At 60.7% G+C, this 55,232-nt stretch carries 56 protein-coding genes and 1 riboswitch (2 of these 57 cut by a window edge); of the genes, 19 read left to right on the top strand and 37 right to left on the bottom strand.

Annotation, left to right across the window (positions count from 1 at the left end):
• Positions 1–33 carry the 3' end of a cold-shock protein gene (locus tag FHT77_RS18235; RefSeq protein WP_007533154.1) on the top strand. 180 nt of this gene lie to the left of the window's left edge, so 33 of the gene's 213 nt are visible here — the last part of the coding sequence; its start codon lies off the left edge, out of view; it ends in the stop codon at positions 31–33.
• Positions 34–175: 142 nt separating this feature from the next.
• Here the strand turns inward: FHT77_RS18235 and dusA are convergent, their stop codons facing one another.
• Positions 176–1,204 carry a tRNA dihydrouridine(20/20a) synthase DusA gene (gene dusA / locus FHT77_RS18230; RefSeq protein WP_409527463.1) on the bottom strand — a complete coding sequence of 343 codons (1,029 nt, stop codon included), beginning with the start codon at positions 1,202–1,204 and terminating at the stop codon, positions 176–178.
• A gap of 157 nt (positions 1,205–1,361) precedes the next feature.
• On the opposite strand from dusA, the gene FHT77_RS18225 reads away from it, so the two are divergent.
• Both FHT77_RS18225 and FHT77_RS18220 read left to right on the top strand, forming a co-directional pair.
• The gene (locus FHT77_RS18225; protein ID WP_183756337.1) at positions 1,362–2,057 is read left to right on the top strand and encodes a fumarylacetoacetate hydrolase family protein; all 696 of its coding nucleotides are present in this window, start codon (positions 1,362–1,364) and stop codon (positions 2,055–2,057) included.
• Between the two features lie 12 nt (positions 2,058–2,069).
• The gene (locus FHT77_RS18220; protein ID WP_183756336.1) at positions 2,070–2,597 is read left to right on the top strand and encodes a gamma carbonic anhydrase family protein; all 528 of its coding nucleotides are present in this window, start codon (positions 2,070–2,072) and stop codon (positions 2,595–2,597) included.
• 3 nt (positions 2,598–2,600) lie between these two features.
• On the opposite strand, the gene FHT77_RS18215 is transcribed toward FHT77_RS18220, so the two are convergent.
• The 4 genes from FHT77_RS18215 to FHT77_RS18200 all read right to left on the bottom strand — a co-directional run bounded on the left by FHT77_RS18215 (position 2,601) and on the right by FHT77_RS18200 (position 5,095).
• On the bottom strand, positions 2,601–2,891 hold the full coding sequence (locus tag FHT77_RS18215; RefSeq protein ID WP_183756335.1) for a hypothetical protein: 291 nt from the start codon (positions 2,889–2,891) through the stop codon (positions 2,601–2,603).
• Positions 2,892–2,953: 62 nt separating this feature from the next.
• Complete coding sequence (locus FHT77_RS18210) at positions 2,954–3,352, bottom strand: Fur family transcriptional regulator (protein ID WP_016554263.1); 399 nt, start codon at positions 3,350–3,352, stop codon at positions 2,954–2,956.
• On the bottom strand, positions 3,352–4,164 hold the full coding sequence (znuB, locus tag FHT77_RS18205) for a zinc ABC transporter permease subunit ZnuB (RefSeq protein WP_183756334.1): 813 nt from the start codon (positions 4,162–4,164) through the stop codon (positions 3,352–3,354). The genes FHT77_RS18210 and znuB overlap by 1 nt, the downstream gene beginning before the upstream one ends.
• Positions 4,157–5,095 (bottom strand): metal ABC transporter ATP-binding protein, encoded by a 939-nt coding sequence (locus tag FHT77_RS18200; protein ID WP_183756333.1) that lies wholly within the window; start codon positions 5,093–5,095, stop codon positions 4,157–4,159. Before FHT77_RS18200 ends, znuB begins: the two co-directional genes overlap by 8 nt.
• A 101-nt stretch (positions 5,096–5,196) precedes the next feature.
• Here FHT77_RS18200 and znuA point away from each other — a divergent pair, with 101 nt between their 5' ends.
• A complete protein-coding gene (gene znuA, locus FHT77_RS18195; protein WP_183756332.1) occupies positions 5,197–6,177 on the top strand; it encodes a zinc ABC transporter substrate-binding protein ZnuA in 981 nt (326 codons plus the stop codon).
• Positions 6,178–6,314: 137 nt separating this feature from the next.
• Here znuA and FHT77_RS18190 read toward each other — a convergent pair whose 3' ends face one another.
• The 10 genes from FHT77_RS18190 to FHT77_RS18145 form a co-directional block, all read right to left on the bottom strand.
• A complete protein-coding gene (locus FHT77_RS18190) occupies positions 6,315–6,626 on the bottom strand; it encodes an RcnB family protein (protein ID WP_183756331.1) in 312 nt (103 codons plus the stop codon).
• 165 nt (positions 6,627–6,791) lie between these two features.
• The gene (locus tag FHT77_RS18185; protein WP_183756330.1) at positions 6,792–8,405 is read right to left on the bottom strand and encodes a glycoside hydrolase family 43 protein; all 1,614 of its coding nucleotides are present in this window, start codon (positions 8,403–8,405) and stop codon (positions 6,792–6,794) included.
• A gap of 96 nt (positions 8,406–8,501) precedes the next feature.
• Positions 8,502–9,533, bottom strand: a complete 1,032-nt coding sequence (gene mgrA / locus FHT77_RS18180) for an L-glyceraldehyde 3-phosphate reductase (protein ID WP_183756329.1) — start codon at positions 9,531–9,533, stop codon at positions 8,502–8,504.
• A 67-nt stretch (positions 9,534–9,600) separates the two neighbouring features.
• Positions 9,601–10,734 (bottom strand): Gfo/Idh/MocA family protein, encoded by a 1,134-nt coding sequence (locus FHT77_RS18175; protein ID WP_183756328.1) that lies wholly within the window; start codon positions 10,732–10,734, stop codon positions 9,601–9,603.
• Positions 10,735–10,742: 8 nt separating this feature from the next.
• Positions 10,743–11,504 (bottom strand): sugar phosphate isomerase/epimerase family protein, encoded by a 762-nt coding sequence (locus FHT77_RS18170; protein ID WP_183756327.1) that lies wholly within the window; start codon positions 11,502–11,504, stop codon positions 10,743–10,745.
• Positions 11,505–11,546: 42 nt separating this feature from the next.
• Positions 11,547–14,012 (bottom strand): glycoside hydrolase family 2 protein, encoded by a 2,466-nt coding sequence (locus FHT77_RS18165; protein WP_183756326.1) that lies wholly within the window; start codon positions 14,010–14,012, stop codon positions 11,547–11,549.
• Positions 14,013–14,134: 122 nt separating this feature from the next.
• Entirely contained in the window at positions 14,135–15,220 is a 1,086-nt protein-coding gene (locus tag FHT77_RS18160; protein WP_183756325.1) for an ABC transporter ATP-binding protein, read from the bottom strand.
• A gap of 3 nt (positions 15,221–15,223) precedes the next feature.
• Entirely contained in the window at positions 15,224–16,150 is a 927-nt protein-coding gene (locus FHT77_RS18155) for a carbohydrate ABC transporter permease (RefSeq protein WP_183756324.1), read from the bottom strand.
• The gene (locus FHT77_RS18150) at positions 16,143–17,045 is read right to left on the bottom strand and encodes a carbohydrate ABC transporter permease (protein ID WP_183756323.1); all 903 of its coding nucleotides are present in this window, start codon (positions 17,043–17,045) and stop codon (positions 16,143–16,145) included. The genes FHT77_RS18155 and FHT77_RS18150 overlap by 8 nt, the downstream gene beginning before the upstream one ends.
• A 209-nt stretch (positions 17,046–17,254) precedes the next feature.
• Positions 17,255–18,490: an ABC transporter substrate-binding protein gene (locus tag FHT77_RS18145; protein WP_183756322.1), complete on the bottom strand. Its 1,236-nt coding sequence runs from the start codon at positions 18,488–18,490 to the stop codon at positions 17,255–17,257.
• A gap of 455 nt (positions 18,491–18,945) precedes the next feature.
• On the opposite strand from FHT77_RS18145, the gene FHT77_RS18140 reads away from it, so the two are divergent.
• Positions 18,946–19,986: a LacI family transcriptional regulator gene (locus FHT77_RS18140; protein WP_183756321.1), complete on the top strand. Its 1,041-nt coding sequence runs from the start codon at positions 18,946–18,948 to the stop codon at positions 19,984–19,986.
• A gap of 68 nt (positions 19,987–20,054) precedes the next feature.
• Positions 20,055–20,612, top strand: coding sequence for a cysteine hydrolase family protein (locus tag FHT77_RS18135; protein WP_183756320.1), 558 nt, complete (start codon positions 20,055–20,057; stop codon positions 20,610–20,612).
• A 46-nt stretch (positions 20,613–20,658) separates the two neighbouring features.
• Here FHT77_RS18135 and gndA read toward each other — a convergent pair whose 3' ends face one another.
• Complete coding sequence (gndA, locus tag FHT77_RS18130) at positions 20,659–22,089, bottom strand: NADP-dependent phosphogluconate dehydrogenase (RefSeq protein WP_183756319.1); 1,431 nt, start codon at positions 22,087–22,089, stop codon at positions 20,659–20,661.
• Positions 22,090–22,236: 147 nt separating this feature from the next.
• Here gndA and FHT77_RS18125 point away from each other — a divergent pair, with 147 nt between their 5' ends.
• From FHT77_RS18125 to FHT77_RS18115, 3 genes are all read left to right on the top strand, one after another.
• Positions 22,237–23,025, top strand: a complete 789-nt coding sequence (locus FHT77_RS18125) for a DUF6597 domain-containing transcriptional factor (RefSeq protein WP_183756318.1) — start codon at positions 22,237–22,239, stop codon at positions 23,023–23,025.
• A gap of 69 nt (positions 23,026–23,094) precedes the next feature.
• Positions 23,095–23,493: an SRPBCC family protein gene (locus tag FHT77_RS18120; protein WP_183756317.1), complete on the top strand. Its 399-nt coding sequence runs from the start codon at positions 23,095–23,097 to the stop codon at positions 23,491–23,493.
• A gap of 9 nt (positions 23,494–23,502) precedes the next feature.
• Entirely contained in the window at positions 23,503–23,856 is a 354-nt protein-coding gene (locus FHT77_RS18115; RefSeq protein WP_183756316.1) for a VOC family protein, read from the top strand.
• Here FHT77_RS18115 and FHT77_RS18110 read toward each other — a convergent pair whose 3' ends face one another.
• The 13 genes from FHT77_RS18110 to FHT77_RS18050 all read right to left on the bottom strand — a co-directional run bounded on the left by FHT77_RS18110 (position 23,857) and on the right by FHT77_RS18050 (position 36,078).
• Positions 23,857–24,576, bottom strand: a complete 720-nt coding sequence (locus FHT77_RS18110; protein WP_183756315.1) for a PAS domain-containing protein — start codon at positions 24,574–24,576, stop codon at positions 23,857–23,859. It lies immediately after the preceding gene.
• Positions 24,577–24,761: 185 nt separating this feature from the next.
• Positions 24,762–25,697 carry a lipid A biosynthesis lauroyl acyltransferase gene (locus FHT77_RS18105; protein ID WP_183756314.1) on the bottom strand — a complete coding sequence of 312 codons (936 nt, stop codon included), beginning with the start codon at positions 25,695–25,697 and terminating at the stop codon, positions 24,762–24,764.
• Between the two features lie 4 nt (positions 25,698–25,701).
• Entirely contained in the window at positions 25,702–26,730 is a 1,029-nt protein-coding gene (locus tag FHT77_RS18100) for a zinc-binding dehydrogenase (protein ID WP_183756313.1), read from the bottom strand.
• Positions 26,731–26,784: 54 nt separating this feature from the next.
• Positions 26,785–28,071: a beta-ketoacyl-ACP synthase gene (locus FHT77_RS18095; RefSeq protein ID WP_114712928.1), complete on the bottom strand. Its 1,287-nt coding sequence runs from the start codon at positions 28,069–28,071 to the stop codon at positions 26,785–26,787.
• A gap of 11 nt (positions 28,072–28,082) precedes the next feature.
• Positions 28,083–29,279: a beta-ketoacyl-ACP synthase gene (locus FHT77_RS18090; RefSeq protein ID WP_183756312.1), complete on the bottom strand. Its 1,197-nt coding sequence runs from the start codon at positions 29,277–29,279 to the stop codon at positions 28,083–28,085.
• A complete protein-coding gene (locus tag FHT77_RS18085; RefSeq protein WP_183756311.1) occupies positions 29,276–29,758 on the bottom strand; it encodes a 3-hydroxyacyl-ACP dehydratase FabZ family protein in 483 nt (160 codons plus the stop codon). Before FHT77_RS18085 ends, FHT77_RS18090 begins: the two co-directional genes overlap by 4 nt.
• A 115-nt stretch (positions 29,759–29,873) precedes the next feature.
• Positions 29,874–30,152, bottom strand: a complete 279-nt coding sequence (locus FHT77_RS18080) for an acyl carrier protein (protein ID WP_007533215.1) — start codon at positions 30,150–30,152, stop codon at positions 29,874–29,876.
• Positions 30,153–30,323: 171 nt separating this feature from the next.
• Positions 30,324–31,304, bottom strand: a complete 981-nt coding sequence (gene cbiB, locus FHT77_RS18075; RefSeq protein ID WP_183756310.1) for an adenosylcobinamide-phosphate synthase CbiB — start codon at positions 31,302–31,304, stop codon at positions 30,324–30,326.
• Positions 31,301–32,302: a threonine-phosphate decarboxylase CobD gene (gene cobD, locus FHT77_RS18070; protein ID WP_183756309.1), complete on the bottom strand. Its 1,002-nt coding sequence runs from the start codon at positions 32,300–32,302 to the stop codon at positions 31,301–31,303. The genes cbiB and cobD overlap by 4 nt, the downstream gene beginning before the upstream one ends.
• Positions 32,299–33,606: a cobyrinate a,c-diamide synthase gene (locus FHT77_RS18065; protein WP_183756308.1), complete on the bottom strand. Its 1,308-nt coding sequence runs from the start codon at positions 33,604–33,606 to the stop codon at positions 32,299–32,301. The genes cobD and FHT77_RS18065 overlap by 4 nt, the downstream gene beginning before the upstream one ends.
• Positions 33,603–34,445 (bottom strand): uroporphyrinogen-III C-methyltransferase, encoded by an 843-nt coding sequence (cobA, locus tag FHT77_RS18060; protein WP_183756398.1) that lies wholly within the window; start codon positions 34,443–34,445, stop codon positions 33,603–33,605. The genes FHT77_RS18065 and cobA overlap by 4 nt, the downstream gene beginning before the upstream one ends.
• A gap of 149 nt (positions 34,446–34,594) precedes the next feature.
• Positions 34,595–35,545, bottom strand: a complete 951-nt coding sequence (locus FHT77_RS18055) for a nucleoside hydrolase (protein ID WP_183756307.1) — start codon at positions 35,543–35,545, stop codon at positions 34,595–34,597.
• A 74-nt stretch (positions 35,546–35,619) separates the two neighbouring features.
• Complete coding sequence (locus FHT77_RS18050; RefSeq protein ID WP_210280959.1) at positions 35,620–36,078, bottom strand: cobalamin biosynthesis protein; 459 nt, start codon at positions 36,076–36,078, stop codon at positions 35,620–35,622.
• 58 nt (positions 36,079–36,136) lie between these two features.
• On the opposite strand from FHT77_RS18050, the gene FHT77_RS18045 reads away from it, so the two are divergent.
• The 3 genes from FHT77_RS18045 (at position 36,137) to FHT77_RS18035 (ending at position 38,204) form a co-directional block, all read left to right on the top strand.
• Positions 36,137–36,922 (top strand): TSUP family transporter, encoded by a 786-nt coding sequence (locus FHT77_RS18045; RefSeq protein WP_183756306.1) that lies wholly within the window; start codon positions 36,137–36,139, stop codon positions 36,920–36,922.
• 98 nt (positions 36,923–37,020) lie between these two features.
• A complete protein-coding gene (locus FHT77_RS18040) occupies positions 37,021–37,386 on the top strand; it encodes a nuclear transport factor 2 family protein (RefSeq protein ID WP_183756305.1) in 366 nt (121 codons plus the stop codon).
• Positions 37,387–37,388: 2 nt separating this feature from the next.
• Positions 37,389–38,204 (top strand): helix-turn-helix domain-containing protein, encoded by an 816-nt coding sequence (locus FHT77_RS18035; protein ID WP_183756396.1) that lies wholly within the window; start codon positions 37,389–37,391, stop codon positions 38,202–38,204.
• Here the strand turns inward: FHT77_RS18035 and cobO are convergent, their stop codons facing one another.
• Genes cobO through cobU form a run of 4 tightly spaced genes read right to left on the bottom strand, consistent with a single transcriptional unit; the run spans position 38,205 to position 44,264 of the window.
• Complete coding sequence (gene cobO / locus FHT77_RS18030) at positions 38,205–38,837, bottom strand: cob(I)yrinic acid a,c-diamide adenosyltransferase (RefSeq protein WP_183756304.1); 633 nt, start codon at positions 38,835–38,837, stop codon at positions 38,205–38,207.
• A gap of 1 nt (position 38,838) precedes the next feature.
• Positions 38,839–42,675 carry a cobaltochelatase subunit CobN gene (cobN, locus tag FHT77_RS18025; RefSeq protein WP_183756303.1) on the bottom strand — a complete coding sequence of 1,279 codons (3,837 nt, stop codon included), beginning with the start codon at positions 42,673–42,675 and terminating at the stop codon, positions 38,839–38,841.
• Positions 42,676–42,684: 9 nt separating this feature from the next.
• Positions 42,685–43,734 (bottom strand): cobalamin biosynthesis protein CobW, encoded by a 1,050-nt coding sequence (gene cobW, locus FHT77_RS18020; RefSeq protein WP_183756302.1) that lies wholly within the window; start codon positions 43,732–43,734, stop codon positions 42,685–42,687.
• Positions 43,735–43,739: 5 nt separating this feature from the next.
• Entirely contained in the window at positions 43,740–44,264 is a 525-nt protein-coding gene (gene cobU, locus FHT77_RS18015) for a bifunctional adenosylcobinamide kinase/adenosylcobinamide-phosphate guanylyltransferase (protein ID WP_183756301.1), read from the bottom strand.
• 129 nt (positions 44,265–44,393) lie between these two features.
• Positions 44,394–44,792: riboswitch (cobalamin riboswitch) on the bottom strand.
• 247 nt (positions 44,793–45,039) lie between these two features.
• Here cobU and FHT77_RS18010 point away from each other — a divergent pair.
• Positions 45,040–46,830, top strand: a complete 1,791-nt coding sequence (locus FHT77_RS18010; RefSeq protein WP_183756300.1) for a chloride channel protein — start codon at positions 45,040–45,042, stop codon at positions 46,828–46,830.
• Here FHT77_RS18010 and FHT77_RS18005 read toward each other — a convergent pair.
• Complete coding sequence (locus FHT77_RS18005) at positions 46,827–48,281, bottom strand: cobyric acid synthase (RefSeq protein WP_183756299.1); 1,455 nt, start codon at positions 48,279–48,281, stop codon at positions 46,827–46,829. The two genes, FHT77_RS18010 and FHT77_RS18005, sit on opposite strands and share 4 nt — an antisense overlap.
• A 565-nt stretch (positions 48,282–48,846) precedes the next feature.
• Here FHT77_RS18005 and FHT77_RS18000 point away from each other — a divergent pair.
• Positions 48,847–49,845, top strand: coding sequence for a glycine betaine ABC transporter substrate-binding protein (locus FHT77_RS18000; protein WP_183756298.1), 999 nt, complete (start codon positions 48,847–48,849; stop codon positions 49,843–49,845).
• Between the two features lie 101 nt (positions 49,846–49,946).
• Positions 49,947–50,294 carry a hypothetical protein gene (locus tag FHT77_RS17995; RefSeq protein WP_183756297.1) on the top strand — a complete coding sequence of 116 codons (348 nt, stop codon included), beginning with the start codon at positions 49,947–49,949 and terminating at the stop codon, positions 50,292–50,294.
• Between the two features lie 7 nt (positions 50,295–50,301).
• Here FHT77_RS17995 and FHT77_RS17990 read toward each other — a convergent pair whose 3' ends face one another.
• Positions 50,302–50,457 (bottom strand): entericidin A/B family lipoprotein, encoded by a 156-nt coding sequence (locus FHT77_RS17990; protein ID WP_007788385.1) that lies wholly within the window; start codon positions 50,455–50,457, stop codon positions 50,302–50,304.
• Positions 50,458–50,550: 93 nt separating this feature from the next.
• A complete protein-coding gene (locus FHT77_RS17985; RefSeq protein ID WP_183756296.1) occupies positions 50,551–51,492 on the bottom strand; it encodes a LysR family transcriptional regulator in 942 nt (313 codons plus the stop codon).
• Positions 51,493–51,564: 72 nt separating this feature from the next.
• Here FHT77_RS17985 and FHT77_RS17980 point away from each other — a divergent pair, with 72 nt between their 5' ends.
• The 4 genes from FHT77_RS17980 (at position 51,565) to FHT77_RS17965 (ending at position 54,465) form a co-directional block, all read left to right on the top strand.
• Positions 51,565–51,726, top strand: a complete 162-nt coding sequence (locus FHT77_RS17980) for a hypothetical protein (RefSeq protein ID WP_183756295.1) — start codon at positions 51,565–51,567, stop codon at positions 51,724–51,726.
• An 83-nt stretch (positions 51,727–51,809) separates the two neighbouring features.
• The gene (locus tag FHT77_RS17975) at positions 51,810–52,622 is read left to right on the top strand and encodes a class I SAM-dependent methyltransferase (RefSeq protein WP_183756294.1); all 813 of its coding nucleotides are present in this window, start codon (positions 51,810–51,812) and stop codon (positions 52,620–52,622) included.
• A gap of 381 nt (positions 52,623–53,003) precedes the next feature.
• Positions 53,004–53,135 carry a hypothetical protein gene (locus FHT77_RS31930; RefSeq protein WP_259128203.1) on the top strand — a complete coding sequence of 44 codons (132 nt, stop codon included), beginning with the start codon at positions 53,004–53,006 and terminating at the stop codon, positions 53,133–53,135.
• A 175-nt stretch (positions 53,136–53,310) separates the two neighbouring features.
• Positions 53,311–54,465, top strand: coding sequence for a ceramide glucosyltransferase (locus FHT77_RS17965; protein ID WP_183756293.1), 1,155 nt, complete (start codon positions 53,311–53,313; stop codon positions 54,463–54,465).
• Between the two features lie 70 nt (positions 54,466–54,535).
• Here FHT77_RS17965 and FHT77_RS17960 read toward each other — a convergent pair whose 3' ends face one another.
• Positions 54,536–55,232 carry the 3' end of a putative bifunctional diguanylate cyclase/phosphodiesterase gene (locus FHT77_RS17960; RefSeq protein ID WP_183756292.1) on the bottom strand. It continues 1,496 nt past the right edge of the window, so the window shows 697 of its 2,193 coding nt (coding positions 1,497–2,193); its start codon lies off the right edge, out of view; the stop codon is at positions 54,536–54,538.

The following is a 55,232-nucleotide window of genomic DNA, read 5'->3' as shown; positions in this document are numbered from 1 at the left end:
GGCCCGAAGGCCGTCAACATCTCGGCTAACTAATTCATTTTCTGCTTCGGCAGAAAAGAGGACGGCGCTCCGCAAGGGGCGCCGTTTTTCGTTTGCGGGATCGATCGGCTGCCCGCGAAACGCTCGAGCGGCAATGCGGCCCGCCAGCCGGGCTCCGTTTCGTCGCGCGGCAGCGCTATGCGCCGACCGCTTCCCGCGCACCTTCGAAATCGACCGCAGCAAAGGCTGCGGCAATCACCTCCGGCCCAGCTCCTGCCTTGACGGCATCGGTCGACAGGATCTGCCGATAGCGCCGGGCGCCAGGCAGCCCCGTGAACAGCCCGACCATATGCCGCGCCACCTGCTGCAGCCGCCCGCCATTGGCGATATGACGCTCGACATAGGCCATCATCCGGTCGCGGATATCGCCCCAGTCTGCCGTCTCCGCTGCCGCGCCGTAGAAACGATGGTCGACATCGGCGAGAATGGCGGCGTTCTGATAGGCCGCGCGTCCGAGCATGATGCCGTCGATATGGTTGAGATGCCGAGCCGCCTCGTCGAGCGTCTGGATGCCGCCATTGATGCCGATGAAAACATCCGGCCGCGCCTGCTTCATGCGGTAGACGATCTCGTAGTCCAGCGGCGGGATCTCACGGTTCTCCTTCGGCGACAGGCCTTTCAGCCAGGCCTTGCGCGCATGGATCCAGATTGCGTCGGCGCCGGCATCGAGCACCCGATCGAGAAGGCCGGGCAGCGCCGCCTCCGGATCCTGCTCGTCGACGCCGATCCGGCATTTCACCGTGACGGGCACGTCGGCCACCGCCTTCATCGCCGCCACGCAGGCCGCCACGGTCTCGGGCGTCAGCATCAGGCAGGCGCCGAAGGTGCCCGATTGCACCCGGTCCGAGGGACAGCCGACATTGAGGTTGATCTCGTCATAGCCATAGGGTGCCGCGATCCTGACCGCCTCTGCAAGCTTCGCCGGATCCGATCCGCCGAGCTGCAGCGCCACCTTGTGCTCCGCCGCATCGAAGGACAGCAGCCTTTCGCGCGGCCCATGGATGATCGCATCGGCCACGACCATTTCCGTATAGAGCAGCGCATTGCGACTGATCTGCCGGTGGAAATAGCGGCAATGGCGATCGGTCCAGTCGATCATCGGCGCAACGGCGAAGATCGGCTGGCCTGACTTCAGGGCCTCGGCGTAGAAATTGGATGTAGTCATGCCGCGCTCATAGCGCAAAGACGGGTGAAATGCCAGTTTGCGGCGCGCAGGGCAGCAATGCGGCGATGCACGGCAGCCACTAATCGGCAAACCGCACTTTCCCCCCCGCTTCCTTTCCGTCTAAGATGCCGGGACTCACAAATAGCACGAGCCTGCAATGTCCCTTCCCGCAACTGTCATCCCCCTTCCCCAACCCGTCCTGCTTCCCGTCGAAGGCACAGCTGACGCATTTCCCGTGCGTCGCGTCTACTGTGTCGGGCGCAACTATGCCGACCACGCGATCGAAATGGGCCATGACCCGAGCCGCGAGCCGCCCTTCTTCTTCCAGAAGAACGCCGAAAACCTGGTGGCTGAGGGCAAGGATTTCCCTTACCCGCCGCTTTCAAGCGATGTGCATTTCGAAGTCGAGTGCGTTCTGGCGCTGAAGGCCGGCGGCCAGGATATTCCCGCTGAAAAGGCGCTTGATTGCATCTACGGCTATGCCGTCGGCATCGACTTCACGCGCCGCGATCTGCAGGCGGAGGCGAAGAAGCTCGGCCGCCCCTGGGAGGTCGCCAAGGCCTTCGAATATTCCGCACCCGTATCGCCGATCGTCCCGGCGGCCCAGCTCGGGCATCTCTCGGCCGGCCGTATCTGGCTGGAACTGAACGGCAAGCGCGTCCAGGATGGCGACCTCAACCAGATGATCTGGAAGGTGCCAGAGATCATCGCCGAACTCTCGAAACTCTTCATCCTGGCGCCGGGCGACGTCATCATGACCGGCACGCCAGCCGGTGTCGGCGCCGTGACGAGGGGCGACCACGTCAAGTGCGGCATCGACGGTATCGCCACACTGTCGGTGAAGGTGGCCTGAGAGGAGACGTCCATGCCTGTCTACGCGCTCGGCGGACTGACGCCGGATCTACCGGCACCCGGCACCTACTGGATCGCGCCTGATGCCCATGTCATCGGCCAGGTTTCGCTTGGTGTCGATGTCGGCATCTGGTTTGGGGCAGTGCTGCGCGGCGACAATGAGCCAATTCTGGTCGGGGCGGCGACGAATATCCAGGAAGGCGCGATGCTGCATACCGATCCAGGCTTTCCCGTAACGATCGGTGAAGGCTGCACCATCGGCCATCACGCCATCGTCCACGGCTGCACGATCGGCAACAATTCGCTGATCGGCATGGGCGCCACGGTCCTGAACGGCGCCAGGATCGGCAACAATTGCCTGGTCGGCGCCAATGCGCTGATCACCGAGGGCAAGGAGTTTCCCGACAACTCCCTGATCGTCGGCTCACCGGCGCGGGTTATCCGCACGCTCGACGAGGCGGCGATCGAGGGGCTGCGCCGCTCCGCCGAGAAATATGTCGGCAACTGGCAGCGTTTTGCGCGGGATCTTCGTCCTCTCTGACCATCAGAACAGCAGACCTACCCCGGTCACGTTCCTGACTGCCGTCTTCACGAGATCGAAGACGGCGTTCAGGATCTTCTGCGCGGCTCCGTAAACGAGGAATTCGAACTCGGCCAGCGCGCTGTTGAGATTGAGTTCGAGCAGATGCAGCGTCAGGTCCGCGGCCTTGACGGTGATCGTCTTGGCCGCCAGCTGCGCCATGACCTTGGCAGTCTTCTGCGCGATGAAACCCAGCTGATATGTCTTCTCGTCGCGAATGGCGGTCCATTGGCCTTTTGCCGTCGCCGCAGCCACGGATATACAATCAATAAAACATACAATCAATGCGAGATACTGGTTGCAAGCCTGGTCTTTTGCTAAGCGGCGCACGCCTCACACAGACCGCGGATCTCGATCGTCGTCTTCTCCGCCTTGAACTTCTTCCCGCGCGTCCAGTCCATGAGGCGGTGATCGACCTCGTGGTCGTGGAATTCCATCACGTGGCCGCAGCTCTCGCAGATGGCGAAGGCGACGATGCCGTGACTGTGGCAGTTCTGGTCCGGGTGCGCGCAGGCGACAAAGGCGTTGATGCTTTCGAGCCGGTGCACGACGCCATACTCAAGCAGCTTCTCAAGCGCGCGGTAGACCTGCAGCGGCGCGCGAAAACCGTGATCGCGCAGCTTGTCGAGGATCGTATAGGCACTGAGCGGTCCGTCCGCCTTTTCGAGAACCTCAAAAACGAGAGCCTGGTTCTTGGTCAAAGCAGGTGCATTCATCAACGTTGTCCTTCCGGGACCTGCCCGCGCCCGCGCTTCGGCAGCAGGCTCAGAATGAAGAGGATCAGGGCTGCGACGACGATCGACGGGCCGGAGGGCGTGTCGTAGGTGAGCGAGCCGAACAACCCGCCGACCACGGCGACAGCGCCGATCAGCGAGGCGAAGATGGCCATCACCTCGGGCGTCGAGGCAAAACGGCGCGCTGCGGCCGCCGGAATGATCAGCAGCGAGGTGATCAGCATGATTCCGACGATCTTCATGGCGATGGCAATGACGACGGCCATCAGCAGCATGAAGAAGAGCCGCGCCCGCTCAGGCTGCAGCCCTTCGGCCTCTGCAAGCTCTGGATTGACGGTGGAGGCCAGAAGCGGCCGCCAGAGCCAGGCGATCGCCGCCAGCACGAGAATGCCGCCGCCCCAGATCATGACGATATCCGTCTTCGAGACCGCGAGGATGTCGCCGAACAGGAAGGCAATGAGATCGATGCGCACCCAGCTCATGAAGGCGACCATGACGAGGCCGATCGCTAGCGTTGCATGCGAGAGGATACCGAGCAGCGCATCCGCGGACAGCGCCTGGCGTTTCTGCAGGAACAGCAGGAGGATCGAAACCGTCGCCGCCACGAGGAACACCGCAAGCGTCAGGTTGAACTGCAGCAACAGCGACAGCGCGACACCAAGCAGCGCGGAATGGGCGATCGTATCGCCGAAATAGGCCATGCGCCGCCAGATGATGAAGCAGCCGAGCGGGCCGGTTGTCAGCGCCAGGCCAACGCCGGCGAGGATGGCGCGGACGAAGAAATCGTCAAACATGGCGCTCTCCTGCGGGCTGCTTGTGATCGTGGCCGTCATCGTGATTATGACCGACGCTGGCACGGCTGTGGTCGTGGCTATGGCCGGCGTGGTCGTGATGGGCGTGGTCGTGCCCGTCATCGCCATGATGGTGGCCATCGTCGGGGTGGCAGTGATCGGTGACGGAACCGTCGGAATGCAGCACCCGGCCATCCGGCAGATGCGTGTGGTCGTGGTGATGGCTATAGACCGCGAGCGCCTGCGCCGCACGGCTGCCGAACAGGCGGACATATTCCGCGCTCTGGGTCACCGCCTGCGGCGTACCGCGGCAGCAGACATGGCCGTTGAGGCAGATCACGGTGTCCGTCGCCGCCATGACCACATGCAGGTCGTGCGAGATCAGCAGGATACCGCAGCCGGTCGTGTTGCGGATCGACTGGATCAGGTCGTAAATCGCGATCTCTCCGGAAAAATCGACACCCTGCACAGGTTCGTCGAGCACGAGCAGATCGGGCTTGCGGGCGATGGCGCGCGCCATCAAGGCCCGCTGAAATTCGCCGCCGGACAAATGCTGCACTTCGGCACCGAGCATGTGCGACAGTCCAACCGCGTCGAGAGCAGCCGCCATATCGGCGTCGGAGAGAGGCCCGGTCAGCGTCATCAGCCGGCGCACGGTAAGCGGCAACGTCCAGTCGATCGCCAGCTTCTGCGGCACATAGCCGACCTTCAGGCCGCCGGCTCGCTCTACCCTGCCCTCGTCGGGCTTCAAGACGCCGATCGCCGTCTTCACTGTCGTCGACTTGCCCGAGCCGTTCGGGCCGATCAGCGTGACGATCTCGCCGCGCGAGACGGAGAAGTCCACGCCACGGACAAGCCAGCGGCCGTTTCTGCGAACGCCGACATTGGAAAGCGAGACCAAGGGCTTCGCTTCGGAATTTGCGGGAGGGAACATCATTTTTCCGAATGTGCTGTTGCGACTTGCTATCGCACACGTTATAGCATAACGCAATTGATGTAATAACATTACAATTGTAATTCAAGCGGAGTACGCCGATGAAATTCGCGATGGCCCTTACCCTCGCAGTCCCCGCCATCTTCTTTGCCGAGGCGGGCAGAACGGCGGATGCGCCTGTCGTGGTCACCTCGATCAAGCCTGTTCATTCGCTGGTATCGGCGATCATGCAGGGCGTCGGCACACCGGAACTGATCGTTGATGGCGCGGCCTCGCCGCATACCTACAACATGAAGCCGTCGAACGCGCGGGCGCTGCAAAACGCCAAAGTAGTGTTCTGGGTCGGCCCCGGGCTCGAAGCGTTTCTGGAGAAGCCTCTGGAGGCGATCGGGTCAGACGCCATCGTCGCCGAGCTCGACAAGGCGCCGGGTCTCACGAAGCTCAAGTTCCGCGAAGGCGGCGCTTTCGAGCCGCACGATGACGGCGACCATGACGGCGACCATCATCATGATGGCGATGGACACGATCATGCCGACGCAGATCATGACCACGATCATGGAGCGTTCGACACGCATCTCTGGCTCGATCCGCAGAATGCAAAGGCGATGGCTGCCGAGATCACCACTACTCTCGTCGCAGCCGACCCCGCCAATGCCCTCACCTACCAGGCCAACGCCAAGACACTGGACGACAGGCTAGACGCGCTGGACACGGAAATTTCAGGCATCGTGTCACCGGTCAAGGACAAACCGTTCATCGTCTTCCACGATGCCTATCAGTATTTCGAGAACCGCTATCATGTGCGTGTCGCCGGCTCGATCACCGTCAGCCCGGAAACGATCCCCGGCGCCGAACGCATTGCCGAGATCCACAAGAAGGTCGGCGAACTCGGCGCCACCTGCGTGTTCGCGGAACCGCAGTTCCAGCCGCGATTGGTCGATGTGGTGATCGAGGGAACGAAAGCGAAAGCCGGCGTCCTCGATCCCGAGGCCGCCACGCTCGACGCCGGGCCGGACCTCTATTTCAACCTCATGCACGGCATCGCCAACAGCATGAAGGAGTGCCTTTCGCGGGAAAGCTGAGATGGCAAGGGCGGTTGCAGGACCCGCCCTGCACCAGTCTGCCCACGAGCACAGCGTCCTACGGAAGCCTGCAATTGGCGTCCGATTGAATCAGAAGGGCGGCATTTAAGCCGCCCTTCACATGGTGACGTCAGCGCTTAGCGAATGACGATATTCGCGACCACGCCGTTGACCGAGCCGATGAGCAGGAAGTCGTTATCAACCTGTACCCAACGATAGCCGCGCGGCGGAGCCGACAGGCGGTAGCGATGATAGTCGCGTACGTCGCGCATATGGCGGCGCTCCGCCTGCGTCATGCGATGGCCGCGCGACCACTTGTACTTCGTGACGTGAACATCGCGCTCCACAACAACCGGCCGACGATGATCCTGGGCGCTTGCTTCGGTCGTTGCCAGCAGCGGAGCGGCAATCACAGTCGCGGCGAGAAGGAGGGTGGTGATCTTTTTCATTGGGAGGTTCCTCGTGTTGAACACGCCCCGAACCTAGGCCCAAAAAGATGAACCGAAACTGAAACTTAGATTAAACTTCTGTAATCATAACACATACTTAAAAGCATATACTAAATTAAAAGATTCGATATCGCCCGGTTTTCCGGGCGATATCGGACCGCTCGATCAAAGTTCGTCGTAGTTGAACCAGTCGAAATCTGCCGTCTTTGCGCGCCCCGACGTGTCGAAGGCGAAGACCCCGGCGAAGGCGCCGGTAAACGAGCCGTGCTCGCCGCGCCCGCCTTCATCGGAGACGACGCCGGCATCGAGCACCGGACCGATCGGCTGCCACGCCCCCGTGCCTTCCGTCTGCCAGAAGAACTGCAGGTCGTTGTCCCGGATTTCCATGGAAAGCTGAACGCGCCCCTCAGCCGGAAGCGCAACGCCACTGCCAGCCGGGAAGTCGAGCCGGCTGTGCGGATAATCGCCATTGCAGGAAAGGATCGTGACGCACCGACCCAGCTTTTCATGCAGGGTCACGGCAACCGCGTGGAATTTGTGCCGGTTATAGTAGTGAGTTAAGCCTGCCACCTGCTGATAGGTGTCGGGATCGAACTCCACTACCGTTTCTGCCCTGAAACTGTGATGCTCCTGGCGCCGGGCGACCAGCGACTGCTCGAACCACGAACCGACGCTTTCGCGGGCAATGAGCCTCAGATGACCGGGACGATCGGTCAGGTTGAAGATGCGCTCCGGCTTCGGCGTACGCAGCCACTGGAAATCAGACGGCAGCTTGCCGCCATCGAAACTGTATTCGCTGCGCACGGGCTTCTCGACAAGAACCGCGCCGTTCAGTCCCGGAACGGTGACATCGGGAACGGTGGTACCGTTTTCCAGATAGAGCCAGCCATCCTCTTTCCAGACGCACTTCTGCAGGCTGGTTTCGCGACCGAGCGTGCAGCGGCGCTTCGGCGGCAGCGGTCGGCCGCAGAGATGCGTGTGATAGAAACGGCCATCCGGCGTTTCGACATACTGGCCGTGCCCTGCCCGCTGGAGAACGGCCTCCGGATGATCCTTCGCGGTGATGAGGTGCTTGTTCGGATGCATCTCGTAGGGACCGTCGATGGTGCGCGAACGGGCCATCGTCACGGCATGATCGTAGCCGGTACCGCCTTCGGCAGTCGTCAGGTAATAGTAGCCGTTGCGCTTGAAGAGATGCGGCCCTTCGACCAGACCGAGTGGGCTGCCGGCGAAGATGTTCTTGATCGGCCCCTTCAACGATTTCGTGGCCGCGTCCCACTCCTGCATGAGGATGCCATCGAAGGCCGGCGACTTCGGTGCGCCGCCGAAGCTCTCGGTGCGGTGGTTCCACTGCATGTTGAGGAACCACTTGCGACCGTCATCGTCATGGAACAGCGACGGGTCGAAACCGGAGGAATTCACGTAGACCGGCTCGGACCAGTCGCCCTCGATCGTTGGCGAGGTCACGATGTAGTTGTGCGCGTCCTTGAAATTGCCGTCGAAGCGCTTGACGTCGGTATAGACAAGCCAGAACAGCCCATCGGCGTAGGACAGACAGGGCGCCCATACGCCGCAGCTGTCGGGATTACCGCGCATATCGAGCTGCGACTGACGCTCGAGCGGACGGCGCACCATCGTCCAGTTCACGAGATCGCGCGAATGATGGATCTGGACGCCGGGATACCATTCGAATGTCGAGGTGGCGATGTAGTAGTCATCCCCGACACGGCAGATCGATGGGTCGGGGTTGAAGCCCGGCAGAATAGGGTTGCGGATCATGGTGAAGTCTCCTCCCTGAAATACGCGCGCAACTTGCGGCACGTACATCAAAATTCAATAGAAAGACGCCCGGAAGGTCGTTCCGGGCGCTTCGGTTTATTCGCGTTCTGCTGACTTTGCCCAGAGATTGATGTCGGCCTCGCGGGCGTAGCCATCGATCTCCGTAAGCTCCTCCGCGGTGAAGTCGAGATTGTCGAGCGCCTTCACGCAGTCGACGATCTGCGACGAGCGGCTGGCGCCGATCAGCGCCGAGGTCACACGGTCGCCGCGCAGCACCCAGGCGATCGCCATCTGCGCCAGCGTCTGGCCGCGGCGCTCTGCGATCTCGTTGAGCTTACGGATGTTGTCGATGATCTGAGGACGGATGAAGTCCTTCTTGAGGAAGTGGTTCTGGGCCGCACGGCTATCGCCAGGAATGCCGCCGAGATACTTCGTCGTCAGCATGCCCTGCGCCAGCGGCGAGAACACGATCGAGCCCATGCCGACGTCGTCGAGCGTATCGAGCAGCTTGTCGTCCTCGACCCAGCGGTTGAGCATGGAATAGCTCGGCTGGTGGATCAGGCACGGCGTGCCGAGATCCTTGAGGATGGCAGCGGCCTCGCGGGTGCGCTGCGAATTATAGGACGAGATGCCGACGTAGAGCGCACGGCCGGAGCGCACGATATGATCGAGCGCACCGCAGGTTTCCTCCAGCGGCGTATCCGGATCGAAACGGTGCGAATAGAAGATGTCGACATAGTCGAGGCCCATGCGCTTCAGGCTCTGGTCGCACGAAGCGATCAGATACTTGCGGCTGCCCCACTCGCCGTATGGGCCCGGCCACATGTCGTAGCCGGCCTTGGACGAAATGATCAGCTCGTCGCGCAGGCCTGCAAATTCGGTGCGCATGATCTCGCCAAAGGCGGTTTCGGCGCTGCCGGGAGGAGGACCGTAGTTGTTGGCGAGGTCGAAATGGGTGATGCCGAGATCGAAGGCCGTGCGGCACATGTCGATCTTGCGGTCATGCGGCGTGTCGCCGCCGAAATTATGCCAGAGGCCGAGGGAGACGGCCGGCAGCTTCAGGCCGGAACGGCCCGTGCGGTTATACTTCATCTTTGAATAGCGGTCGGAAGCCGGTTGCCAGCTCATAATTCTGATCCTTTAAGCAAAAAGGCGCGGGCTCATCGCCCGCGCCGGACCATAGTCTTTTGGTCGCTTACTTCAAGAGCGCCTGTGCCTCTTCGATGCCGAGAGCGGCCGGCTGCGTGCAGGTCGTCGTCAGCTCGATGAAGCGGCCCTCTTCGCCCGATTTCAGGATCGACGTCATGACGTCGACGCCGTGCAGCGTGCGATCGAGCGAGCAACGAGCATCGCGGCCCTCGATGATCGCCATCGCCATGTCGGCAAGACCGGCCGTGCGGTAGTTGGCGCGCGGTCCCTGCGGGCTCTCCTGGTTGAAGATGCCGAAGGGATGCTCCCAGCCGTCGAGCGGCTTGATGTCCTTGTCCGTGCCGCTTGCCTCAACGACGCCGCCGAAAAAGTTCGGATCCGGCACGTAGAGCGAACCCTCGGTACCGTAGAGCTCCATGTTGGCATGGCGGTGAGACCAGACGTCCCAGCTCGCCGTCAGCGTGACAGTCGCGCCGCTGACGAATTCCAGGATCGCCTGGATCGTCGTCGGCGTTTTCACCGGGATGATTTCGCCATGACGCGGCTGGCTGGTGATTGTGCGGGTTTCGGACGCCATGGACGTCATGGCGCCGACACGCTTCACCGGACCGATCAGGTTGATCAGGTTGGCGATGTAGTAAGGGCCGAGATCGAGGATCGGGCCGCCGCCGGGCAGGAAGAAGAAGTCCGGGTTCGGATGCCACATTTCCATGCCCGGGCTCATGACATAGCACGCGCCAGAGGTGACGCGGCCGATGCCGCCTTCGTCGATATACTTGCGGGCGAGCTGATGCGCACCACCGAGGAAGGTGTCAGGCGCGCAACCGACGGAGAGGTTCTTCTCCTTGGCGATGCGGCGCAACTCCTCACCCTGCTCGAGGGTGAGAACCAGCGGCTTTTCCGAATAGACATGCTTGCCGGCTTCGAGGATCGCCTTCGAAACCGGGAAATGCGCGTCCGGGATGGTCAGGTTGACGACGACGTCAACCTCGTCATTGGCGAGAAGCTCGTCGATCGTCTGCGCCTTGACGCCGTATTCCTCGGCGCGTGCCTGGGCAGCCTGCACGTTGATATCAGCGCAAGCCACAACCTTGAGCCCCTTGAAAAGCGGGGCCAGCGAAAAGTAGGTGGTGGAGATGTTGCCGCATCCGATGATGCCGACGCCAAGTTCCTTGGTCATGATGTGCCTCAGTAGGTCTTGAAGGATGCGATCGAGCGGGTGATCAGGCGATCGACATCGGCCGGATTGTCATGCTCGACGACGTAATGTTTGGTCTTGGTGCCCTTGAGAGCCGCAATGAGCTTTGCCCAAGGCAGAGTGCCGTGGCCGACGTCTGCCCAGCCATCCTCGTTCTTGTTCTCGCCTGCAGGCGCGATGTCCTTGACGTGCGCCGAGGTGATGCGCGATCCGAGCTTCTCGATCCATGCAAAGGGATCGGCACCGCCACGAACGACCCACGCGATGTCCGCTTCCCAGGAAATGTCAGGCGCGCCTTCGAAGATGCGCTCGATCGGCAGCGAACCGTCGGCGAGCTTCACGAATTCGAAGTCGTGGTTGTGCCAGCCGAACTCGTAGCCCGCATCCTTGTACGGCTTGCTCATTTCCTGCAGGCGCTTGCCGAATGCCAGCCAGCCGGCACCATCGGTCGGGCGCTGCTCGGCGGCGAGATGCGGCGCATAGATCGAATCCATGCCAAGGGTCTTGGCAATATTCAGCGACTTCTTGACTTCGCCGTCCAGGAAATCGGGGCTGAAATGGCCGCTCGCCATGACAAGACCGTTCTTGTCGAGTTCCGCCCGCAGGCTGTTCAGGCCGGCATCGTCGAGATCGGCGTAGATGCCACCGAAGCCTTCGACTTCCTGATAGCCGGCCTTGCCGAGCTTTTCAAAGATCGCCGAATAGGGCTGGAAGTTGCGGGCGCTGTAAAGCTGGAAACTCAGTTTCGTCATCATTCCTCCTCGGGCCTCGTGCCCATTACATTTCAGTCAGGATCAATCCACGGACTGACAGGATTGCAGGTCGTAGAAACGGAAATCCGGTAGTGCGCCGCCCTCGAGCGGCTTTGCCGGGGTGAAGGTGATGCGGCGCGTCTCGCCCGCCGCCAGATCGAAGGCATTGTCGGAATACTTGCCGTCGGTATCGGTCTCGATCATCACGAAGAGAGCAAGACCCTTCGCGGTGACGTTGAGGCAGACAGAGCCGTCTTCCTCGACATATTCGTGCGTTACCATCAGGCCCGCAGGTTCGAGCTCCAGCGCCTTGTAGGTGCCGTGCACGTAGTGCCCCTCGCCGCCCATGCCATTCGATGCCGTGAAGCGCCAGGCAAGCAGCGTGCCTGCGGGGATCTCCGAGACGTCGATACTGGTGGCCGTCACGGCTGCGTCAGGGGTGCAGACCGCCTGCACATCCTTCAGGTGCTTGCGTTCGCCCTTCATGTCGATAACGGAGATCGACAAGTCGACGCTGACTTCTGCGAGCGTGTCGTTGACCAGCGAGAAACGGATCTGCTTGCCGTCTTCCGATGGGATGGCGGCAACCGCCACCGGCTGGAAGAAGCGCTTGACGAGATAGTGCATCGCCTTCCAGCGCCCGCCGTAATCAAGGCTCGACCACGAGGCCACCGGCCAGGTGTCGTTGAGCTGCCAGTAGATCGTGCCCATGCAATGCGGCTTCAGCGACCGCCAGTATTCCACCGCCGTCTTGATCGCTAGACCCTGCTGGATCTGGCTGAGATACACGAAGTTCGGGAAATCCTTCGGGAAGCGGAAGTAGCGGAACATGGTGCCAGCAATGCGCTCGTTGCCGCCCGCATTCTTCTGGTGCAGTTCCATGACGGGCGACGCGACGTTCATGTCCTTGGCATCGGCATAGGTCTTGATGACGGGCAGCGAGGTATAGGACTGGAAGCCGAATTCCGAGCAGAAGCGCGGCCGCACCGAGCGATAATTGTCGAACGACTTGTTCTCGTGCCAGACCGACCAGTAGTGCATGTCGCCGGAACCGTCGGCATGCCAGGCATCGCCGAAATCGAGATAGCCGGATGCCGGGCTCGACGGCCACCAGATCGCATCCGGGGCTGCCTTCTTCATCGCCTGCTCGATCACCCGGTTCAGGCGATCGTAGGAGACGAGATAGCGGTCGCGGTCCTTGCGCGATTCCTCGAACCAGGTCAGCGCGCCCACAAGCTCGTTGTCACCGCACCAGAGCGCGAGCGACGGATGCGAGTTCAGGCGGCGGACCTGATAATCGACCTCGAGCGAAACGTTATCGAGGAAATCTTCGGTCGAGGGATAGAGATTGCAGGCGAACATGAAGTCCTGCCAGACCATGAGGCCGAGCCGGTCGCAGAGATCATAGAAATGATCGTGCTCGTAGAAGCCGCCACCCCAGACACGGATCATGTTCATGTTGGCCGATTTGGCCGACTGCAAGAGATCCTCGGTCTTTTCGGGCGACGAGAGCGAAAACAGCGCATCGGCAGGGATCCAGTTGGCCCCACGGCAGAAGATTTCGCGGCCGTTCACCTTCAGCGCGAAACGGGCGCCAGCAGCATCCGGCGTCGTGATCAATTCGACGGTGCGAAGACCGATCTGCTTGGTGACGGCATCCGATGGCAAATCGACCGTCAGCGCATAAAGCGCCTGGTCACCGCTGCCGGCCGGCCACCAGAGCCGCGGCTTCTCGATTTCGAAGACATGATTGACGACCGTTTCGCCGGCTCCGACACCAACGTCGAGACGAACGCGCTCGCCATCGAGCAAGAAATGTACCGGCACGATGCCCGGGTTCTTGGCAAATAGTGTTGCGGTAACCTGCAGGTTCACGGAACCGTTGAGATTGTGTACCTGCCGCGTCGTAACGTGCTCGATGCGAGCCGTTTCGAGCTTGCGCAGCGCGATCGTCCCGTAGAGGCCGAGCGGAGCGATGGCGATGTTCCAGTCCCAGCCGAAATGGCACTGCGGCTTGCGCAGCATGTTGCCGTTGGGGATCGGCGAGTTGCCCGTCGAATAGGGAATGTAGAAAGGCTGCCTGGCCTGCCGGTCGGCGCCCGCCGCGATGCTTGAATGCAGGACAATGCGAATAACGTTGTCGCCGGCCTTCAGCTGGCCGCCGACATCAGGTCGATAGCGCCGGAAGCTGTTATCCGCGAGCAAGACCGGCGAGCCGTTGATGAAGACAGCGGCCACCGTATCGAGGTAGTCGATGTCGAGATACCAGTCGCCATCCGGCTCCGACAGCGTGAAACTGCGCTCAAGAACCCAGTCGCGATGCGCCACCCACTGGATGACTTCCTCGTTACGGCCAAAATAGGGATCCGGAATAAGCTCGGCGGCATGCAGCGCAGTGTGAACATCACCCGGCAGTGTAATCGCCGTCGTAACTTCGCCATCGGTTGAGCTGAGAGTCCACGATCCGGAAAGGTCGAGGTTGAACCCGTTTGTCGGCAAGGATGTCATAGCATTATCCTGATCGAGCCGCGCTTGGGAATGCCCGCACACGCGAGCCGCAGCCGAACTTGGTGGCCAGATGGCCGATTGGACGAACGGGCGGAACCAGAGCTCCGCCCGCATTGCGGTTTCTAAAGGCGCAGCTCGGTCTCGGCATCGAAGATTGACGCCAAGGACATATCGAAACCGAGCTTGACGGCCGTGCCGGGATTGAAGCGGCGCGCGCCATTGATACGCACCGACATCGTGTGGCCGGCGTGCTTCAGCCAGAGCAGGTTGTCGGCGCCCATCGGCTCTTCGATGTCGACGGTCGCATCGTGAACCTCGGCACCGAGGTTCTCGTTGACCTTCACATGTTCTGGACGAACGCCGAGGATGACCTTGCGACCAGCCTGCAGCGTCTCCGGCGTATCGTACTCGGCGACAGAGAAATTAACGCCATTGGCGGTGAAGAACGTCTGATCTCCCTGCATGGTGATCTCTCCGCGCAGGAAGTTCATCGACGGCGAACCGATGAAGCCGGCAACGAAGAGATTGCGTGGCTTGTTGTAGATCGTCGTCGGATCGGCGAGCTGCTGGATGATGCCGTTCTTCATGATCGCGATGCGGTCGGCTAGCGTCAGTGCCTCGATCTGGTCGTGGGTGACGTAGATCATCGTGTTCTTCAGCGACTGGTGCAGGCGCTTGATCTCGACGCGCAACTCCGAACGCAGCTTGGCGTCGAGGTTCGACAGCGGTTCGTCGAAGAGAAACACGTCGACATCGCGCACCAGTGCACGGCCGATCGCCACGCGCTGGCGCTGGCCGCCAGAAAGCTCGGCCGGCTTGCGCTTCAAGAGCGGCTGGATCTGCAGGATCTCGGAGGCACGTGCCACGCGCTTGTCGATCTCCTGCTGCGACACCTTGGCCACCTGCAGGCCGAAGGAGAGGTTCTTCTCGACCGTCATCTGCGGGTAGAGCGCATAGGACTGGAACACCATGCCGATGCCGCGGTCCTTGGGTTCTTCCCAGGTGACGTTCTTGCCCTTGATGAAGATCTGGCCGTCGGAAGCGTCAAGCAGGCCGGCGATGCAGTTGAGCAGGGTCGACTTGCCGCAGCCGGACGAGCCGAGTAGCACGAGGAATTCCCCGTCATTGATTTCGAGGTTGAGGTCCTTGAGAACGCTGACCGCGCCGAAGTTCAAAGACAGATCGCGGATGGAAACACTTGAATTCATGGATCAGCCTTTCACTGCGCCGGCGGCGATGCCACGGACGAACAGACGTCCCGAGACGAAGTAGACAACGAGCGGCACGAGACCCGTCAGGATCGTTGCGGCCATGTTGACGTTGTATTCCTTCACGCCCTGGACGGAATTGACGATGTTGTTGAGCTGCACGGTCATCGGGTAGTACTCCGGCCGCGTGAAGACCACGCCGAACAGGAAGTCGTTCCAGATGCCGGTGACCTGCAGGATCATGGCGACGACGAAGATCGGCAGCGACATGGGCAGCATGATCTTGAAGAAGATCTGCCAGAACCCCGCCCCGTCGATGCGCGCCGCCTTGAAGAGTTCCTGCGGCAGCGATGCGAAGTAGTTGCGGAACAGCAGCGTCAGGATCGGCATGCCGAAAATGCTGTGCACGATGATGAGGCCGGTCAGCGTCCCGTAGATCCCCATTTCGCGCAACACGATAACGATCGGATAAATCATTACCTGATAGGGAATGAACGCACCGACGACGAGGATCGCGAAGAACAGTTCGGATCCCTTGAAGCGCCAGTTGGCGAGCGCATAGCCGTTCACAGAGGCAATTGCGATAGAGACAACCACTGACGGAACGGTGATGCGCACCGAATTCCAGAAGCCGCGCGAGAGACCGTCACAGTTGAGACCCGTGCAGGCCGTCGCCCAGGCCTTCACCCACGGCTCGAAGGTGATTTCGACAGGCGGCGAGAAGATGTTCCCGAGCCGGATTTCAGGCATCCCCTTCAGTGACGTGACAATCATCACGTAAAGCGGAAGCAGGTAATATGCGGCGGCAACGAAGAGCGTGCCGTAGAGCATGATGTTGCGCGGAGAAATGACCCGCTTCGGCTTCGGGCCGCTTGGGCCGGATACGGACTTGCCGGACGCGGCAGTGTTGAGAGCAATAGCATCAGGCACGTTTACGCCCTCCGAATTCCAGATAGGCCCAGGGGATGATGATGATCGCAACGGTGATCAGCATCATGGTCGAGGCGGCGAAGCCCTGCCCCAGATTCTGCGCCTGGAACATGTAGTCGTAGACGTATTTGGCGGGAACTTCCGACGCGATACCGGGACCGCCCGATGTCTGCGCCACGACGAGGTCGTAGACCTTGACGATGCCGCTCGCGATGATCACGAGCGTCGTGATGAACACCGGCCGCATCATCGGAATGACAATGAAGAGATAGGTCTTCCACATCGGGATGCCGTCGACGCGCGCAGCCTTCCAGATGTCTTCGTCGATGCCGCGCAGACCGGCCAGCATCAGGCACATGACAAGTCCCGTGCCCTGCCAGAGAGCAGCAATCAGGATGCCGTAGATGACGATGCTTGGCGTATAGAGCGGATCGAAGGTGAAGCTCGACCAGCCGAGCGCACGGACAACGGACTGTATGCCGAACTCCGGATTGAGCACCCACTGCCAGACGAGGCCCGTCACGATGAACGAGAGAGCAAAGGGGTACAGAAAGATCGTACGGAACGTGTTCTCGAACCGGATCTTCTGATCCATCAGGGCCGCGAGCACGAAGCCGATCACAAGGCTGAAGATCAGGGAGAGAACGCCGTAGACGGCAAGGTTCTCGATGGAAACGATCCAGCGTGGAGCAGCCCAAAGGCGCTTGTACTGATCGAAACCGACGAAGCTCAACCGCGGAAGGAGCTTCGAATTGGTGAATGAGTAGAACACCGTCCACGCCGTGCCGCCGAGAAAAATGACCAGCGCGGTCAGGATCATGGGGATGGATGCAATCTTCGAATTCAGATTGCGCAGTAGTTGATTTGGCCGGCCTGCTTTCGCTTGACCCGTCATTGTAATTCCTCCTGAATCGCAATTCCTCTGTGATCCAGAGCGGCAACCGTCTGCCGGCCGCCTCCTCTTCTCACTCCCGTTCCGGGACAGACCCGTGCGTCAGCACGTGTCAGTCCCGAGCGCTGCTGCCACCCGGATCACGATGGGAGTTCCGGGAAATCCGGCCCCGTCAAACGGAGCCGGATCGCAACAACATCGGAATGCGACGATCAGTCAGCAGAACCGATGATTTCAGCAAAGCGCTTCTGAGCGGCTTCCGGCGTCATCGACGGATTTGCGAAGAACTCGGAGAAGAGGTCTTCCTTCTGCTTCTGGCTGTCTGCAGAGAGGAGCTGGTCCGTGCCCTGGATGACATTGCCCTTGGCGAGGATGTCCAGACCCTTCTTCATGCAGTCGTTGGCAGCAGCGAGATCAACGTCGCCGCGAACCGGCAGCGAGCCCTTCTTCAGGTTGAAGGCAACCTGAGTCTTGGGGTCGAGCAGCGTCTTGGCGAGAACGTCCTGCGCCTTCGACTTGTCAGCGTCCTTGAGCTTCGGGAAGTAGAACGCGTCGCCGCCAGTGGAGATGATCTCGTTCACGCCGAGGCCCGGAAGGCAGGTGTAGTCGCTACCGGCCTTCTGACCAGCCAGCTGGAACTCACCCTGCGCCCAGTCGCCCATGATCTGCCCGCCGGCCTTGCCGGTAATGACAAGATTGGTTGCCTGGTTCCAGTCCTGAACGTTGCTGCCCTTCGACATCTTGCGAGCGTCGTCCGCAGCCTTGAAGACCTTTGCAATCTCCGGACCGGCAGCCGCTTCGGCATCCTTGTCCTTGAACACCTTCAGGAAGGTGTCCTTGCCGGCGATCGCCACCATCAGCACGTCGAACGCGCCAGCGGCCTGCCACGGCTGACCACCAACGGCGAGCGGCACGATGCCGGCCTTTTCAAGCGCCGGAGCCGCGGCGACGAATTCGTCCCAGTTCTTCGGCACTTCGACGCCAGCCTTCTTGAAGGCTGCATTCGAGAGCCACAGCCACTGCCAGGAGTGGATATTGACCGGGGCGCAATAGATCTTGCCGTCGATCGTGCAGGAATCGAGCAGGCTCGACGGACGGATGATGTCCTTCCAATGCTCGGCGGTTGCGACGTCGGTCAGGTCCCGCATCAGGCCAGCTTGGACCAGTTCTTCCGCCTGGCGACCATGGTTGAACTGCGTGGCGCCCATTGGGTCACCGCCGGTGATGCGGCTGATCATGATCGGACGTGCGGTACCACCGGAACCGGCGATTGCGCCGTCGACCCACTTGTTGCCGGTCGCATCGAATGCCTTGGCGAGTTCAGCCACGGCAGCAGCTTCGCCACCGGACGTCCACCAATGCGTGACTTCAAGATCGGTCGCGTTCGCCGCACCGAGCGGCAGCACGACGGAAGCGGCAAGTGCAGCCGCCATCAAACGAAAATTCATGAGTTCTCCTCCCTCACTGAAACGTTGCCGGAAAAACTTAGTTCAATCGATATTTGGGTGCAACAGCCATACGCGAAATTTTTCCCGTTGCCGGCCATTTGCTACCATTGCCTGTCAAACTGCCTCGTATTTCGACAATGTGCCACAGGGACAGGTGGCGAATCTCGCGCTTGCACAATTTCCGTATTTATATGATTTTTATACATATTTATGAATCGCCTTAAGATCCTTGCGCTTACCCGTGCTCGCACCTGCAAAAAATCCGGGCAAAAATCCTAGTTTCAACCAATGAGAGTACACGTCGTGCGTTTCTGAAAAAAGACACTCGACATTTGAACTGTATCGTTACAGATTTTGCTTCTTCAGAGGGGAGGAGCAGCTTTTGCGCTCATTGTGCTTACAGCGCTTCGAAAAGACACTAAGCGGACCAAAATCGCGCAGGACGGCCTAGAGGGATGGAAAACAAAGCAAATTTTGCAGGGGTGGCGTCCGAGGCAACTCGAGAGCGACCGACACTCAAGACGATTGCCTTCATGACGGGGCTTGGCGTCACGACCGTGTCGCGGGCGCTCAAGGATGCTCCTGATATCGGCGCGGAGACCAAGGAGCGCGTTCGCATGGTCGCCCGCCAGCTCGGCTACCAGCCGAACAGGGCGGGCGTGCGCCTGCGAACCGGCAAGACCAATGTCATTGCGCTGGTTCTCAGCATCGATGAAGAAATCATGGGCTTCAGCAGCCAGATGGTGTTCGGCATCTCGGAAGTGCTGACCGGCACGCCGTATCACATCGTCGTTACGCCGCACTCCCACAGCAAGGATCCGATGCTGCCGGTGCGCTACATCCTGGAAACGGGGTCTGCCGACGGGGTCATCATCTCGCGCATCGAGCCCGACGATCCGCGCGTCCGCCTGCTCGCCGAGCACAACATGCCGTTTGCGACGCACGGGCGCACCGATGCCGGCCTCACCCATCCCTTTCACGACTTCGACAACGAGGCGTTTGCTCATCAGGCGGTTGAAAAGCTCGTCGGCAGGGGCCGCAAGCGCATTGCGCTCCTTCAACCGCCGAGCAAGCTGACCTACTACACACATACCCGCATCGGCTTTCAGACCGGACTGCACGACTACGGGGCCGAGGAAGTACCGCTGCGCGTCACGATCGATAACCCGCTGGAGGAAATCCGCAACGCCGTCGAGGCGATGATGCGCGCGCCCAATGCGCCGGACGGAATCGTCTGCTCGGCCGGAAGCGCTGCCATCGCCGTCAACGCCGGCATTGAAGCCGCCGGCAAGCGGCTTGGCGTGGACGTGGATATGGTCTCAAAGGAATCGGCGCCGATCCTCAACTGGATTCGCCCGGAGATCATCACCGCCTATGAGGATGTTCGCCATGCCGGTCGGGAGATGGCGAAGGCTGTCATCGCGCGCATCGACGGGATTGAGCCAGAACTGCTGCAAAGTATCAGCCAGCCGGTATGGTCGCGAAAGGGCAAATAGCTCATCGTCAAGGCAACGCTATCTGCTGGCGCTAGAATACGAGCAATCACGGTGGAGATTCACTGGACATGACCACGGCACTGCTGATCATTGACGTTCAAAACGCCATTCTTGCGGGAAAGAGCAGTCCCGACCGTCAACCCATCATCGATGCAGCGCTGAACGAAACCGTTTCACGCCTGCAGTCGTTGCGTGCCGAAGCCCACCGAGTCGGCGCACCCGTTGTCCTCGTGCAGCACGACGGCGATCCCGGCCATCGGCTGGCTGTCGGCACTGACGGCTGGGCGATCCGACCAGAACTTTCGCCAGTCAATGGCGACACGGTTGTTCACAAGAAGAGCTCGGACTCGTTTTTCGAAACGGATCTCGCCGACAGGTTGGCAGAGCGCAACGTCACGCATCTCGTCGTCGGCGGCTGCATGACCCAGTTCTGCGTGGACACGACGGTCAGGCGTGCGGTGTCGCTGGGCTACAATGTCACGCTTGTTGCCGATGGGCACACGACAGCCGACTCGGACACGCTGAACTTCGCCGACATCGTCGCGCACCATAACGAAACCCTAGACGATTTCGATGCTGGCAGCGCCCGTATCCTGGTTCGTCCGATCGAGGACATCCGCTTCTGATGCGATTAGCCAGCCGAGCGATCCCGGCTGGCAACTCTCAGCAAACTTAGAATGTGGCCGCACCACTGCCCCATGGGCCGTGGTGGAAGTCCTTGCCGTCGAGGCGATCGAAGCCGTGGGCGCCGAAGAAGTCGCGCTGTGCCTGGATCAGGTTAGCGGTGCCGCGGCCCTGGCGATAGGCATCGAAATAGGTCAAAGCCGAGGTCAGGGCCGGAACCGGCAGGCCGGCCTGCAGAGCGGCACCGACCACACGCCGCAGGGCCGGCAGCGATTCCTTCACCATGTCGGAGAAGGCCGGCGTCACGATCAGGTTGGCCGCATCCGGAGCCTTGGTGAAGGCCGAGGTGATCTCGTCGAGGAACTGCGAGCGGATGATGCAGCCGGCACGCCAGATCTTGGCGATGACAGGCATCGGCAGCGACCAGTTGAACTCGCGCGAGGCTTCCGCCATCACCGCAAAGCCCTGCGCGTAGGCACCGATCTTGGCAGCGAAAAGCGCCAATTCGAGATCCTTGTCGAGGTCCGGACCGTAGGCGATCGGGAACGTGTATTCCGGCTTGCCGAAGATCTTCTCGGCCGCCTCGCGCTCGGTCTTCATCGATGACAGGCTGCGAGCGGCGACAGCCGCTTCGATTGCGGTGGCCGGGATGCCCATATTCTGGGCTTCGATGGCCGACCATTTGCCGGTGCCCTTCTGACCCGCCTTGTCGAGGATCATGTCGACCATCGGGCCGCCGGAGACCGGATCGCTGGCGGCCAGCACCTTCTCGGAGATTTCGATCAGATAGGAGTTCAGGCGGCCCTTGTTCCATTCGCCGAAGATACCACTGATGTCCTTGGCGCTCTTGCCAAGCCCGTCGCGCAGGATGCCGTAGATTTCAGCGATCATCTGCATATCGGCATATTCGATGCCGTTGTGGATCGTCTTGACGAAGTGGCCGGCACCGTCATTGCCGAGCCAGGCGACGCACGGATCATCGTTGTACTTGGCGGCAATCGAGGTCAGCACCTTCTCGACGCGCTTCCAGGAGTCTTCGGTGCCGCCGACCATGATTGAAGGACCATGACGCGCACCTTCCTCGCCACCTGAGACGCCCATGCCAATGAAGGTCAGGTCGGTGTTTTTCAGGCGATCGAAACGGGCGATCGTATCGCGGAAATTGGCGTTGCCGGCATCGATCATGATGTCGCCCTTGGTAAGGTGCGGCCGCAGCGCCTCCATCTGCTGGTCGACGGCCTCGCCGGCCTTGATCATGATGATGATCGGGCGTGGCGGGCGGATCGCCTCGACGAACTCCTCGATCGTCTTGCAGGGAATGATCTGCTTCTTCAGATCACCGGCGCTTTCGTAGAACTCATCCGTTTTCTCAGGAGTACGGTTGAAAACAGCAATCTTGTTGCCTTTTTCCGCAATGTTGAGCGCCAGGTTGGAACCCATGACGGCAAGGCCGATCAGCCCGATTTCTGCCTTTTCCACGATACACCTCCAATGAGTCAATTTGGACCGGTGTTGTGGCACTCTCTGGCTCAAACGGCAAGTTCGATTCGCCTTCGAATTGGGCCTCGTATTGCCGGCATTCCAAACTAAGCCATATTCCCTCGTAGCATCGCAGGAATGGGAACGATGAGCCGCACAGCAGCACAGGAGGCCGCCGTTTTGGCGTCACGCGCCGGTTGGTATAGGGAGTATGCGCCGACGCCCGTGCTTGCAGCTCATTTTCACTGCCTGTGGTCACACGATATCCACGACGGCCCCGAGCTCAGGATTGCCATTGTGCCGGACGGCTACTGCGACATCGTCTGGATGGGTGGCAGACTTGTGGTCGCGGGGCCTGACCGGAGTAGTGCCTTCCCATCGATTGCCGGCGGAGAAAGGATCGTGGGGGCTCGGTTCGCCCCGGGCGCAGCGGCCGACTGGCTCCGGGTGCCACTATGCGAGATTGTCGGCCAATCCATTCCTCTGGAGAATTTCTGGGGCGCAACGGCGCTACGATTGAATGAACGGCTGGGAGGCTGTGCGGAACCGTACGAACGCCTGCTGCAGTTGAAGACCGCACTTCAGCAGGCGGCCACCAGACATACGGCACCAGCCAGTGACATGGCATCGGTATTTACGCGAGCGAGCGACCATTCGCAGTCAGGGAGCCTCGCCGATGCGATGCTCGACGAACTCTCGATCGGCGCCCGCCAGCTTCGCCGGCGCTGCCATACCCATTTCGGCTATGGGCCGAAAATGCTCGCTCGAATTCGCCGCTTTCAGGGAATGCTCGGTCTATGTCGAAGTCCGAAGGCCCTCCCACTCGCGGAACTGGCCGCAGCGGCTGGCTATGCGGATCAGGCTCACATGACCCGCGATGCGCGCGAAATTTCGACACTGACGCCAATGCAGCTCCAGCAGCAATTGGCCGGTTGAACGTCCGTTTTCTTCAATACGAAAACGGACATTCTGCTATTTCCATTTAGAACCACGCAGGAAAGCGCCATGTCTACGATGACCGCAAAGATCGTCCACCGCTCCATCGACCGGAACTGGCGTGATGTCTATGCCTTTGCCGCGGCGCCTGAAAACATGCCGCTGTGGGCTTCGGGCTTGGCGTCCGGGCTCGAACGCAGTGGAGATGACTGGATTGCCACCGGCACACTCGGTGCAGTCAATGTCAGTTTCGTCCCACACAACGAGTTCGGCGTCATCGATCATACCGTGACGATCGAGAGCGGCTTGCGGGTCTATAACGCGCTCCGCATCGTGCCGAATGGCGACGGCTGCGAGATCATGTTCACGTTGTTACGCATCCCTGGCATGACTGATGAGCAGTTCGAGGCCGATGCCGCCCATATCGCGAAAGATCTGGCGGCACTGAAGGCATTAATGGAAGCATAGGGGGAAATCATGGCCACACCAACGGACAACCGACGCATCGATTACGTCGAATTCAATGTCAACAACATCGAGGCTTCGAAAGCGTTCTACGGCAAGGCTTTCGGCTGGTCCTTTACCGACTACGGCTCGGAATACTGCGAATTCGATGATGGACGGCTCAAAGGCGGCTTTACGACATTGGGCACTCCGCGGCCCGGTGGAGCTCTCATCGTCCTCTATGCTGACGATCTTGAAGCCGCCCTTTCAAGTGTGGAAAGCGCCGGCGGAACCATAGTGAAGCCGATCACCGGATTCCCCGGCGGACGCCGGTTTCACTTCAGTGATCCGGATGGGTATGAACTCGCCATCTGGACGAAGAGCTGATCACGCCGCGACGGTGGACGCTGTCGCTCCAGCGTGCTGTAGAACGATCAGAGCTCCAATGACGGTTCCCGACGAATCGCGAAGCGGTGACATACGGCAGCGAACAGTCCTCATGGCGGCGCCATCGCGACGCTCGTACGCATAATCGCTGCCACGTCCGGCAAAACATTCGTCGAGCTTCGCCTTCGCCCCCTCGTAGAAGCGCTTTTCGCCGATGAACTCGATCAGATGACGCCCAATCATGTCGATCGGCTTCCGGCCGAGATATGCCGAGTTCACGGTGTTGGAATAGAGGTAGCGATAGTCTCGCGTCAGCACGGCGACGCGGTCCGGCATTGCATCGAGGATTGCAGCGTTCAAGAAGTTGCCGTTGTCGACATTCGGCGTAAATGCGAAGGGATCGGCGACAGGCAGCCGTTCCACCGGAGGCATCCGCCACCGCGGCGTCGCACTACCGAAATACTTGTCCATCAAGGACGAGAGCAATCCGACATAGGCGCGCACGGACTCGCTGTCTTCGGCATACTGCTCGATAAGGCAGCCAACAAATTCGAGCTGCATGTGAACTTCGAGAACTGTCGTTGCCGGATGCGCAAGGATCGCATCGACAAGTGGCTCGACCGAGCAATCGAGTACGCTTACGCGCAGATCATCCCCCGCAGCGATGGCCGCGTCGATTTGCGCACAACACAACGAAAACGCCCGAAAAAGTCCCAGCAAGACGCCTCCAAATACATCCTCTAAAAGAATGCCACCGAGATCGGCCGAGCTTTGCATCATGCAAGTTGAAGCCGCCGGTGTCCGGCCACTCGCCTTGATGGAAATTCGTAACATGACGCTCGTTCACATTCAATGAATGCACATCACTGTTTTTCAATGACAAGATGTAGGGATCGCCAGAGCGTTTACTTCAGGACGTCGTGCTTTATCTTCCAGCGGTCGTGATACCAAAGCCATTGCTCAGGATATTCTCGAACCCAGCTTTCCACCTTGTCGTTCAGGAGCTGCGCAGTCGCGACCATGTCGAGATTGCCGTTGGCATCCCGCGGCATCTCAAGCTTCGGCTCTATCTCCAGCCGATAGCGATTTCCCGGAAGCCGAATGCAGCGTGCCGGATAGACGTCGCAGTTGAACTGCCGGACGAGCTTGCCGAGCAGCGGATTGGTCCTTACGTCGAGGCCGAAGAACTTCGTATTCAGTCCCTTGCCGAACTTCTGGTCAACCAGCACGCCGACGCCCTGCCCCGCTTCCAGCTGCCGGGCCAGCGCGAACGAGGAACCAGCGTGAGATGGGACCAGCTTGCCCATGCGGGCGCTGCGAAAGTCGAAGACTTTCTGCGCGACATAGGGATTGTTCGGTGGCCGGAAAAGGACGGACACATAGAGACCGAACGCCGCACCGGCCACCGGCAAGAGTTCGAAATTGCCGGTATGCCCCGTGAATACGATAAAGGGACGCGGATTTTCGAGTAGGTCAATGAAGATCGGTATCCCCGAGACTTCAACCCGGCCCGGTTCTTCGCTCTGATAGTCGAAATCGAACAGTCGGTCGAGGAACACGTACTCTGCAGCAAGCCGCCCCATGTTGCCCCAGCTCGCTAAGGCAATCTCCTCAATCTCAGCATCGCCCTTTTCGGGAAAGGCATTGCGGAGATTGGTCAGCATCAGCCGGTGACGTTTCGTGCGCGGACCGAGCTTGCGGGTCAGCCAATCCGCGAAGTTGATCGCACCGTCAGCCGGGAACAGCTTCAGGAAGTTCAGGAAACCGAACATCGCCTGGGCGATCAACCACTGGCGAAAGTGGATGAGAGCCAGCACGATCTTAGTGATGAAGAGCTTCAAGGGCTCAATCCATCTTGAGGATGATCTTGCCGAAGATCTGACGCGATTCCATGCGCTCCAATGCCCGGTCGATGTCATCGAATCGGACTTCAGTATCGATGACAGGATGCACCAGTCCGCGCCCCATTTTTTGCATGGCGTTCGCCATGTTCTCCATGCGGCAACCGAATGAGCCGAGCAGCTTCAGCTGCTGCTGGAAGAGCATCATCAGGTTCATGTCGGTGGAAACGCCGGACGTCGAGCCGCAGGTCACGAGGCGGCCGCCGCGCTTCATCGACAGCATTGAGCCTGCCCATGTGTCCTTGCCGACGTGCTCGAAAACGACGTCGACGCCCTTCTTCTTGGTCAGCTTGCGCACAACGCCTTCGAAGCGGTCCGTGCGGTAGTTGATGACGTGATCGGCGCCGAGTGCCTTGGCCTTCTCGATCTTGTCGTCGGAGCCGACAGTCGTGATGACAGTGCAACCGATCTTCTTGGCGAGCTGAATCGCTGCCGTGCCGATACCGGAGCCGCCTGCGTGCACGAGGATGGTTTCGCCCGGCTCCAGCTTGGCGTTGTCGAACAGCATGTGCTCGACCGTTCCGAAGGTTACCGGAGCGAGTGCGGCCCCAATGGCGTCAACGCCCGGAGGTGCCGGGACGAGCAGGCGTGCTGGCAGATTCACCTTCTCCTGCGCAAAACCGTCCAAATGGAAACCATGAACGCCGGAGACATGCTCACAGAGATTGTCGCGTCCCTCGCTGCACGGACGGCAGAGACCGCAGGTGCGGGCGCCATAGATCGATACAAGCTGGCCGGGTAGGACGTTGGCAACGCCTGGCCCGATCGTTTCGACGACGCCTGCAGCTTCCGCGCCGATCACCAGCGGCATCTTGCGCTTCGCAAACGCCATGCCGCGCCAGCCCCAGACATCGATGTGATTGAGGGCAACGGCCTTGACACGCAGCGTAACCTCGCCCGGGCCGGGCGCATCCGGTTCCGGAAGGTCGGTGATCTCAAGCTTGCGATCGTCAATCAGTTGCAAAGCGCGCATGGCAAAGTCCTTCGCCGCGAAGGCGTTCTATCTCGATGTTTTGTCGGGAACCGATTAAGCCGGTTCGAGCGCCATGACAAGGCTGGCATTCTGCCCGCCGAAGCCGAAGGAGTTGGAAAGCACGGCGTTGACCTGGCTTTCCCGCTTCTTGTTTGGCACCACGTCGATAACGATCGATGGATCGGGGTTTGTGTAGTTGATCGTCGGCGGTAGCGTGCCGGTCAGCATCGTCTGGAGCGAGAACACCGCTTCCACCGCGCCTGCAGCCGTCAGAGTGTGGCCGATCATCGACTTGTTCGACGACAACGGAATGGACGCCATCCGCTCGCCGAACACAGCCAGCATGGAGGCATATTCCATCTTGTCGTTCTCTGGTGTCGACGTGCCGTGGGCGTTGATGTAGCCGATGTCGCCCTCACCCATGCCAGCGTCGGCCAGCGCCGCGCGGATCGTCGCGATCGCGGGTCCGCCATCAGGCGATGAACGTGTACGATGGAAGGAGTCGGCCTTCTCGCCGGCACCCTTCATGATGCCGAGAATCTTGGCGCCACGCGCTACCGCCGCCTCCAGCGACTCCAGCACCAGCGTAGCAGCACCTTCGGCGATGACGAAGCCGTCGCGATCCTTGCTGAAGGGCTTGGAAGCCTTGGTCGGCGGATCGTTCTGGGTGGAGAGCGCCGACAGCAGCGAGAAGCGGATCAGTGCCTCTGCGCTTACAGAACCATCGGTCGCGACCGCAAGCGCCCGCGATGTGCGCCCCTGGCGGATCGCTTCTATGCCGAGCTGGATGGCAGTCGCGCCAGACGCGCAGGCCGTCGACAGTGTGACCGGCAGGCCGCGTGTGCCGAAGCGGTCGGCCAGGCGCTCGGAAATCGCTCCGAACAACGATGCCTCATGGAAAGCCGCATCCGGACGCTGGCGCATGGCAGCCAGGAACCGGTCGTAGGCATCCCCGGCGTGATCGGCCGGCGGCGAACGGTCGGCGAGATCGAAGCGTGCGCTCCATTCCGGTTCGATCGGCGGCGCCGCGAGAAATAGCGGACCGTCGAAATCGCCACTGATGCCAGCATCGGCCAGCGCTTCGATCGTGGTTTCACGCGCGAATGCGTAAGACCGCTCCACGGCATTGGCGACCGGAATGTCGATAAAGTCGACGGTGCCGGCGATGCGGGTCGACAGTCCCTCGGTCGGAAAGCGCTCGATGGCGTGAATGCCGGAGGTACCGGCGGTGAGTGCCGCCCAGTTGTCCTTCAGGCCCTGCCCCAGCGAAGTAATGATACCGACACCCGTCACTGCGACGATCGGACGGCCGAGGTGATCCTTGTAAGCCGAATCTTTCATTTGCACACTCCTCACGCTTCCGCGGAAAGAACCGCGACGCCTTCGCCGCGTTGGTGACCGACGGTGGTAACGATCGCTGCCATGGTCGCGGCTGCCATCGGCTTCTCGTGGCTCGGATCAAAGACCGGAACCTTCGCCTTGCTATCGACGGCCAATGCTCCCAGCGCCAGGCCAAGCGTGAAATGCGCCTCAAGGCCGTGGCCAGTGATACCGCCGAAACCGCGGACAGCGGCACCCGGCAGATGACGCTCGAGGACGGATCGCTCGCGGGTGGCCAGATCGGGAATACCGGTCGAGCCTGAGAAGATCGCTGTGCTTTCCGGCGACAGGCCGGACGCGTTTTCAAGCAAGCGCTCGAGGCGTTTCTCGAGGTTACCGGCATTGCGGTTGCCGCGGTCGCCTTCGATCGACGAGATCGACGCGTAGATGCGCGCGCCGCGTGCTTCGGCATGCGCGCGCGACTCCAGCACCAGAAACGCACCCAGCGAACCGGAAATGACGCCGCCATGATCGCGAGACCAGAGTGGCTGCCATTCGTCGCGGCAGTAGACGTTGATGGCTTCGAACAGGAGCACCATATCCAGGCGCTCGGCTGAATAGGCGCCGCCCACCAGCGCGTGGGTCGATTCACCCGACCTGATGCGATGGAAGGCCGTCTCAACGGCGGAAATGCCGGCGGACTCCTCGCCCATGAAGGTTCTCGAGGAGCCGGTGACCTTGTGGACGATGGAAATGTTGCCTGCGAGCAGGTTCGAAAGCTGGGCCAGAAACAGGGTTGGCCGCAGCTCCGTCGTCAACTTCTCGTTCAAGAGAGCTTCGCGGTCATTACGCTTCAGGCCCTCGTCTACGATCAACGTATCGACATTGATGTCGCGCTCGCCACCACCGGCAGCGACGATCATGTCCATGGTGCCGCAGGCGTCCGCATTATCCTTGAAGCCGGCATCATCCAGTGCGAGGCCGGCTGCAAAAACACCGATCCGCTGCCAGTTTTCCATCTGCCGCTGATCGCCACGCTTGGCGATCTGTTGCGACCAGTCGATCTCCGGCAAAGGATGGACCGGGTAAGGCTTAAATTTATCAAGCTCGACAATCGTCTGCGGCGCGCCTTCGGCGTTGAGCAACGCAACATGCGGCTCCTTGCCGACGCCCTGGCAGGTGACAATGCCGACGCCTGTAATCACGACATCATTCTGAGCCTTACTCATCCATTCACTCCCTGCGCAGCGATCGCATCCATCAGACCGACTTCACCGGCACGCTTCTTGACGATATCTCCCAGCGGAACCTCGCTGAAAGGCATGGTCCGCAACTTCAACTGCGCATCGCAAACCTTTTTGCCAGCGCTTGTGATCTTCGCCTTGGTTACGGCAAATCCCGAGCCGTCGTGCTCCAAAAGCGCCTCGATATCAAGCACAGCTTCCGGCTCCACGAAGGTACGCATCTTGGCGCCGTCGACGGACATCAGGAAAGGCATGGCAGCAAAATCAGTGGCTGCGAGCACGAGCATGCCCGATGCCTGCGCCATTGTTTCGATCAGCAACACGCCGGGAACCAGTGGCATACCGGGAAAATGACCTTCGAAGACTGGGCTCTTCGCCGGCACGACGGAGCGCGCCCTCAGCGTCCCCTTCTGAAGGTCGACCGCCTCGATGCGGTCAATCATCTGGAAGTATTCCAGTAGCATCGAATCCTCCGGCCACAAGGGCACCTTGCCCCGCGGCTAGGCCTACTTAGGAACAAAACCGCCCGGCCGCCATGGTTAACAGCGGCAGGGCGGGAGAAAAAGATGACGGTGCCGATCAGGCCTTGGCGGCGCGCAGCTCGTCGATCTTGGCACAGAGGTTCTTCAGCACGAAATATTCTTCCGTGGAAACCTTGCCTTCGTTGACTTCCTGCGTCCACTTCTCGAGCGGAATCTTGATGCCGAATTCCTTGTCGATGGCGAAAACGATATCGAGGAAGTCGAGGCTGTCGATACCGAGGTCGTCGATCGTATGGCTCTCCGGCTTGATCGTGTCGCGATCGATCTCGCTGGTTTCTGCAATGATGTCGGCAACTTTATCGAATGTAGCGGTCACGCCTTTACCTCTTGAAATGACGATTTAACCCTCCTCATAGGCAAATCCATTTCAAAAAGCCAATGCTTTCCGCCGTCCCGGCACGCAATTTGCAGGACCAGTGTTGCTTAAACAGCAAAGCATAACGAGCCGCTTGCCACCAAGCGCGTTGGCAACACAGCTTGCCTGCGCCTAGAGCAGCAGAAGGAAAAGAACTAGGGCCGCCCCAGCAAGCATTGAACAGCTGGCATAGAAGACAGAGATGCCATCCTCGATATCGGCGACAGTTGCCGTTTCACGCCCACTGCCGTTGATCATCGGCTCCATGACAACGATGCCGGAGTAAACTCGTGGCCCGGCAAGCTGTACATCCAGCGCGCCGGCCATTGCTGCTTCCGGTCGCCCGGAATTCGGCGAGCGGTGGAGCCCACCGTCGCGCGCAGCAATGCGAAGAGCCTCCTGGCAGGCGGTTCGCCCTCGCCGTAACCAGGCCCCGGCTGCGATCAGGAGAATCGAAAAGCGTGCCGCCGGCCAATTGGCGAAATCGTCCAGACGCGCGGCAGCCCAACCGAAATCAGCGTATCGCTCGGACTTGTGGCCGATCATCGAATCCGCCGTGTTCAGCATCTTGTAGGCAAATAGGCCGGGCAAGCCGAACACGGCATACCACAAAGCAGGCGCAACGACGCCATCCGAGAAATTCTCCGCCAGACTCTCGATCGCGGCGCGGCAGACGGCGGGCTCGTCCAATGTTTCCGGGTCACGCCCGACGATCCGCGAAACCGCCTGCCGGCCACCATCCAGGCCACCGTTTTTCAGACCGGCCGCAACAGCTCCCACGTGGTCGGCAAGGCTTTTTTGCGCCATGAAGACGGCAACGCACATAACCTCCAAAAGTATCCCGGCCACACCGAACAGCGAGAAGAACCAGTGCAACACGGCACCGGCAATGGCAGTCACGCTCAGGAGGCCGACAATCGACCAGACCCCATTGCGCCGGCGCACGCGTTTGTGAAGCTCTTCCCGATTGAACATCCGGTCGATGCGCGAGATCGCGTTTCCAAACAGCACGACTGGATGCTGCAGCCGCATCCACAGCGCATCCGGATCACCGACGATGCGGTCAAGCAAAAGGGCCAGAACCAGCACGAGGAGATTATGGTCAAGCGTCATGGTCTGAAACTCTGCAGTGCATTGGACAGCCGCTGTTCGCCAGCCACATCGGCGGCAAGACCGAAGCGCAACCATCTCGGCTCATAGTCGAATTTGCGGACCAGAATGTGATTCCGACAAAGATGCTGGTGCAACTCGCCTGCCTGCTCATCGTCGACAAGCGCAAACAGATCGGTCCCGCCGATGACCTGTAGGCCGCCTTCTTCGAGAGTTCTGCGCAACACGCCGGCCCTTTCCGACAGCCGACGCTGTATTGCGGTGACATCCGATGAAAACAACTCTGTTGCGATCGAAAGCGCGGGCCCCGATACCGCCCAGGGCCCTAGCAGTTCTTCGAGCCGTCGCAGAATTGGCACCACGGCCACGACAAATCCCAGGCGCAATCCCGCCAGCCCGAAAAACTTGCCGAACGAACGACAGATGAGAACATTCGGCAGGCGTGCCACAAAGGGCACCAAGCTCAGCTCCGCGCATGTGTCGCCGAAGGCTTCATCCACGACGACAACAGCTCCCCTTGCGCGCATTTCCTTGCAGAATGCGACGAGCTCCTCCGGACCATAGGCACGACCGGTGGGATTGTTCGGATTGGCGATGACGATAACTGCGTGCTCGGTTTCGACGTCATCCAAGCGGGTAACCAAATCAACGGAACTGCCCGCCATCCTGAAGGCGCGCTCATATTCGCCGTAGGTCGGCCCGAGAATCGCGACCCTCCCGGCAACCTCGAGGAGCCGCGGCAACAGCTGGATCACCGATTGCGTGCCCGGAACGGGGAGCGGCAAAATCTCGCCGCTGCGATAATAGCTCCGCGCCGCAGCGCGCGCCCGATCGACTAGGTACCTGTCCGGCAGACGATGCCATGCGCGCATCGGGACATCGGGCAGCGGAACGGGGCACGGGTTGATCCCTGTGGAGAGATCGAGCCACTGCTCCAACTCGCCGCCATACGTGACGGCTGCAGCCGTTATCCCGCCCCCATGAACGATCGGGGCGTTCATCTTGTCCCCTCGGCAAGGTCAATCAGATGCATGTAGGACCCAGCAATCTGGCCACGCTGGAGCCCTGCTTGCCCGAGGTCGTTGCCCAAGGCGTCCGTCACCTGGAAAAGCCGATCGGCGTTACCTTCGGAGACCACGGCCGAATAGTGAAACTCGTGCGCCGTCATGGCTTTTTCGAAGTAGGGCGAGTTTAACGGCGTCACTCGTCGATAGCCGAGGTGCCGCTTGCGCTCTTCGTAGCTTGTGACGACTGGCAGGAGGCCGAGCATCTCGTGGCGCTTGCCGGCTCCGTCTATCAAGCCTTCGCCGAGAACCATGTATCCGCCGCACTCGCCGTAGATCCGCACGTTCTTGTCCGCGGCATCGAGAAGCCTTGCCCGGAAATTGCGCGCAGCGGCGATCCGCCCGGGATGCAGTTCGGGATAGCCGCCCGGAAGATAGATCGCGTCGGCCGTCGGATCCGGCCCCTCATCGGCAAGCGGTGAGAAGAATGAGATCTCCGCGCCGCGTCGGCGCCAGCCGAGCAACATATGTTCATAAGAGAAGGCAAAGGCAATGTCGCGGGCGACCGCAATCTTACTACCGAGCGGCGGTAGCCGCGCAATGTTCGCGGTGGATGGACGGTTCAGGCCTTGCCGCGCAATGCGCAGCAGGAACTCGAAATTGCATTCTTGCGATACGGCATCCGCCGCATGCTCTATAAAGCTCTCGAGCGTCTGGTGCTCTCCCGCCTGAACAAGCCCGAGATGTCTCTCAGGCAGGGCGATCTCATTGTCCCGGCGGACGACGGCAACGATCGGCATACGGATCGCTTCGAGCGCCTCGCGAAGCATCATCTCGTGACGATCGCCACCAACCTTGTTGAGGATCACGCCTGCGATGCGGACATCGGCGCGGAAACCCGCAAATCCTGTCACCAGCGCCGCCACCGACTGCGACATATGCGAGGCATCGACGACAAGCACGACGGAAAGGCCGAGCATGGCTGCGAGATCGGCCGCGGTACCCTTGCCGTCGGTCGCACCATCGAAGAGCCCCATCATCGCTTCGATGATGAGAATGCGGTCGCCGGAGCGATGCAGGGTCGCATTGGCGGAGATCAATTCCGGCCGCATCGCCCACGGATCGAAGTTGAGACAGGCAACACCACTTGCAGCAGCGTGAAACGCCGGGTCGATATAATCTGGGCCTGCCTTGCCGGGCGCGATCGCAACACCGCGCTTGCGAAGTGCGCGCAGCAACCCCAGCGTCACCGTCGTCTTCCCCGATCCGGAGGAAGGAGCCGCAATCAACAAACCGCTCATGCCGTCTCCCTGCTGTTCGAGTCCCGAAATGGATCAGGGCGCAACCTGCGTCCTGCAAGTGCACCCAGCCAATCAAGCGACTGCCGCAGCCGCACGACCTCCCCGACAACGACGATCGCCGGTGGCTCAAGGCCGGAGGCAGCAACAGCCGAAGGAGCCTCAGCAAGTATGGTTTCAAGCACCTGCTGCTCACCGGTCGACGCGTTGCAGACGAAAGCGACCGGCTCTGTCGGAGAACGCCCCGCGGCAATCAGGTTCCTGCTGATCTGAGCGATATGCTTCATCGCCATGTACATGACGATCACCGGCGAGCCTTTTCCGATCGCTTCCCAATTGATGGCGTCCGGCACGATCCCCGAGGAGTCGTGCCCTGTCAGGAATGTCACCGCATGGTTGACATCGCGGTGAGTGACCGGAATGCCGGCATAAGCCAGCCCGCCGATGCCGGCGGTAATGCCTGGAACGATGCGAAACGGAATGTTGTGCTCGACCAGCGTCAGCGCTTCCTCGCCGCCACGACCGAAGACAAAGGGATCGCCGCCCTTGAGACGGAGGACGCGCTTACCGGCACGGGCGAGTTCGACAAGCCGAAGCGAAATATCGCGCTGCTTGGCAGACGGCTTGCCACCGCGCTTTCCCGCATATTCCAGCAAGGCGTCTGGCCTAGCGAGTTTGAGGCAGTCGGCGTTCACGAGTGCATCGTGGACCACGACGTCCGCCTCCGCCAAGCCCTTGGCCGCGAGAAGCGTCAGCAGCCCAGGCTCGCCCGGCCCTGCACCAACAAGCCAGACGCTGCCCGGCTCAAGAGCCGGCAGATGTGAAAACGCAGCTTCGATCATTGGCATGATCTATGCCCCACCGCTGGCAAGGTCAACGCCGCTGATCGGGCAGGCGCGAGATGTGAAGGCACACCTGCTCCGACCGTTCCATCGCGCGCAATTTTTATTTGCGATTCGCGCTCGGAAGTCCGCGTGACGAGAGCCAATCCTCAGGTCCGCAGCAGGGTATCGCGTATCAGACCGATGACCTTCTCAGATTCGATGCCGGTGCAGACCACCTGGCTTGGCAGGCCATCCCAATCACCCAGCGGGAAGCGGCGACCATCCGGCTTCACGATCGTCTGCCCGTCGGCGATCCCGCCGCAGACAACCCGAACGGGACCGCTGATGATCGAGAACAGCTCGGGCGCGACGACGTAGACGCATGCGCAGCTGTCGTGAACCATCATGCCGTCTTCGACCGCATGCTTGTAGAAGTCGATGTAATCCTGCGAGAGATCGTTCAGCAGCTTGACGGCGCCGTCGCCCTTGGCCGCAATGTCGGCAAGGTAGCTGCGGCTCATCGTCGTGATCGCGGTTACGTCGAGGCCAATGACGGCAACCTTCCAGGGTGCCGTCAGAACGATGTCGGCGGCCTCGGGATCGCCGTGGATGTTGGCTTCGGCGACCGGCGACACATTGCCGGGGACATAGAAGTTGCCGCCCATGATGACGACATCCTTCACGAGGCCGGCGATCTCCGGATCTTCCTTGATCGCCATCGCGAGGTTGGTCATGCGACCGACGGCAACCAGCCTGACCTCGCCGGGATTGGCGCGGACCGTATCAATGATGAAGCGATGAGCAGGCCGTGGGTCGAGCGGCAGATCGACGGTTTCAGGCACCTCGATGTTTCCGAGGCCGTTCTCGCCATGCACGAAGGTCGGCCACGCCCTTTCCTCGCGCGTCGGATCCACGGTCACGCTGGCCCCCTTGGCGACCGGCGCCGGAATGTTCCATTCGCGCTTGAGGAACAGCGCGTTGCGCGTCGTCGTCTCAACCGATGCGTTGCCGAAGACGGTGGTGATACCGATCAGGTCGATGTCGGGATGGCGATGCAGGAAGAGCAGCGCCATTGCATCATCGACGCCCGGATCCGTGTCATAAATGACCTTGTGCATGAGTGTGCCTCTTTTGGTTATTGTCGCAGGGCAGCCGGACGGCGCCGCGAAGTCGGCGGTCACCATAACGTCCGCTAATCTTTCTGCAACAGGGCGCACGCAATCGCTGCCGTTGCGCGCGGCGACTTGATCTTCGGAACAACAAGCTCCCCGTTCGGTCCGATCGCCGCAAGCGCAGCGGATTCGGCGACCCCGTGGCATCCCACCCGGGCGAAAACGATCGCCGAAGGATTTTTCAGTCTCGGCGTTTCCTCCTCGAGCCGCACCGCAGCGAAGGTCAGAAACGCGACTCCGAGGTCATGGGCAATTTCAAGGATCGCACGCTCGTTGCTGCGCGTATCAATGGAGGCAACGGCTGCCAATTCACCCGGGCCGATGCCCGCCGACGCCAGCGCGGCATTGGCAAGCTCAGTCACCTCGTCTACCGGTGTTCCACGCTCACAGCCGAGACCGAGCACATACCGGCGCGACCCGTCGAATACATTTCCAGTCACGTGCGACAATGAAACCTGCCCCTGTGTCCACCAAGCCATTGCAGCACAGAGCCGGAAATGCAACATGCGCCGCATCCCGTAGTCCAGAGTTTCTTCCTTGTCCGATCTTGCCCCTCATCTCGTCTTCATGCTGGCCGCAGCCGGTTTTTTCGCTGGCTTCGTCGATTCCATCGCCGGTGGCGGAGGCTTGATTACCGTCCCGGCGATGTTGATCGCAGGCATCCCACCGCTGCAGACGTTGGGCACCAACAAGGTGCAGTCGGTATTTGGGGCAGCTTCCGCGACGATCGCCTATGCCCGAAGGGGACATGTTCACCTGCGCACGCAACTGCCGATGGCGCTGATGGCGGTTCTCGGCGGCTCGCTCGGCGCCGCCTTTGCAACAATTGTACCGGGAGATGTCCTTCGAGCGATCATGCCGGTCCTTCTGGTGGCAATCGCGCTCTATTTTGCGTTGAAGCCGAACCTCGGTGATGTCGACAAGCACCGCCGCATCTCGCCCTTTGTGTTCGGTCTGACGCTGGTGCCGGCCATTGGATTCTACGACGGTGTCTTTGGTCCGGGCACCGGATCGTTCTTCATGCTGTCCTTCGTGTCTCTTGCCGGCTTCGGCATGCTAAAGGCAACGGCGCACACCAAACTCCTGAACTTCGGCTCCAATGTCGGCGCCCTCGTTGTCTTTATTTCCTTCGGGGCGATCATCTGGAAGATCGGGCTGATGATGGGCGTCTGCCAGTTCCTGGGCGCTCAGCTAGGCTCGAGGCTCGCGATGCGCACTGGCGCGCGTCTGATCAAGCCTCTGCTGGTTCTTGTCTGCATCGCCTTCACGATCAAGCTTCTCGCCGATCCGGTGAATCCAATCCGCGTTTGGCTTGAAATCTGACGCCGCGTCCGATTACCTCCGGCGTAATTGAAGGGGCGCCGTCGCTCCTCCATGATCGCGATGCCTGGACGAACCGGGCGTCAACAGGAGATGATGCAATGACCGATGCGAACACCCTAGCCCAACGCTACATCGCGATCTGGAACGAGACGGAGGCGGCCCGCCGCAGCGCGTTGATCACGGAAAGCTGGCATGAGGCCGGCACCTACATCGATCCCTTGATGCGCGGCGTAGGCCACGACCAGATCAGTGCGCTTGTTGAAGCCGTGCATGCACGCTTCCCGGGTTTCCGGTTTGAACTTCTCGGTACGGCCGATGGGTATGGCGACAATCTACGTTTTTCATGGGGCCTCGGACCGACGGGCGCCGAGCACCTCATAAAGGGCACTGATTTTGCAGTGCTCGAAGGTGGGCGGCTGAAGACCGTACACGGCTTCATCGATCAGCTTCCGGAAGCCGCGTGATGATGACACCCGCCCGCTCCCTTGGAGACTATCTCCGCGACTGGCGGCAGAAGCGCCGAATGAGCCAGCTCGATCTCGCGCTCGAGGCCGAAATCTCGCAGAGACATCTTAGCTTCATCGAGAGCGGGCGGTCGATCCCCAGCCGGGACATGCTGCTGCATCTGGCCGAACGACTCGGCGTGCCGCTGCGCGATCGCAATCCTATGCTGCTTGCCGCCGGTTTTGCGCCGCTGTTTTCCGAGCGCTCGCTCGATGATCCGGCGCTCAAACCGGCGCGGCAGGCAGTCGACACGCTCCTCAAGGCACACGAGCCCTATCCCGCCCTTGCGATCGACCGCCACTGGACGTTGATTGCCGCCAATGACGCCATCGCCCCGCTTCTTGCCGGCATCGCAAATCGTACTTTGCTGGACGGCCCCATCAACGTCCTCCGCCTCAGCTTGCATCCCGACGGCTTGGCCCCGAAGATCGCCAACCTGCTGGAATGGCGGGCGCATCTCCTCGAGCGCCTGCACCGCCAGATTTCGGTTACCGGTGATCCAATCCTCGGCGAATTGCTGAAGGAATTATCCGCTTACCCGGTCTGCTGCGGCCGCGCGGAGATGAGCAGGAACGCCGATTATGCCGGTATCGCCGTCCCGCTCGAACTGGAAACAGAAGCAGGCTTGCTCTCGCTCCTGTCGACAACCACCGTTTTCGGCACGCCCGTGGACGTGACGCTCTCCGAACTTGCGATAGAATCCTTTTTCCCCGCCAACGAGCAGACGGCGACGATACTCATGCAAATTGCAAAGAGCGCAAGCTCCCAGGCGCTTTGATCAGAACTCGACGCCCGCCTGCCCCTTGATGCCCGAACGGAACGGATGCTTGATCAGCTCCATCTCGGTCACGAGATCAGCGATCTCGATCAGTTCGTCCTTGGCGTTGCGCCCGGTCAGGACGACATGAGTCATATACGGCTTCTCGTTCTTCAGGAATTCCACCACCTCGTTGATGTCGAGGTAATCATATCGAAGCGCGATGTTGATCTCGTCGAGCAGCACCATGGAATTGCGCTCGTCGCGGATCAACTCTTTCGCCTTCTCCCAGGCGGCACCGGCCGCTGCCACATCGCGGGCGCGATCCTGCGTCTCCCAGGTGAAGCCCTCGCCCATGGTGTGGAACAGGCAGATGTCGGAGAAGTGCTTCTCGATCAGATCGCGCTCGCCAGTCCACATCGCACCCTTGATGAACTGCACGACGGCCGAAGGCTTGCCATGCGCGATGTGCCGGAAGATCATCCCGAAGGCGGACGAAGACTTGCCCTTGCCCTTCCCGGTATGGACAATGATAAGGCCCTTCTCATCGGTCTTTGAGGCCATGATCTTGTCGCGGGCAGCCTTCTTCTTCGCCATCTTCTCGGCGTGGCGGGCGTCGTCGTGGCCAGCGGCTTCGGTGGTTTCGTCGGTCATCTCAATGTTCCCCGGATACAAGCTTGCCCTGATGCAAGCCAAATGTGTCTGAAAGGTCGAAGCGCGCCGAATTGCTGCGCGGCGTCCAGAGTTGGCGATCGATCGCTTCCAGCAGCCGCTCCTTCATGTCGGCGAAGGCGGCAGGATTCTTCTCGATCATGAAATCGCGGACCTCAGCATCCACCACGAACGCCTGGTACACGGCTTCGAAGTGATGGTTGCCAACGGCGCCCGTGGTTGCCGCAAAGGCAAAGAGGTAATCGACGGTCGCGGCAATCTCGAAGGCACCCTTGTAGCCATGGCGCATGACGCCATCGATCCACTTCGGATTGACGACGCGGCCACGCACGACGCGACCGATCTCTTCCTCCAGCGAACGGATCACCGGCTTCTCCGGCCTCGAATGATCGTTGTGATAGATCGATGGCCGATCGCCCGCCAGCATTTCGGCCGCAGCCGCCATCCCGCCCTCAAACTGGTAATAATCGTCGCTGTCGAGAAGGTCGTGTTCGCGATTGTCCTGGTTCTGCACGACCGCCTGGATCGAGCGCAGGCGCTCTTCGAAGACACCGCGCTCCGCCCGACCCACTTCGCCAGCGCCATAAGCGTAGCTTCCCCAGACAAGATAGGCCTCGGCCAGATCGGCGCGACGCTCCCACCCCTTCTCGTCGATCAGCGCCTGCAGACCGGCGCCGTAAGCGCCTGGCTTCGAGCCGAAAATGCGATAGCCGGCCCGGCGGTCAGCCTGCGCTGCATCCAATCCGGCGGCTTCAAGTCGGGCTGCTTCACCGCGCATGCGCTGGGCAATCGGATTGTCCGCAGCATCCTCTTCCAGCGCCCCGACGGCGCGAATTGCCTTGTCGAACAGAGCAATCTGCTCCGGAAAGGCATCGCGGAAGAAACCCGAGATACGCAGCGTCACATCGACGCGCGGGCGACGCAGCAGTGCGGGCGGAATGATCTCATAGCCGGTGACGCGTCGCGAGGTCATGTCCCACACAGGCTTCACACCGATCAGGGCGAGCGCCTGGGCGATATCGTCGCCGCCGGTCCGCATGTTCGAGGTCCCCCAGGCGGTGAGACCGAAAGACACCGGCCACTCGCCGTGATCCTGCACGTAGCGGCGGATCAGCAGCTCCGCGGACTTCTTCCCAAGCTCGTACGCCGCCGGCGTCGGCACCGCCCGGCTGTCGACCGAGTAGAAATTCCGTCCGGTCGGCAGCACGTCCGGCCGGCCCCGTGTCGGGGCACCGGATGGTCCCGGCGCCACGAAACGGCCGTCGAGCCCTCGAAGCAGGCCTTCGATCTCGGCAGCGCCGCAGGCGAGAATGGCAGGTTTGAGCCGGGCTTCGATCTCGGCCAGAACGGCTCTGGTTTTGGACCAGAGGGTCGGGCACGGGATTTCGCCGGAAACCAGTTTCGCGGCCAGCAGTTCGATACGCTCTACGGTATCGCCGTGGGTGCGCCAGGATTCAGAAGAGAGGTTCGCAAGGATATCTGGGCGTGGCCCTGTCCATGTGGCGGCCATGTCGCAGTCGAGAGGGTCGAAGGAGAGGTTTGCGCCACTGATACCCCCGTCTGCGTCACCCATAATCCCGACAACATCACCCAACCCCGCATCCACGGCAATCGCCCGCTGCAAGCTCCCGTCACCACCCTCACCCAACGCACGCGGAACCCTGGCCAGCGCAACCGTCAGATCCGTCAGCAGCCGGCCTTGCGGCGAGACGCCGAAGACATGCAGGCCATCGCGGATCTGCATCTCCTTGAGATCACAGAGATAGGCGTCGAGCTTTTTCAGCGCCTCGGTCTCGCTCTCCCCCTTGTCAATGCCGGCATCGCGATCAAGACCGATGTCAGCCACGAGATCGAGAATCTGCTTGCTGAGAAGCCGGATGCGGCGCGGATCGCCGCCCGAAGCCTCGTAATATTCGTCGACCAGCGCCTCCAGATCCTTCAGCGGCCCATAGCTCTCGGCGCGCGTCAGCGGCGGCGTCAGGTGATCGATGATGACGGCACCAGTTCGGCGCTTCGCCTGCGTTCCCTCGCCGGGATCATTGACGATGAAGGGATAGAGATGCGGCATGGGGCCGAGGATGGCTTCCGGGTAGCATTCCTCCGACAGCGCCAGAGCCTTGCCGGGCAGCCATTCCAGATTGCCGTGCTTGCCCATGTGAATGACGACGTCAGTGCCGAACTCAAGGCGAAGGAAGGCATAGAAGGCGAGATAGCCATGCGGCGGCACGAGATCCGGCGAATGGTAGCTTTCCTTCGGATCGATATTGTAGCCGCGCGCCGGCTGGATGCCGACCAGCACCTCCCCCAGCCGCATGAACGGCAGCGCAAAGGCGTCGTCCACCACGTAAGGGTCGGCCTCGGGCGCACCCCAGCGGGCGCCGATCTCATCCTGAATCTTTTTCGGAAGATTCTCGAAGAAGGCTTTGTAACGACTCAAGGAAAGCGATTCGCGGATAAGCTTGCCGTCGCTACCAGAATTTGTCGGCCCCTCCATCAGACGCCGTATGAGCTGATCGCCATCGTCGGGCACGTCTGCAACCGAATAACCGGCTGCGCACATGGCCTTGAGTACTTCGACCGTGCCTGCGGGGGTATCCAGTCCTACCCCGTTGCCAAGCCTACCGTCACGGTTTGGATAGTTCGCGAGGACTAGCGCGACGCGCCGCTCGCCGGCGGTCGTGGTGCGGAGCTTCGCCCAATTTGCGGCAAGCCGGGCGGTATAGCGCATCCGCTCCAGATCGGGCTCGCTGCCGACGATGTTGGCTTCGACCCTCGCATCGTAACGCGCGGCCGATTTGAAGGAGACGGCACGCGACAGGACCCGGCCGTCCACTTCGGGCAGCGCGACGTTCATGCCAAGATCACGCGCTGAGAGCCCCTGCGAGGACGCCGCCCAGGCCTCACGCGACGAGGCCGAGAAGATCGCCTGCAGCACGACGGCGTCGTTGGCTTCGAGCACGGTCGGCGAGCGATCCGCGCCCGGCGCGGATACGGCAAAGCCTGTCGTGTTGATCACCACCTCCGGTTTGATGACATCGAACACGCTTTCCAAAATGCCCTTGGACACAGGATCCTTGAGACTGTAGGCGAATACCGGCAGCGGCCGGATACCTTCAGAGAGAAGTGTGTCGACAAGAGCCTCGACCGGTCTGGTCTCGCCGCTCTGCACGAGCGCGCGATAGAAGCTGATAGCGACAGTCGGGACTCTGCTTTCCCAAACAGCGCCAAGCCGCTTGTCGCAGGCTAGCTTCCACTCGTCGACGCCCAGAACGCCCTTGCCCGGCCACCATATCCCGGCCTTCATCAACGGCGATGCCGCTTCCGGCTTTTCCGCGCCTGAGAGCACCGCACCGGCATACCCAAGAAACGCCCGCGAATTGCCGTCGCCACCCTCAATGAGGTAGGCCCAGAGCGCGTTCAGATCCTCAAGCGGAACATTCGAAAACGGCGTCAAACCCGCATCAGGCTTCGAATCTCCCGGCAAAACCGCAATCAACGCACCGGACCGCGCCGCCGCAGCATGAAGCGCCTCCAGCGCGTAGTGGAAATAGCTGGCGCCTCCCAGCGCCCTGACAACGATCAGCTTCGCATGCCGGGCCGTCCGCTCGATATAGGCATCGACCGACATCGGATGCTTGAGGCTCATCAGGCTTGCCAGCCGCAGCGAGAAGCCGGCCGTCGCCTCGTCATAGGCGGCAGCGATCGCGGCAAGCTCGGTATCGGCGGCCGACAGGAACAGGACGTCGCCGCGAGACTGACCAAGATCGATCGCCTCCTCGCCGTCGCTGATCGTTCCCTGCTGTGCCAGAAGCAGATGCATCGGACTGCCTTATGCCAGCGCTTCGATCGCCTTGCGCACCGCTGCCTCGTCCATCTCGTGCAGGCCGATAACGACGAGGCGGGTGCCGCGCGCTTCACCGGTCGCCCAGGCGCGGTCGAAATAGTGGTCGATACGGCTGCCGACTGCCTGCAACTGCAGACGCATCGGCTTGCCGGGAACATCAACGAAGCCCTTGAGCCGCAGCACGTCATGTTCGCCGATGACGCCCTTCAGCGCATCCACGAAAGCTGCCGGATCAGCAATGGCCCCGAGTTCCACCACAAAGCTGTCGAACTCATCGTGATCGTGGGGAACACCGTCCTCATGCTCGAGCTCATGATGGGACTTGCGGTTGATCACATCGTCTTCCGTTCCGACGCCGAGCCCGAGCAGGACGCTTGCCGGAACCTCGCCATTGCGCGCCTCGATCATCACGGGCTTGCGGGCAATGCGCGAAGCGACCTCATCGCGCACGCGGCCAAGGCCGGCGGTGTCGAGAAGGTCAGTCTTGTTGAGCACAATCAGATCGGCGCAGGTCAGCTGATCCTCGAAAAGCTCCTCGATCGGGCTCTCATGGTCGAGCGACTCGTCTTCCACGCGACGAGCCTCGACGGCATCGTGATCATCCGCGAAGCGGCCAGCGGCGACGGCGGCGCTGTCGACGACAGTAATCACGCCATCGACGGTGACCTGGGTGCGGATATCAGGCCAGTTGAAGGCGGCAACGAGCGGCTGCGGCAGCGCGAGGCCTGAGGTTTCGATAACGATGTGATCCGGACGCTGCTCGCGCTCCAGAAGCTTCGTCATCGTCGGAATGAAGTCGTCGGCCACCGTGCAGCAGATGCAGCCGTTGGTGAGCTCGATGATATCGTCCTCGGTGCAGTTCTCCGCGCCGCAGCCCTTCAGCACCTCGCCGTCGACACCGAGATCGCCGAACTCGTTGATGATAAGCGCGATCTTCTTGCCGTTCGTATTGGAAAGGAGATTGCGGATCATCGTCGTCTTGCCGGCGCCGAGGAAGCCGGTAATCACGGTCGCCGGGATTTTCTGCTGGTTCATGAAATTCAACCCTTCATCTTCAGCGGCAGACCTGCCGCGATAAAATACACGTCCGCGGCCTCAGCCGCGATCATTTGATGCAAGCGGCCGGCGTGATCCCGGAAATCCCGCGCCATGCGGTTCTCGGGAACGATGCCCAGGCCGACCTCATTGGAAACGATGACGAGCCGTGCGCGTGCCGTCGGCAGGTAGGCGGCAAGCGAGGCGAACTCCGTTTCCATGTCGCGCCCCGCCATCATCAGATTGGTGACCCAAAGCGTCAGGCAATCGACAAGGATCGCCCGCCCCTCGCCATCGATCGCCCGCAGGCAGCCGACCAGATCGAGCGGTTCCTCGTGAGTGTGCCAGAGATCGCCACGATCGGCCTTGTGCTTGTCGATCCGGGCGCGCATCTCCTCATCCCAGGCCCGGCCCGTCGCCACATAGTGGCGCTCCAGCTCACTTGACGCGACCAGCTGTTCGGCAAAACGCGATTTGCCCGAGCGCGCGCCGCCCAGGACGAAGGTCGCACCGGAGGATATCGGGCTCATGGCAGGTGATATCCGATCTGCGGGACGCTGCCGCGAGAGACCGGAATGGCTGCAGGACGCAGCCGAAAACTCTTCTGTTCAGCCATGACAACCTCCGTGCTGGCAGCGGGCACAAGCCCAGGAATGGGCTTCTCGCCCGGCACGGTTGGCAGGTCTCCTGGCTCGCGGGTCTTGGCCGCGATCGGGGCAGACCGGAAATCGGTCGCCCCAGATCGTGCCAGCGGATTTTCCTCGCCTTCCCGGCTGCATTTCATGAAAAGCGCGGACGATTCGTAGACGTCAGAGGCGTCCTGCCCCGGTTGATCATGATGCACTACCAGTGACTTTTCCGTCGCCACCTCCGCGCCGCCCGCCTGCACCATTGCAGGCTGTCATCAACGCGAAAACAACGCCGGACGGAAAACCCTGACCGCTCTACAGTCGCGGGGTCGGCTATGATGACGGTGCCCGGATTGGGTCCACCGCTTCACATTCCCTTTTCATCCGCACCGATTCAACCGGTCCGGAACCATCCGTTATGAACTCATCGTTAGGCAAGGCCCCGGGTGAAGTCAATCGGAAGCGGGCTCAAGACCACGGATGATGCACCGTCGGACTCGCCCTTAACGCGACCTTCTCTACCAAATTCATCGTCTTTTATCAGTCACTTACGTCACAAATAATTGTTGCGATCGCCGGTCTTTTGCCGCAATTGCGTCGCAAGCGGGACGCGCCACCGATTTCCCCTTCCCTCCCTTCCACTTGATCGCGCCCAGTGCCGCCTAGTTTTCCCGTGATGCTCCTAAGAATCGATATCCGCCGTTTCGGTCCATTCCATACCCTTCTCGACATCGGGCGGATGCGCGCACTACTGCGACGCACCGAGCTGGGGATGGTCATCGCGGGCGCGATCGTCGGCGTTATCTCCGGACTTGCGGTGACGGGCATGAGCCTCGTTTCCCGCGAAATGCACAGTCTGATCTTCGGAATCAGTGACATCGAGCGGCTGAGTTCCTCGCAGATCGACAACAAGCTGCTGTTGCTGACGGCGCCTGTCTGCGGCGGCATACTACTGGGTCTGATGCTCTTCGTGCTTGCCAAAACGCGCAAGAAGCCGATGGTGGACCCGATCGAGGCTAACGCGCTGCATGGCGGTCGGCTATCGCTCACCGACAGTATTCTGGTGGCGGTCCAGAACCTCATTTCGAACGGCTTCGGCGCTTCAGTGGGCCTAGAGGCCGGCTATACGCAGCTGGCGGCGGGACTGGCCTCGAAGCTTGGGCTGAAGCTGCAGCTTCGCCGCTCGGATCTGCGCGTTCTCGTCGGATGCGGTGCCTCGGGTGCGATTGCGGCGGCCTTCAACGCTCCGTTGACTGGCGCCTTCTATGCGTTTGAGCTGATCATCGGCTCATACACCATCGTCTCGCTGACGCCGGTCGTCGTTTCCGCACTGGTATCGACCCAAATTGCACGCCTGCTGGCCGGCAGTGATTTCCTTATTGACGTCGGTGACTTTGGAACCGTCATGCCTGCAGATTACGTTCCGGCTCTGTTGCTCGGTGCATTCTGCGCCGGCGTTGGGATCATGATCATGCAGGGCGTCGCCTGGATCGAGGAATTGGCTCGCCGGAGTTCGATTGCAACCCCGCTGCGCCCAGCTCTTGGCGGTATCGTCGTCGGCCTGCTCGCGCTGATCACGCCGCAGGTGCTGTCGGCCGGTCACGGTGCACTGCACCTCAATCTCGGCCGCGATGTCGCAATTCCGGTGCTTGTCGGCCTTCTTCTTCTCAAGGCATTCGCTTCGGCTATCTCGATCGGTTCCGGTTTCAGAGGCGGCCTGTTCTTCGCGTCCCTGTTCATGGGAGCGCTCCTCGGCAAGCTCTTCGCCTATTCGGCACCCTATTTCGCTCATGCGACGCTGACACCTGTCATCTACGCGGTCGTCGGCATGAGTTCGCTTGCGGTCGCCGTCATCGGTGGACCGCTGACGATGACGTTTCTTGCTCTCGAGATTACCGGCGACTTTCCGATCACGGCGCTCGTGCTTGCGGCGGTGATCACCTCGTCGCTCGTCGTGCGCAGCACCTTCGGTTACTCCTTCGCAACATGGCGCTTCCACCTGCGCGGCGAGAGCATCCGGAGCGCGCACGATGTCGGCTGGATCCGTAACCTGACCGTTGACCGGCTGATGCGCGCCGACGTGAAGACGGCGAATGCCGCTCTCACCATCGACGAGTTCAAGGAGCGCTTCCCCATCGGTTCGGCGCAGCGCGTTGTCCTGGTTGATGACACCGGCAAATACAGCGGCCTGGTGCTCGTTCCCGATATCTACGCGAACCTGACCGACACCGACGAGACCGGCAAGGATCTCGGAGAATTCATCCGCTTCAAGAACGATTTCCTGCAACCGCAAATGAACGCCAAGCAGGCAGCAGCGATCTTTGACAAGACCGAAAGCGAAGCGCTGGCGGTCGTCAACAATCTGATTGAGCGGAAAGTCGTCGGACAGCTGAGCGAGGCCTACACGCTGCGCCGCTACAGCGAAGAACTGGACCGCCGCCGCCGCGAAATCTCCGGCGAGATCTAACTGAGGAGTTCGTCGAGCCAACGCCGGTCGAGACAGGCCTCGAGCTCTGCTGCAATGTCGTCGAGAGCTTTCTCGACGCCAGCACGGTAATCGGTCCTCTCGCCCGCAAGGCCAAAACTCTGCAACAAGCGGGAACGGTAGGCGTCACTCGCGAAGAGCCCGTGCAGATAGGTGCCGGCGACCCGGCCGTCTGCCGACACGGCCCCATCCGACTTTCCGTCAACGATCGCGAACGGACGGCCGCAGTCTTCGCCGGACGTAACGCCAAGATGGATCTGGTAGCCGGAAAGCGGTGAACCGTCTTCCACCATCGTCGCGACGCTGTTGCGGACTGTCTTTTCGGGCGCCATCTCCGTCTCGACGTCAAGCAGCCCCAGCCCCTCTGCCTCCAAGGTAGAGCCCTCGATGCCGAGGGGATCATGCACCTTGCGTCCGAGCATCTGATAGCCGCCGCAAATGCCCATGACCCGCCCGCCGCGTTTTACATGGACCAGAAGATCGGAATCCCAAGCCTGAGCGCGCATATCCGCCAGATCCGATATCGTTGATTTTGAACCTGGCAAGATCACCAAGCCGGCGTCCGCAGGCAGCCGCTCGCCGGCGCGAACAAAAACCAACTCGACATCCGGCTCGGCCCTTAGCGGATCGAGGTCGTCGAAATTTGCGATCCTGGAAAAGACCGGCACGGCGACCTTGAGTGCTCCGGTGCCGCGGCGCGCCAGCTTCTCCAACGCAACCGAGTCTTCGGCTGGCAAGCGGGAGGCGTCCTTGAGCCACGGCACGACACCAAAGCACGACCATCCCGTAAAGTGCCGCACCGCCTCGATGCCGGCATCGAAGAGCGAAACGTCGCCACGGAACTTATTGATGATATAGCCGGATATCATTGCCCGGTCCTCGTCGGGCAAAATCGTGTGGGTGCCGACCAGCGAAGCGATCACGCCGCCACGATCGATGTCACCGACAAGTATCACTGGCACGCCGGCACGGGTCGCAAATCCCATATTGGCAATGTCGCCCGCCCTGAGGTTGATTTCTGCCGGCGAACCCGCGCCTTCCACGATCACCAGATCCGCCCCGGTAGAAACCTCGGAAAAGCTCTGCATCACGTAATCGAGAAGCGTCGGTTTGAGCTTCTGATAGTCCCGTCCCTTGGCCTGCCCCCAGACCTTGCCCTGGACGATGATCTGGCTGCCGTATTCCGATTGCGGCTTGAGCAACACGGGGTTCATGTGCACCGAAGACGGCACCCGCGCAGCGAGCGACTGCAGCCATTGTGCCCGGCCGATCTCTCCGCCGTCATCAGCAACCGCTGCATTGTTCGACATGTTCTGCGGCTTGAACGGACGAACTGAAAGGCCACGGTTGGCAGCAAGCCTGCAAAAACCCGCGACAAGAACCGTCTTGCCGACATCGGAGCCGGTCCCTTGCAGCATGATAGCCTTGGTCATTGTCGCGAAACTCCGGGGAACTTGACCCGGACTACAATGGCCTCTCTGCTGCGGTCAATTGCAAGCCCTGAAAATGCGAAGGCCGCGTCAACCGTTTCCAGTTGCGCGGCCTGCCGAAATACGCTGGCACATTCACCCATACACGGCGAAGCTCACGTTCTCCGGGACGCTCTACCTGATCCGGAGAAGCAGCGGTGTCCCCCGCTACGCAACAACAGATAGCGCCACATTGTTACCGGAGGGTTAGCAAGCGATTAAGCAAAGATGAATTTCGTATTTTTCTGACATTTCTTGATGATCCAGGCGTCGCAGGCGACTCCATGGGGAGATCTCGAATACCAACCGCAATCTTCTGCGGAACTATCATTACCGATTTCAAATCAGGCGCTTAGACTCACTGCTTCACGCGCAGAAGACAATTGATTTCCGCAGCCGAACGCGTAGGCTGCCCTGCAAGGCGTCAGGACGAACGCCACAGCAACAGCCTGCAGAAACAGCAAGAGCCTCCTCCGCAAACTGCGGAACGCCTAGGTTGTAGCCGCGACAGCAAGAATGGGAACGCAAGATGAGATTTCTCTGCACGTCAATTCTGCTTGCCGCAGGAGTTTGTGCAGCCGCCGCGACGGCGCGGGCTGCTGAATGCGGCAACGTCACCATCGCTGAAATGAAATGGGCGTCGGCGGGTATTGCCGCCAACTTCGACAAGTTTATTCTCGAGAAGGGTTACGGCTGCTCGGTCAAGATCGTCCCGGGTGACACGATGCCGACGTTCCTTTCGATGGACGGAAAGGGTGAGCCAGATATCGCTTCCGAATTCTGGATCAATTCGGTGCGCACCGAACTCGACATGGCGGTCAAGGAAGGCAAGCTGATCCAGGCCGCCGAAATCCTCTCGGAGGGCGCGGTCGAAGGTTGGTGGATACCGAAATTCATCGCAGATGCGAACCCGGATATCCGCAGCGTCGAGGACGCACTCAAGCATCCGGAGCTATTCCCGGCATCCGACAATGCATCGCAGGGCGCTGTCCATAGTTGTCCTGTCGGCTGGAGCTGCCAGATTTCGACATCCAATCTCTTCCGCGCGCTGGGGGCTGAACGGGACGGGTTTCAACTTGTCGAAGCCAGCAGCCCGCAGGACCTCGATGATTCCATCGCAAATGCATTCCAGAAAAAGGCCGGCTGGCTTGGCTACTACTGGGCCCCGACGGCCATCCTCGGCAAATACGACATGACACGCCTGAGCTTCGGCGTCGCTCATGACAAGGCAGAGTGGGACAAATGCACCTCGATCCCGGGTTGCGCTCGGCCGCAGGTCAACTCCTACCCGGTCTCGCGGGCCTATACGATTGTCACCAAAGCCTTTGCCGACCGCGCCGGACCGGCCATGGATTACCTGAAGCTTCGCTCATGGGACAATACGACGATCAACGAGGTGCTCGCCTGGCAGGACGAAAACCAGAAGAGCAACGAGGAAGCCACGGAGTACTTCCTTCAGAATTATTCGGCCCTATGGACCAAGTGGGTTCCTGCCGACGTCGCAGAAAAGGTCAAGGCCGGGCTCTAGGCCAATGACAAAGTCTTCCCTCCGGTGGCATCGGTTTCCTATAAGCACCGGCCGCTTGGTCGCCCGAATCGCGCCCGCTTGCCCAGACGAGGAAAATACAGATGACATCCGCTCCGTTTCCCGACCGCGACGCGATCGCCTCGAAGCTTGCCAGCCTTGACGAACAGGAGAAATCCTACGTTGCCTTGCTGATGGAAAATGTCGCGCAGGACGAAAGCGTCATTGATGGCCTTCACCGCCATCTGAACAACGCAGCCAGTGCGCCGTTTTTGAACACGCTGAAACTCGAAAATCTTGGGAAATGGATTGGCGAGGCAGCGCCTGCCCGCCTGCAGATACGACTGATGGAGGCTGCGAAATCAAGCCAGCATCCGGCTTACATGGCGTTCCGGACTGGGCTTTCGCGTTCCGGCGGGTTGGAAAACGCTTACCCGCCGGCTGCGATCTGAGGTCTTGTTACCTGGTGGCGGCGCGGCCGACCGAACGACCTGCATCCTGGGTCGCGTTCACCGCGTTTGCCGTATCCCGGCCAATGCCGCGGATCGTGTTTCCACACGAGGAAAGTACGAGCAGAATTGCGAGGGCTGAGCCGATCTTGGCCATTGTCGTCATTGCGAAATCCTTCTTTCTCAGTCGTCCGAGCGCGGGCGACTCCCGCCGCGCGCATTAAACCCCGGAGGAAGAAAAAAGGTCACCGCAAACTTGTCAAGCAGCAACAGCCTTGGCTTTTTCGGCAAAGGCAAAGCGGATGCTCTCGGCCACAGCGCGCATCGGGCCGTTCATCTGCGATGCGGTAAGCAGCCGGATGTCGAAGGAGCCTAGTTCGGGCAACCCTTCCTGCACGCCGAGGATCGTCATCTCGTCGGTGACATAGGAGCGCGGCAACGGCGCGATCGCGAGGTCGGAAACCACGGCCGCGCGCTGCGCCATGGTGTGGCCACTGAGGAAAGCAACGCGATAGCCGCGCTTCATGCGCTCAAGTTGCGATATTGCCTCCGAGCGCCAGATGCAGCCATCCTCCCAGATCGAGATCGGCAGCGGCTCGCGACGGTGCGCCGTACCGCACTTGGCACCAGCCCATATCAGCCGCTCCCGAAACACGATCTCGCCATCCGTCGGCAAGGGGCGTGTCGCGCAGTTAATGAGTGCCAGGTCGAGGCGCTGCTCCTCCATCCGCTTCTTGAGGCCGATGCTCATGTCGATAGTGACATCGACCATGATGCTCGGGAAGCTTTCGGCGAAGCTTTTCAGAATGCTGGGCAGCAATCGCTCGCCGATATCTTCCGGCGCGCCAAGCCGAACCACACCGCTAAGCTCGGGCATGATGAAGCGCGAAACCGCCTCGTTCGACAGAGCGAGAATGTTGCGTGCGTAGGAGAGTAGTAGTTCGCCGTGCTGGGTCAGGCTGACCGAACGCGCATCACGAAGGAAAAGCGTCGCACCGAGCTGCTCCTCCAACTTCTTGATCTGCATGGAGACAGCCGACGGCGTCCGATAGACGGCTTCCGCGGCGGTCGAAAAATTGCCGGTCTCTGCGATGGCAACGAACGTCCTCAGGACGTCGTTATCAAGCAAAGGAATGGGACGGCGAAAGGGAATGCTCATCGTCACATCTTTCAATTTTTCTGAATTTGAATTCCATATCATTTTGTTTGATTGAAAGTCAACCCGACAGTAGCCTTCGATCGTGGCCGCTAAAACCGATGAAAGGAGGCCGCGATGAGCACTCTCAACGCAATCTTCGACATCTTCTACGCATTCCGATCGCGTCAGATCTCTCGCCTGACACGCAATCGTACCCGAGATCAATTGGCGCGCCTGCCGAGACATCTGGCGGATGACCTCGATCTGCAAGCCTTGGGCATGACAGACCCTCGCTGAGCACTCGCTCGGCAACACCTTCAAAGACACCATGAAAGGTTCTAATATGCGCTCCAGAGCGGTGGCTATGGAGCGCAACGATCATGGCTATAAATGATGCGTGTTTTCAAGGCGATATCCCTGCGGCTTACGACCGCTACATGGTACCGATCCTGTTCGACCCTTACGCGGCCGATCTGGCCCAGCGCCTGGCGTCGGTTCAGCCGCACCGCGTTCTCGAGGTCGCGGCAGGGTCGGGCGCCCTCACGCGTGCGATATCCTCGGCGCTTCCGCACGCCGAAATCATCGCCACCGATTTGAACCAGGCGATGCTGGATGTCGCTGCACGGAGACAGCCCGGAGGGCACGTCGTATGGCGCCAGGCCGATGCGTTAAGCCTGCCCTTCCCCGATCAGACCTTTGACGCCGTCACCAGTCAGTTCGGCGTCATGTTCTTTCCCGACAAACACCGCGCCTACCACGAAATCCTTCGCGTGCTGAAGCCGAAAGGAACGTTTCTCTTCAACACGTGGGACACGGTCGAGAGCAACGATTTCGCAGCCGCCGTCAGGGCTGCAACAGACGCCGTGTTTCCGGGCGATCCGCCGGAATTCTTTCGACGGACGCCGCATGGCTATTTTGATGCCGAGACGATCCTATCCGAGCTCGAGCGCGCCGGTTTCCAGTCGGCGACCTTCGCAAAGGTCGAAAAGACGTCTCATGCATCCTCGGCACGTGATGCAGCCACCGCCTTCTGCAGGGGCAGTCCGCTCCGCATGGAAATCGAAGCACGCCAGCCGATGGTCGATGTCGTGGCACGCGTAGCGGAAGCGCTTGAGAAAACCTTCGGCAAGGGGCCGATCGAAGGGCGAATGTCGGCGTTTGTGTTCACCGCCGAGGCACCACGCCAGAACTAGCGGTGGGCGCGCCGAGAGGCGGCAGCCTGAACAATACCTTTGCGGTTCGGAACATCCGAACCGCAGCAACGTTCTTCCTGGGCAGCGCACCCTTTGTCGTTGCACTGACTGCGTTTCCCTCAACTGCAGTCACATAGGCCCGGCGCTGTCCAAACCAGCACCGGGCTTTGCTTGTCGCCACCGGACACACCTTCACCCTTCGTATAATTCAGCAACACCTAAATTATAACTTGAAATTCCGGCTTCGGTCGCGATGATGCTTGCCGTCAGCTTAGGAGGGGATCGATGTCACAGTACCAGGAGACGCGGCGGTTCAAATGCACGGGTGACGCCGGAAATCCTTGCATCGTGATTGAGCAGATCAGGGTAGCGGATGAGACCATGTCCAGTCCCAGAACGGACTACATGACGGTAGACGGCGACGTCGCCAACCGCCTCGACAAGAAGCACTTCCTGATCCTGATGAAGGGCGAGATTGTCAAGGTTCAAAGGGCCCTGAGGAGAAAGCACTGAGTTCAGCGTTGGCAGCCGCTGGCATGACGCGCCAACAACTTGCTCCGATGCTCCTGTTAACTCCTCACAGAGCAACAGGCAGATGTCATCATCGCGTCATGTGACGATGATGTCTTAGCTCACCGGGCGCTGAGACTCGTTTTCATTCCGGCGCTGTTCACCGCTGGAATGACTGATGCTGTATATCATTGCCGTCGCCGGTGCCCTGTTGGCAGCCAATACCCTCAGCCTTGCTATTGCGGGATGGCGGATTCGATCCCACCAAGACAAAACGCCAAGCGTTTCCGCCCGTCCGCCCGTCTCAATCGTGATACCCCTTTGCGGGGTGGAACAGTTCTCGCGGGAGACGCTCGAAAGTGCGCTGAGCCTGGATTGGCCCGACTACGAAATCATCTTCTGCGTTGCGGACAAGGCCGATCCGGTAATTGGCCTGGCTGAAGAGGCTCGCCGGGCGAAGCCGCTGACAAAGGCGACGGTCCTTGTTGGGGACGATCGCGTCAGCGCAAATCCGAAACTCAACAATTGTGTCAAGGGCTGGAACGCAGCGTCGCACGAATGGGTCGTGCTTGCCGATTCCAACGTTTTGATGCCCAAGGACTATCTCGCGCGCCTGATCGCCGCATGGCGGCCCGATAGTGGACTTGTCTGCTCGACGCCACTTGGCTCCCGCCCCACAGGGTTTTGGGCGGAGGTGGAATGTGCGTTTCTCAACACCCACCAGGCCCGCTGGCAATATGCGGGAGAGGCTCTTGGATTTGGCTTTGCCCAAGGCAAGAGCATGCTGTGGCGTAAGAAGACCCTCAACTCCCACGGCGGCATCCAGGCACTTGGGGCTGAGATCGCAGAAGATGCCGCGGCCACCAAGCTGGTGAACCGAATGGGCCTCAAGGTGCATCTGGTTGGTGGGCCGTTCGAGCAGCCGTTAGGAAGAAGAACCTTTCGCGAGATATGGGCGCGACAATGCCGCTGGGCGCGGCTGAGACGCGTGACTTTCCCGCATTTCTTCGCCCCGGAGATCCTGTTGGGCGTGGTTCCGCCCCTATCACTGTGCGTGTGCGCCGCGTTCGTTTTCGGTGCCAGTCTTTCCACCACAACTGTCGCGGTTTTGTGCGCAGCCTACATACCGGAACTTCTTCTTTCGGCCCGCAAGAATTGGCACCTCTCACCGATATCGCTCGTTGCAATGGTGACGCGTGATATCTTGTTGCCCGCCATCTGGATCAGGAGCTGGTTGGCCGGAAGCTTCGATTGGCGCGGAAACAGGATGGTGATCGGATCACACGAGTCTCGCCTCGAAGCCGGCGTCGCTGAACCAATTGCCAGCCCGTAGCAATCAGGCCGCCCGCTCCTAGCAGCGGCGTCGTCACCTCAGACCTGAAAATTCTCGTGGCCGAGCCAACCTAACGCTTCGCCTGCAAGTCGATCACATTCGTTCCGACCATTCGGTCGAATGCGTCCTTGGTCATGGGCCTAGACAGGAGATATCCTTGCAGGTGATCGCAACCAAGTTCTTTGAGGATTGCCCGCTGCTCTTCGGTCTCAACGCCTTCAGCCGTTGTCTTCAAGCCCTTAGCCCGCGCCAGCCTTATCATCGCCTCGACAATGGCCCGATTGTCAGCCTCCTGGCTATCGAAGCCGTCCACGAAGCTCTTGTCGATCTTGATACGGTCGACGGCGACATATTGCAGGCGACCGAAGCTGGAAAAGCCCGTGCCAAAATCGTCCAGCGCAATGCGGACACCGACAGAGCGGAGGGCCGCGATGTTGCGCTGGCATTCCCCTGCACTATCGAGCAGCGTGCCCTCGGTTATTTCGATCTCCAGCCGCGCGGGATCGATCCTATGCTTGTTCAAGGCCGCGATGACCCTCAGCGCATACGCCTCGTTTCGCAACTCGAGAGGTGAGGCGTTGATCGCGATCTCCAGATCCGGCCACCGCTGCGCTGCCAGGCAGGCCTCCTCCAGAACAAGATCGCCCAACTGGGTGATGACGCCGCATTCTTCGGCGATGGGAATGAACACCTCCGGGGTTATAAGACCTCGTGCGGGGTGCTTCCATCGAAGGAGCGCCTCGGCGCCATACAAGGCTCCGTTCGGG

Source organism: Rhizobium sp. BK181 (assembly GCF_014193305.1).
Taxonomy (GTDB): domain Bacteria; phylum Pseudomonadota; class Alphaproteobacteria; order Rhizobiales; family Rhizobiaceae; genus Rhizobium.
This window is presented reverse-complemented; position numbering and strand designations above follow the sequence as displayed.

What these genes read in the sequence shown, in the direction of transcription:
- FHT77_RS17965 (WP_183756293.1), top strand. Translation starts at nt 53,311, where the DNA reads ATGCTGTATATCATTGCCGTCGCCGGTGCCCTGTTGGCAGCCAATACC.
- FHT77_RS18055 (WP_183756307.1), bottom strand. Translation starts at nt 35,545, where the DNA reads ATGCACAAGGTCATTTATGACACGGATCCGGGCGTCGATGATGCAATG.
- FHT77_RS18085 (WP_183756311.1), bottom strand. Translation starts at nt 29,758, where the DNA reads ATGCTACTGGAATACTTCCAGATGATTGACCGCATCGAGGCGGTCGAC.
- FHT77_RS18100 (WP_183756313.1), bottom strand. Translation starts at nt 26,730, where the DNA reads ATGCGCGCTTTGCAACTGATTGACGATCGCAAGCTTGAGATCACCGAC.
- FHT77_RS18185 (WP_183756330.1), bottom strand. Translation starts at nt 8,405, where the DNA reads ATGATCCGCAACCCTATTCTGCCGGGCTTCAACCCCGACCCATCGATC.
- FHT77_RS18040 (WP_183756305.1), top strand. Translation starts at nt 37,021, where the DNA reads ATGACCGATGCGAACACCCTAGCCCAACGCTACATCGCGATCTGGAAC.
- cobD (WP_183756309.1), bottom strand. Translation starts at nt 32,302, where the DNA reads ATGAACGCCCCGATCGTTCATGGGGGCGGGATAACGGCTGCAGCCGTC.
- FHT77_RS18005 (WP_183756299.1), bottom strand. Translation starts at nt 48,281, where the DNA reads ATGACCAAGGCTATCATGCTGCAAGGGACCGGCTCCGATGTCGGCAAG.
- znuB (WP_183756334.1), bottom strand. Translation starts at nt 4,164, where the DNA reads ATGTTTGACGATTTCTTCGTCCGCGCCATCCTCGCCGGCGTTGGCCTG.
- FHT77_RS18035 (WP_183756396.1), top strand. Translation starts at nt 37,389, where the DNA reads ATGACACCCGCCCGCTCCCTTGGAGACTATCTCCGCGACTGGCGGCAG.
- FHT77_RS18225 (WP_183756337.1), top strand. Translation starts at nt 1,362, where the DNA reads ATGTCCCTTCCCGCAACTGTCATCCCCCTTCCCCAACCCGTCCTGCTT.
- FHT77_RS18170 (WP_183756327.1), bottom strand. Translation starts at nt 11,504, where the DNA reads ATGACGAAACTGAGTTTCCAGCTTTACAGCGCCCGCAACTTCCAGCCC.
- cobA (WP_183756398.1), bottom strand. Translation starts at nt 34,445, where the DNA reads ATGATCGAAGCTGCGTTTTCACATCTGCCGGCTCTTGAGCCGGGCAGC.
- FHT77_RS18150 (WP_183756323.1), bottom strand. Translation starts at nt 17,045, where the DNA reads ATGACGGGTCAAGCGAAAGCAGGCCGGCCAAATCAACTACTGCGCAAT.
- FHT77_RS18160 (WP_183756325.1), bottom strand. Translation starts at nt 15,220, where the DNA reads ATGAATTCAAGTGTTTCCATCCGCGATCTGTCTTTGAACTTCGGCGCG.
- FHT77_RS18200 (WP_183756333.1), bottom strand. Translation starts at nt 5,095, where the DNA reads ATGTTCCCTCCCGCAAATTCCGAAGCGAAGCCCTTGGTCTCGCTTTCC.
- FHT77_RS17980 (WP_183756295.1), top strand. Translation starts at nt 51,565, where the DNA reads ATGAGCACTCTCAACGCAATCTTCGACATCTTCTACGCATTCCGATCG.
- FHT77_RS18090 (WP_183756312.1), bottom strand. Translation starts at nt 29,279, where the DNA reads ATGAGTAAGGCTCAGAATGATGTCGTGATTACAGGCGTCGGCATTGTC.
- FHT77_RS18175 (WP_183756328.1), bottom strand. Translation starts at nt 10,734, where the DNA reads ATGACCAAGGAACTTGGCGTCGGCATCATCGGATGCGGCAACATCTCC.
- cobW (WP_183756302.1), bottom strand. Translation starts at nt 43,734, where the DNA reads ATGAACCAGCAGAAAATCCCGGCGACCGTGATTACCGGCTTCCTCGGC.
- FHT77_RS18165 (WP_183756326.1), bottom strand. Translation starts at nt 14,012, where the DNA reads ATGACATCCTTGCCGACAAACGGGTTCAACCTCGACCTTTCCGGATCG.
- FHT77_RS18095 (WP_114712928.1), bottom strand. Translation starts at nt 28,071, where the DNA reads ATGAAAGATTCGGCTTACAAGGATCACCTCGGCCGTCCGATCGTCGCA.
- dusA (WP_409527463.1), bottom strand. Translation starts at nt 1,204, where the DNA reads ATGACTACATCCAATTTCTACGCCGAGGCCCTGAAGTCAGGCCAGCCG.
- FHT77_RS18210 (WP_016554263.1), bottom strand. Translation starts at nt 3,352, where the DNA reads ATGAATGCACCTGCTTTGACCAAGAACCAGGCTCTCGTTTTTGAGGTT.
- FHT77_RS18140 (WP_183756321.1), top strand. Translation starts at nt 18,946, where the DNA reads ATGGAAAACAAAGCAAATTTTGCAGGGGTGGCGTCCGAGGCAACTCGA.
- FHT77_RS17985 (WP_183756296.1), bottom strand. Translation starts at nt 51,492, where the DNA reads ATGATATGGAATTCAAATTCAGAAAAATTGAAAGATGTGACGATGAGC.
- FHT77_RS18135 (WP_183756320.1), top strand. Translation starts at nt 20,055, where the DNA reads ATGACCACGGCACTGCTGATCATTGACGTTCAAAACGCCATTCTTGCG.
- FHT77_RS18065 (WP_183756308.1), bottom strand. Translation starts at nt 33,606, where the DNA reads ATGAGCGGTTTGTTGATTGCGGCTCCTTCCTCCGGATCGGGGAAGACG.
- FHT77_RS18220 (WP_183756336.1), top strand. Translation starts at nt 2,070, where the DNA reads ATGCCTGTCTACGCGCTCGGCGGACTGACGCCGGATCTACCGGCACCC.
- FHT77_RS31930 (WP_259128203.1), top strand. Translation starts at nt 53,004, where the DNA reads ATGTCCAGTCCCAGAACGGACTACATGACGGTAGACGGCGACGTCGCC.
- cbiB (WP_183756310.1), bottom strand. Translation starts at nt 31,304, where the DNA reads ATGACGCTTGACCATAATCTCCTCGTGCTGGTTCTGGCCCTTTTGCTT.
- mgrA (WP_183756329.1), bottom strand. Translation starts at nt 9,533, where the DNA reads ATGAGCTGGCAACCGGCTTCCGACCGCTATTCAAAGATGAAGTATAAC.
- znuA (WP_183756332.1), top strand. Translation starts at nt 5,197, where the DNA reads ATGAAATTCGCGATGGCCCTTACCCTCGCAGTCCCCGCCATCTTCTTT.
- FHT77_RS18010 (WP_183756300.1), top strand. Translation starts at nt 45,040, where the DNA reads ATGCTCCTAAGAATCGATATCCGCCGTTTCGGTCCATTCCATACCCTT.
- FHT77_RS17990 (WP_007788385.1), bottom strand. Translation starts at nt 50,457, where the DNA reads ATGACGACAATGGCCAAGATCGGCTCAGCCCTCGCAATTCTGCTCGTA.
- FHT77_RS17995 (WP_183756297.1), top strand. Translation starts at nt 49,947, where the DNA reads ATGACATCCGCTCCGTTTCCCGACCGCGACGCGATCGCCTCGAAGCTT.
- FHT77_RS18115 (WP_183756316.1), top strand. Translation starts at nt 23,503, where the DNA reads ATGGCCACACCAACGGACAACCGACGCATCGATTACGTCGAATTCAAT.
- FHT77_RS18050 (WP_210280959.1), bottom strand. Translation starts at nt 36,078, where the DNA reads ATGGCTTGGTGGACACAGGGGCAGGTTTCATTGTCGCACGTGACTGGA.
- FHT77_RS17975 (WP_183756294.1), top strand. Translation starts at nt 51,810, where the DNA reads ATGGCTATAAATGATGCGTGTTTTCAAGGCGATATCCCTGCGGCTTAC.
- FHT77_RS18190 (WP_183756331.1), bottom strand. Translation starts at nt 6,626, where the DNA reads ATGAAAAAGATCACCACCCTCCTTCTCGCCGCGACTGTGATTGCCGCT.
- FHT77_RS18120 (WP_183756317.1), top strand. Translation starts at nt 23,095, where the DNA reads ATGTCTACGATGACCGCAAAGATCGTCCACCGCTCCATCGACCGGAAC.
- FHT77_RS18125 (WP_183756318.1), top strand. Translation starts at nt 22,237, where the DNA reads ATGAGCCGCACAGCAGCACAGGAGGCCGCCGTTTTGGCGTCACGCGCC.
- cobN (WP_183756303.1), bottom strand. Translation starts at nt 42,675, where the DNA reads ATGCATCTGCTTCTGGCACAGCAGGGAACGATCAGCGACGGCGAGGAG.
- cobO (WP_183756304.1), bottom strand. Translation starts at nt 38,837, where the DNA reads ATGACCGACGAAACCACCGAAGCCGCTGGCCACGACGACGCCCGCCAC.
- FHT77_RS18000 (WP_183756298.1), top strand. Translation starts at nt 48,847, where the DNA reads ATGAGATTTCTCTGCACGTCAATTCTGCTTGCCGCAGGAGTTTGTGCA.
- cobU (WP_183756301.1), bottom strand. Translation starts at nt 44,264, where the DNA reads ATGAGCCCGATATCCTCCGGTGCGACCTTCGTCCTGGGCGGCGCGCGC.
- FHT77_RS18145 (WP_183756322.1), bottom strand. Translation starts at nt 18,490, where the DNA reads ATGAATTTTCGTTTGATGGCGGCTGCACTTGCCGCTTCCGTCGTGCTG.